We start from the raw sequence: 54,743 nt of genomic DNA on the forward strand, positions 1-54,743 counted from the left end.
CCCGCTGGAGAAAAGCCCGGTATGCCAAGGTATACCGGATCAGCCCGCGGGGGCGGACCCTGTCACAGCGCAAATGAAAAAGGCCGCCCCTCTCGGGCGGCCTCTTCCAGTCCGTGCGGAGGCGCTTACTGCGCGGCCGGAACGACCGGCAGCCCGGTCACCGGGTCCAGGGTCGCCGCAACCGGCATGCCGTTGGCGTCGGTCATGTTGACGACATAGCCGCCTTCGGTCTTCGAGACCGACTCGACCGAATAGCCCAGCGCGTTCAGCTTGGCGGCGATGTCCACCAGCGACATGGCTGCCGGAGCTGCGGCCACTTCGGCCACCGGAGCCGCTTCCTCGGCGGGCGCGGCAGCGGCTTCCGCAACCGGCTCGGCGGCAGGGGCCGCCTCTTCCGCCACGACGGCTTCCTCGACCGGAGCCGCCTCTCCGGCCGGGGCCGCGGCTTCCTCTACCGGCGCAGCCTCGGCCGCCGGAGCGGCTTCTTCCGCGGCAGCTTCCTCGACCGGAGCAACCTCTTCGGCCGGAGCGGCGGCTTCCTCGACCAGAGCAGCCTCGGCCGGAGCGGCCTCCTCGACGGCAGCTTCCTCGACCGGAGCCGCTTCCTCGACCGGAGCGGCCGCTTCCTCGACGGCGGCCACTTCCTCGACAGCGACGGCCTCTTCAGCCGGGACCGCCACGACCGGGCGCGGCGCCGAGCCCTGGTAGTAGTCGGCGATCCACGGGGTCGTGGTCAGGACGGCCGCGTGAACGGCCACCGAACCGAGAGCGACGGAACCCAGCAGCAGCGGAATGCCGAGGTTCGGGTTGACCGTCAGCCACATCTTCGCGTTGTTCATCTTTACTTCTCCCTCAGCCGAGCCACGGCGTCGCCGCCGCCGCCAGGAAATGCGCGATCAGGGCCATGCCGCCGAACACGCGGGTGCCAAGGATGAGCTGCGTGTGCACCTCTTCCGCTTCGGCAACCGTCAGGCCGCTCGGCCAGACCTTTTTCGGATCATCGGTCACTTGGTACTCTCCCGAATATGTCTTCCTCGATGCGTGTAGGGCCTGCACGCTGGCTTTCGAAAACGGCAGATCCCGCTGGCTCGGGTGTACGCCACTTGCCGCCCGGTGCCCTTACCGATTTCTCAACACCACGACCCTGTAACGATTCCCTTACATGCGCAATGTCAACCTGATCGGACACCCCCCTCGGAAGGTGCGACTTATTGCCGGACAGCCGCTGGAAGGGCAGCCGGAGGCGCCGGGGATCAACTGCCGCGATAGGTGGAATAGCCGTAGGGCGAGAGCAGGAGAGGCACATGATAATGGCCCGTGGCGTCCGAAATGCCGAAGCGGATCGGGATCTCGTCAAGGAAGAGCACGCCGGCTCCCGCCTGCCCCGTGGCCCGCAGGTAGTCTCCGGCCGCAAAGACCAGCTCGTAGCCGCCCTCCGCCAGGGCCGCGCCCTCGAGCAGCGGCCCCTCGGTGCGGCCATCCGCGTTCGTCGCCGCGCCTCCGATCCTCTCCCGGTCCGCGCCGGACAGCCGGTAGAGCGTGATCCTCACGCCAGCGGCCGGGCGGCCTGTCGCGGTGTCCAGCACATGTGTCGTCAGTCGTCCCATCGGATCCTCCATTGTCCGGGGCAGAGTGCCGCCTTTCGCCGCCGGATGCGACCGCCAGATGAGGCGGCGCGCGACGAAGGCCCGCCGAACGACCGCACGATCGTGCGCAGGCACTTGCAGGCGCCTCCGCTTCCCGCTTTCCTGCGCGGGCCCCGCGCTGCGGGAACAAGGAGCGTCCGATGAACCGATATCCCCGAGACATGCGCGGCCATGGCCCCAATCCGCCCGATGCGGCCTGGCCCGGCGGCGCCCGGATCGCCGTCTCGATCGTGCTGAACTACGAGGAGGGCGGCGAGAACTGCCTCCTGCACGGCGACGCGCAGTCGGAAGCCTTCCTGTCGGACATCGCCGGCGCGCAGCCCTGGCCGGGCCAGCGCCACTGGAACATGGAATCGATCTACGACTATGGCGCGCGCGCGGGCTTCTGGCGGCTGCACCGGCTCTTCACCGGCCTGAACATCCCCGTGACGGTCTATGGCGTGGCCACCGCCCTCGCCCGCTCGCCCGAGCAGGTGGCGGCGATGAAGGCCGCGGGCTGGGAGATCGCCTCGCACGGGCTGAAATGGGTCGAGCACCGCGACATGCCCGAGGAGGAAGAGCGGCGCCAGATCGCCGAGGCGATCCGCCTGCACACCGAGGTGGTGGGAGAGCGTCCGCGCGGCTGGTACACGGGGCGCTGCTCGATCAACACGGTGCGGCTCACCGCCGAAGAGGGCGGCTTCGACTGGATCTCGGACACCTACGACGACGACCTGCCCTACTGGCTCGAGGCGGGCGAGCGCGACCAGCTGGTGATCCCCTACACGCTCGAGGCCAACGACATGCGCTTCGCCACCGCCCCCGGCTACATCGAGGGCGAGCAGTTCTTCACCTACCTGCGCGACAGCTTCGACACGCTCTACGCCGAGGGCTGCGCGGGTCAGGCGAAGATGTTCTCGATCGGCCTCCATTGCCGGCTGATCGGGCGGCCCGGCAAGATCGCGGGGCTCAAGCGGTTCCTGGACTACGCCCGCGGGCATGACGGCGTCTGGTTCCCGCGCCGCGACGACATCGCCCGCCACTGGCACGAGACTCATCCCCACCGCCGCCGCCCCCGCCCCTCGCGGATGGACCGCGAGAGCTTCGTCGCCCGCTTCGGCGAGATCTACGAACATTCCCCCTGGGTCGCCGAGCGCGCCTTCGAACTGGAACTCGGGCCCGCCCATGACAGCGCCGCGGGCCTGGCCAACGCGCTCACGCGCGCCTTCCGCTCAGCCACCCCCGCCGAAAGGCTCGACGTGCTCAAGGCCCACCCCGATCTCGCCGGCAAGCTTTCCCAGGCGCGGCGGCTGACGGCCGCCTCGGCCGCCGAACAGCAAGGCGCGGGCCTCGACGCGCTGACGGATGACGAGCGGGCCCGCTTCACCGCTCTCAACGGCGACTATGTCGCCCGGCATGGCTTCCCCTTCATCATCGCGGTGCGCGACCACGACAAGGCGGGCATCCTCGCCGCCTTCCAGACCCGCCTCGCCAACGACAGCGCCACCGAATTTTCCACCGCCTGCCGGCAGGTGGAACGCATCGCCGAACTCCGGCTCCAGGACATGCTGAAATGACCTCCTACCACGCTCCCACCGGCGGCCTGCCGCCCCAGACCCAGCTCATGACCGGGCGGGCCGTCTTCACCGAGGCCTACGCCTTCATCCCGCGCGGCGTCTTCTCCGACATCGTCACCAGCGCCCTGCCCGGCTGGACCCACACGAGGCTCTGGTTGATCGCACGGCCCATGACCGGCTTCTCCGAGACCTTCTCGCAATATGTGATGGAGGTCGCCCCCGGCGGCGGCTCGGACGCGCCCGACCCCGAGGCCGGGGCCCAGTCGGTCCTCTTCGTCACCCACGGCGAGATCTGGCTCTCGCTCGACGGGCAGGAGCACGAGCTGGGGCCGGGCGGCTACGCCTACATCCCCGCCGGCTGCCGCTGGCGGCTGCACAACGGCAGCCACGAGCCGGCGCGCTTCCACTGGATCCGCAAGCTCTACGAACCCGCCGCCGGCGTGGCCGCGCCCGCGGCCTTCGTCACCAACGAGCGCGAGATCGCCCCGCGCCCCATGCCCGACACCGGGGGCCGCTGGGCCACCACGCGCTTCGTCGATCCCGCCGATCTGGCCCACGACATGCATGTGAACATCGTCACCTTCCAGCCGGGCGGCCTCATCCCCTTCGAGGAAACCCATGTGATGGAGCATGGCCTCTACGTCCTCGAGGGCAAGGCGGTCTACAAGCTCAACCGCGACTGGGTCGAGGTCGAGGCGGGCGACTTCATGTGGCTGCGCGCCTACTGCCCGCAGGCCTGCTACGCGGCGGGCCCCGGCCCCTTCCGCTACCTTCTCTACAAGGACGTGAACCGCCACGCGAAACTGCGCGGCCCGGGCGCCTTCGGGCGCTGAGCCTCCTTCATTCTCGTTCAAATATCCTCGGGGGGAGCCCGGCGCAGCCGGGCCGGGGGGCAGACAGCCCCCCGCCTTCCCCTCCAGCCGGAGCCTCCATGTCCCGCCACCCGATCCGCCCCGAACCCCTGACGGCCGAAGCCTTCGCCCCCTACGGCGATCTCCTCGCCGCCGAGGGCCCGCCGGACCGGCTCATCAACCAGGGCCTCTGCGGCCGCTGGCATGACCGCGCCCGCCTCGACTTCGGCGCTTCGGGACGGGCCGGCCTCTCGGTCTTCCGGGCCGAGCCGCGCCGGCTGCCCTACCGGCTCGACATGGTCGAGCGTCACCCCGAGGGCTCGCAGGCTTTCCTGCCGATGACCGAGCACCCGTTTCTCGTGATCGTGGCCCCGGATGCGCACGGCGTGCCCGGCACGCCCCGGGCCTTCCTCACCGCCCCCGGCCAGGGCATCAACCTGCACCGCGGGACATGGCACGGCGTCCTCACGCCGCTTGCCGAACCGGGTCTCTTTGCCGTCCTCGACCGGATCGGGCCGGGCGACAATCTGGAGGAACACTGGTTCGAAGAGCCCTGGATGATTGCCGATCGCTGACGGGCGGGCCGCTGCGCCGCGATCGCCCGTCCCCGCAAGGGCCCCGGGCGAAGGACGCGGCGCGGATCTCCCTGCGCCGCGAACGAAAGAGGCGCCTGACCCCAGGCGCCTCGGCTTCAGTCGGGAACGTGGCAGACCGCCTCGATCCTGTGGCCATCGGGATCGAGCACCAGAGCCGCATAATAGTTCGGATGATACTCGGGCCGGAAGCCCGGCTCCCGGTCGTTCCGCCCCCCCGCACGCAGCGCCGCAGCGTGGAAGGCATCCACGGCCGGGCGGGAACGCGCCACGAAGGCCAGATGCGCCTCGCGCACCTGCCGGCTGTTGCGTCCGGGCCGGACGGCATTGATCGAGAAGGCTTCGCACCCCTCGCCGGCCCAGTGGACGCCGCTGCGCTCGGGACGGCCCGTCGGAATGCCGAGCCGGCCCAGTGCCGCGTCATAGAAGGAGCGGGACCGCTCCAGATCGGTTACATGCAAGGAACATTGGTCGATCATCTTGCCTCCCCCCAGATGAGATGACTCGCCATCTACAACTTCCGGTTCCTGTTCCGGTTCCGTGGAGTCGCCCGAAAAGTGTAATTCGGAAGGCTTCATCTTGCATCAAGAACATTTTCCCTGCCCACGCATCGCGCAGGCCAGCCTTCCTGCGCGATCCGTTCGGCGCGAACGCGCTCCAGATGCCGCCCGGGGCGCATTCGCGCTTGCAAAGTGCAGCTGCAGCATTTTTCATGTGACGGAACGCTTTTTTGCGTGATCCAGCAGACGGAGGCGCCGAACATGGTCCAGACGAGCCCCGCCACCACCCGCCGCGCCCGAGGACGGCCCAAGGCGGTCGAGGACAAGACCGAACAGAACACCGTCCAGTCGCTCGACCGGGCGCTGGCGATGCTGCGGCTGCTCAGCCAGTCCGAGGGCATGACGCTGTCGGAACTTGCCGCCGAAAGCGGCGAGGCCGCGGCCACCGTCTATCGCGCCCTGGTCACGCTTCAGGCCCACCAGATGATCGAGATGGAGGAGCAGGGCCAGATCTGGCACATCGGCGGCGGCGCCTTCCGCATCGGCTCGGCCTTCCTGCGGCGCGCGAAGTTCGTCGAGCGGGCCCGCCTGCCGATGGAGCGCCTGATGCGGGCCTCGGGCGAGACGGCGGCCCTGGGCATCGAGGCCGACGGCCGGGTGATGCACCTGTCGCAGGTCGAGACGCGGCAGGCGATCCGGGCCTTCTTCCCCGAAGGCTCGTCGGGGCCGATGCACGCGACCGCCGTCGGCAAGGCGCTGCTGGCCTGGTATCCCGAAGAGCGGGTCCAGGCGATCCTCGAGCGCGAGGGGCTGGGCAAGTTCACCTCGCTCACCATCACCTCGGCCTCGACCCTGATGCGTGACCTGTCGCGCACGCGCGACCGCGGCTATGCGGTGGACGATCAGGAAAGCGCCGAGGGCATCCGCGCCGTCGCAGCGCCCGTCTTCAACAGCCTGGGCGAGCCGGTGGCCGCCATCTCGCTCGCAGGCCCCGCCTTCCGCGTCAGCCTGTCCGACAGCAACCGCTTCGGCGCGCTGGTCAAGGATGCCGCCGACGAGGTGACGGGGGCCACGGGCGGCGTGCCGGGCTGAACGGCGGGCCCGTCCGGCCCGTCATTCACGAAGCGCGAATGACCCGGCGCTGGCAACCCGCCGCTGCAGGTGGGCGATCAGCGCCGCGTCCAGCGGCAGCATGCCCGCCAGATCGGCCAGATAGACGTTGCCTTCGCCGCCACCGCGGCCCGCCGCGAGCAGCGAGGCCGCGTAGATGCTCGCCGCCTCTTCGGCGCTGCGGGCAAGACGGGCGATCCGCCGCGCATCCAGCGGCGCCTCGAGTTCGGCCGCGATCAGCGCCTGCGCCTCGCATTCCAGATCCAGCTCGCGCAGCCGCCGATGGATGAACCTGCGCTCCTCGCGGCTGACGCGCCCGCCCGCCTTGGCCGCCGCCACCATGGCCTGCAACAGCCGTTCGCACAGCCCCTCGGCCGATCCGCCGCCGTCCTCCACGCCCGCAGATCCGCCGGAAGGCGCCCCCCCGCCGTCCTGCCAGTCGGCCCAGGCATGTCCCGCCAGCATGCAGGACAGAGACACGATTCCCTTGCGCGCGGCGGCCCCGGCCACAGAGCAGCGCGCAGGATCGCCGAGGAGGAACCCCGCGATCAGATCGGCCAACCCGCCGTCACCGCAACAGCCCTCGGAAGCTGCTTCGGGGAAGGCGGGAACACGGCCCCTCACCATCGGCATCCCGCTCTCACGGTTCTGCAGAAATCCGGCGTCCTTCATCTCCGGCTCCCTCCTGCTGGCTTCTGAGGGCGATATGGGAAAGCCATCCCCGCGCCGCAATCCGCCGGACGGTGAGATGTGGCGGCAAGCCGACAGGGTTCACTTTGTCGCGGACGGAGTTATTCCGAGCGAAAGAATCAGCCTTTACATGACCGAGTAATTCAGTCACCTTTCCTCAATATCCAAGCCAGCCCAGTAGGGTCAGCCCGGAGTCCTTCACCCAGATACGGAGGTTCCATGATGCGACCGCTGCCCGAACCGGGTTTCAACGAACTGCTTCGCCAGGCGCTGGAGGGTTTCCTGCCGGCCGGCTCCACCCTCACTTCGCTTTTCGACCGCATGGAGCGCCTGGCATGAACGCGATGACCGATCCGAAGGAGCTGATCGAGGCCGGGATTCCGGTTCACGACGCTCGCGCGCTGACCGACGGCGGAACCCAGGCCCGCATCCTCCTCGACGGGCAGATCTACTGCCTCCGCATCACCCGCGCCGGCAAACTGATTCTGACCAAGTGACGTCCGGGCGCGGGACGGCCCCGCCTCCCGCCCCCTCCAGCCAGAGAGCAGCCATGAAATCTCGCCTTCTCGCCCTCGCCGCCACCGCGCCCTGCGCGCTCCTGCCGCTTCCCGCCCTCGCGGTGGAGCGGGCCGAGGTGGTCGCGACCTACGCGGACATCGCCGAAGCCACCTACAGCGACAGCCTTGCCACCGCGCGGGACCTGCAGATGGCGGTGAAGGCGCTCGTGGCCCAGCCCTCGGAACAGACGCTGGCCGCCGCGCGCACGGCATGGATCGCCGCCCGCGTGCCCTACCAGCAGTCCGAGGCCTTCCGTTTCGGCAACCCGATCGTGGACGACTGGGAAGGCAAGGTGAACGCCTGGCCGCTCGACGAGGGGCTGATCGACTATGTGGACCCGACCTACGGCGGCGCGACCGAGGAGAACGACCTCGCCACGCTGAACGTGATCGCGACGCCGACCTTCACCCTGTCGGGGACCGAGGTGGATGCGACCGAGATCACCCCCGCGCTGATCTCCGGGACGCTGCACGAGGCGGACGGGATCGAGGCGAACGTGGCCTCGGGCTACCACGCGATCGAGTTCCTGCTCTGGGGGCAGGATCTGAACGGGACCGAGGCGGGCGCCGGCAACCGGCCCTACACCGATTACGCCTCGGGCGGGGCCTGCACGGGGGGGAACTGCGACCGGCGGGGCGCCTATCTGCTGGCCGCGACGGACCTTCTGGTCAGCGACCTCGAATATATGGTGGCGCAATGGTCCGAGGGCGGCGCCGCGCGCGAGGCGGTAAGCGCCGATCCCGCGGCCGGGCTTCAGGCGATGCTGACCGGCATGGGCAGCCTCTCCTACGGCGAGCAGGCGGGCGAGCGGATGAAGCTCGGCCTGATGCTCAACGACCCCGAGGAGGAGCATGACTGCTTCTCGGACAACACCCACAACAGCCACTACTACGACGGGCTCGGCATTCGGAACGTCTATCTCGGCCGCTATGAGCGCGTGGACGGAAGCCGGGTCGAGGGCCCGTCGCTCTCGGACCTCGTGGCCGAGGCCGAAAGCGGACTGGACGAGGTGCTCCGGGGCCAGCTCGACACCACACTCGAGCGGCTCGACGCGCTGCGGACAGCCGCCGCAGAGGGCATGGCCTACGACCAGATGCTCGCGCCCGGCAACAAGCGGGGCGAAGAGCTGATCATGGGCGCCGTCGATGCGCTGGTCACCCAGACCGCCTCGATCGAACGGGCCACCACCGCGCTCGGGCTCGCGAAGATCGAGTTCGAGGGCTCGGACAGCCTCGATGATCCGAAAGCCGTCTTCCAGTAACCCCTGACCTTGCCAGGGCGCAACGTCACCGCCACGCGCCCCGGCTAAATCGGCACCCAGACCTGCCGGGAGAGAATGATGATCGTCTGCCACTGCATGGGCATCACCGACAAGGATATCCGCTCGGCCATCGACTGGATGCGGGCCTCGGACCCCGAGACCATCGTCACGCCCGGCAAGATCTACCGCGCCCTCGGCAAGCGGGCCGACTGCGGCGGCTGCATGCCCCATTTTCTTGACACGATGCGGAAGTGCGACAGTTTTGAGGTGCCAGTGAACCTGCGCGACCTCCGTCGCGCCACAAACGCAGGAATGAACGGGAATGCAGGGTGACGCAAAAGTCATTGATTATCTGAACGCAGCCCTCCGCTCGGAACTCACCGCCGTCAGCCAGTACTGGCTGCATTACCGGCTGCAGGAAGACTGGGGCTTTGGCGGCATCGCCTCGAAGTCGCGCTCCGAGAGCATCGAAGAGATGCACCACGCCGACAAGCTGATCGAGCGGATCATTTTCCTCGAGGGCCACCCGAACCTCCAGCGGCTCGACCCGCTGCGCATCGGCCAGAACCTGCGCGAGACCCTCGACGCCGACCTCGCGGCCGAGCATGACGCCCGCAACCTCTACCGCGAGGCGCGCGACCACTGCGAGAAGGTGGGCGACTACGTCACCAAGAATCTGTTCGAGGAACTTCTGGCCGATGAAGAGGGCCATATCGACTATCTCGAGACCCAGCTCGACCTGATGGGCACGATCGGCGAACAGAACTACGGGCTTCTGAACGCGAGATCCGCCGACAAGGCCGACTGAGGCGGGCGCGCGGCACGGGCCCTCGCTGCGGCCGTTGTGCACGTCAGACATTTTCGATTGAAAGACTCAGGAAATGCGGCGAGACAGGCGGGGAAAGGAACCCGCCTCATGTCCCGTCTGCCTGTCCTGCTGGTGCTTGTCGCCTTTCCCGCCGCGGCCGAACCGCTGGATCCGCCGAACCTGACCATCCTGCCCCGCACGGCCGCCGAGACTGCCCGGATCGCGGCCGTGCTCGCGCCACCCGCCGATTTCTCGAGGCCCGAGCCCTTCGAGGCGCTTCCCGGCGGCGCGGCCAGCGTGCGGGCCCGCGACACGGCCGACGCCTTCTCGCAATCCTCGGGCAACATGCCGTTCGAGCGCGAGATGGATTTCAAGCTCGGCAACGGGCTGTTCCGCAAGCTGTGGGTGGCGGCCCCCTCCTCGACGCAGGCCTCGGACGGGCTTGGCCCGCTCTACAACGCCCGCGGCTGCCAGAACTGCCACCTCAAGGACGGCCGCGGCCATGTGCCCGAGGGGCCCGAGGATGAGGCGGTCTCGATGTTCCTGCGCCTTTCCGTCCCCGGAGGCCCCTCGCCCGAGGGCATCGAGGAGTGGATCGCCACCAGCGCCGAACCCACCTATGGCGGGCAGCTTCAGGACTTCGCCGCCCCCGGTCTGGCACCCGAGGGCCGGATGCGGATCGACTGGCAGGAGCTGCCCGTCACGCTCGATGACGGGACGGTGGTGACGCTGCGCAAGCCCGGCTACTCGGTCGAGGATCTGAACTACGGGCCAATGGCAGGGGATGTGATGCTCTCGCCCCGCGTCACGCCGCAGATGATCGGGCTGGGGCTGCTCGAGGCCATTCCGGCCGCCGACATCCTGGCCCACGCCGACCCTGAGGATCGCGACGGCAACGGCATCTCGGGCCGGCCCAGCATCACCTGGTCGGCCGAAGCGGATGCGCCGATGATCGGCCGGTTCGGCCTCAAGGCGGGGACGCCCACGGTGCTGCAGCAATCCGCTTCGGCCTTCGCGGGCGACATGGGCATCGCGAACGCCCTCTTCCCCGAGCCCTGGGGCGAATGCACCGAGGCCCAGACCGCCTGCCGCGCCGCGGTCCACGGGATCGAGCCGGGCAAGCGCGACGATCTCGAGATCGACCGGCAGGGGCTCGAACTGACGACGTTCTACGCCCGCAACCTCGCCGTGCCCGAGAGGCGCCGGGTGGACGATCCGCAGGTTCTGCGCGGCAAGCAGTTCTTCCACGAGGCGGGCTGCCCCGCCTGCCATGTGCCCAAGTTCGTGACCCACCGGCTCAAGGACCAGCCCGAGCAGAGCTTCCAGCTGATCTGGCCCTACACCGACCTGCTGCTGCACGACATGGGCGAGGGGCTGGCGGACGGCCGCCCCGAGGGCCGGGCCACGGGGTGCGAGTGGCGCACCGCGCCGCTCTGGGGCATCGGCCTGACCGAGCAGGTGAGCGGCCACGCCAACTTCCTGCACGACGGCCGCGCGCGGACCATCCTCGAGGCGATCCTCTGGCACGGCGGCGAAGCCGAGGCCGCCCGCGCGCGCGTCATGGCCCTGCCCGCGCCCGACCGTGCGGCCCTCGTCGCCTTCGTGGAGGATCTCTGATGCGGCACCCGTGGCGGACGTCCATCGCGGCCCTGGCCCTCCTTGCCCTGCCCTTCCTCGGCTCGGGCGTGCGCGCCGGTCTGCCCGAGGCGCTGTCCGAGACGGTCCTGCCCGGCCACGCGGCCTTCACCGCCGCCGCCGCGGCGCTGGACAGGGCCGCCCGGGCGGACTGCCGCCCCGAGACCCTGCGCCCGGCCTGGAACGCGGCGTTCGACGCCTGGATGGGCATCTCGCACCTGCGGCTCGGCCCGGCCGAGACCGACGGACGCGCGCTCGCCATTGCCTTCTGGCCCGACCCCAAGGGCAGCGGCGCGCGCACGCAGGCCCGGCTTCTGGAGGCGGCCGACCCGGCCCTTCTCGAACCCGAACGTTTTGCCGAAGTCTCGGTCGCGGCGCGCGGGCTCTTCGCGCTCGAGCGGTTGCTCTACGATCCGGCCCCCTCGGACGCGGCCTGCGCCCTCACGCGCGCCACGACGGCCGATCTTGCCCGCATGGCGGCCGAGCTGGAGACCGACTGGCGCGAGAGCTTCGCGCCCCTGATGCTCTCGGCCGGCGCGCCCGGCAACGACCGCTTCCTGACCGAGGCCGAGGCGCGGCAGGCGCTCTTCACCCAGCTGATGACGGGGCTCGGGTTCACGGCCGACCAGCGGCTCGGCCGACCGCTCGGCACCTTTGATCGCCCGCGCCCGGAACGGGCCGAGGCGCTCCTCTCGGGCCGCAGCCAGCGCAATGTCGAACTGTCGCTGGCCGCCTTGGAACGGCTGGCGCTGGCGTTGGCCCCGGACAGCCCGCGCACCCGCGAGGGCTTCGAGCGCGCCCGAAGCCAGGCCGCGGCCCTCGATGATCCGCGGTTCGAGGGCGCCGCCGATCCCTCCCGCAGGCTGCGGATCGAGATCCTCCAGCAGCAGCTGCACGCGCTGCGCGACGCGGCTGCGGCCGAGGTGGGCGGCGCGCTCGGGGTCAGCGTGGGCTTCAACGCCGCCGACGGGGACTGACATGGCCACCCGCCGCCATGTCCTTGCGGGCCTCATCGCCTCGACCATGCCCCGCCCGAGCTGGGCCGACGCGGGCAGCCCCTCCTCCCTGTCCGCCGCCCGCCTGCCCTCGGGCGCCTTCGCGCTCTTCGGCCTGACCGAGGCCGGCGCGCCGGTCTTCACCATCCCCCTGCCCGCGCGCGGCCATGCCGCCGCCGCCCATCCGACCCGCGCCGAGGCCGTGGCCTTCGCCCGACGGCCCGGCACCTACGCGCTGGTCATCGCCTGCGCGAGCGGCACGCTCCGCGCCCGCCTCACCCCGCCCGAGGGTCGGCAGTTCAACGGGCACGGCGCCTATTCCGCCGATGGCGCGATCCTCTACACATCGGAGGTGGTGGCCGAGAGTTCCGCAGGCATCGTGGGCCTCTGGGACACGGCAGGCTGGCACCGGCTGGGCGAGTTCCCCTCGGGCGGCGTGGGCCCGCACGAGCTGCGCCGCCTGCCCGGCTCGGAGGTGCTGGTCGTGGCCAATGGCGGCATCCAAACCGACCCGCAGGACCGCTCGCAGCTCAACCTCGAGACGATGCGGCCGAACCTCTCCTACCTCTCGCCCGAGGGCGCGCTGATCGAACAGGCCGAACTGCCCGACGAGCTGCATCAGAACTCGATCCGCCATCTGGCGCTGGCCGGGGACGGAACGGTGGCGTTCGCGATGCAGTGGGAGGGCGACCCCGCCGAACCCGTGCCGCTGCTGGGCCTGCATCGGCGCGGCGGGGCGCTGCGCCTCTGCCCCCCGCGCGAGGAGGATCTCTTCGCGATGCGCGGATATGCCGGCTCGATCGCCCGGTCCGGGGGGCTCATCGCCCTCACCTCGCCGCGCGGCGGGGTCGTCCAGCTCTTCACCGCCGAGGGCGAGCCGGTTGCGAGCCACGCCCGCCCCGACGCCTGTGGCGTGGCGCCTGTCGCGGGCGGATTTGTCGTGACCGACGGCGGCGGCGCCGTCACCCGCCTGACCCGCGAGGGCTTCGCCCCTCTCGCGCGGGCCGCGGCCGCCTGGGACAACCATCTCGTGCGGATCTGATCCGCGGCGCGCGGGGCCACCATCTCGTGACGATTGCCCCTCTGGCACCCGGCGCGCACCATGCTAGCTCTGGGCCAACCTCCGGCGCCTGCCGGAGGACAAGGTGCGGACGGTGCTGGTGAGCGATCCTTCGGAAAGACTGCTCTCGCTCGAGGGAGTGCGGAAAAGCTACGCCACGGGCGAGGGGCCGGTTCAGGTCCTCGCGGGCGTGGACATGAACCTTGCGCCGGGGGAAAGCCTCGCGCTGACGGGAGAGTCCGGCAGCGGCAAGAGCACGCTCCTTCACCTCGCGGCCGGGCTCGATTCGGCGGATGAGGGCCGGATCGTCGTGGCCGGCCACGACATCTCGCAGGCCGGCGACGCCGAGCGCGCCCGGCTGCGGCGCGGCACCGTGGGGCTCGTCTTCCAGCAGTTCAACCTGATCCCCTCGCTCGACGTGGCCGCGAACCTGGCCTTTCAGGCGCGACTCGCAGGGCGGCACGATCCCGAGTGGCAGGCCGAGCTGGCCGATGCGCTCGGTCTGACGGCCTGCCTTCACCGCTATCCCGAACAGCTTTCGGGCGGACAGCAGCAGCGGGTGGCCATCGGCCGCACGCTGGCAGCCCGGCCGCGCCTCGTGCTGGCCGACGAGCCGACGGGCAATCTCGACGAGGCGACCGGCGACGCGGTGATGGCGCTCTTCCTGCGCCTCGTCAGCCAGACCGGAGCGGGGCTTCTGATGGTCACCCATTCCACCCGGCTTGCGGGGCGGCTCCACGGCCGGCTGCAGCTGTCGGCGGGCCGGGTAGCATGAGGGTCGCGCTCGCGGCGCTGCTCTCGCACTGGCGGCGCAGTCCGCTTCAGCTGGCCATGCTGCTTCTGGGGCTCGCCCTCGCCACCGCCCTCTGGTCGGGGGTTCAGGCCATCAACGCCGAGGCACGGGCCAGCTACGCCGAGGCCGCGGCCACGCTCGGGCAGGACCGGCTGGCCCGCATCACGGCCCAAGGGCCGATCCCGCAGGAGACCTATGTCGCCCTGCGCCGGGCGGGCTGGCGCGTCTCGCCGGTGATCGAGGGGCGGCTGCGCATCGACGAGCGCCGCAGCCTCCGGCTCATCGGGATCGACCCGCTGACCCTTCCGGCCCCGGCCCAGCAGGTCGAATTCGGCGAGGGCGACGCGCTTCTGCCCTTCCTCACCGCGCCCGGCCTGATCTTCGCCGCCCCCGAGACGCTGGCCCGGATGGAGGGGGCCGATCTCCCGCCGCTGCGCAAAGCCGAAGGCATCCCGCCCGGCGCCGGGCTCATCGACATCGGTCAGGCCCAGCGGCTCCTGCGGATGGAGGGGCTGGTCTCGCACCTTCTCCTCGACCCCGACGCCCCCCGGCCCGGAGAGCTGCCCGAGGGTCTGCGCCTCGTGCCCCCCGACAGCGAAAGCGACGTGGCGCGGCTCACGGACAGCTTCCACCTGAACCTGACCGCCTTCGGGCTGCTGTCCTTCGCCGTCGGCCTCTTCATCGTCCATTCCGCCATCGGTCTCGCCTTCGAGCAGCGCCGACCGATGTTCCGCACGCTGCGCGCGCTCGGCGTGACGGCGCGGACGCTGACGGGGCTGCTTCTGGCCGAGCTGGTCCTGTTTGCGCTGCTGGCCGGGGTGGCGGGGCTCGCGCTCGGCTATCTGGTGGCGGCGCTGCTGCTGCCCGACGTGGCGGCCACGCTGCGCGGCCTTTACGGCGCCGAGGTGCCGGGGACGCTGGCCTTCCGTCCGGGCTGGGCCGCGGCGGGCCTCGGGATCGCGCTTCTTGGCACGCTCGTCTCGGCCAGCCAGAGCCTCTGGCGCGTTGCGCATCTGCCGCTTCTGGCGCCCGCCCAGCCCCGTGCCTGGGCCGTCGCCTCCGAGCGCGCGCTCCTGCGGCAGGCGGCCGCGGCGGCCGGGCTGCTGATCCTAGCAGGGGGGCTGCTGCTCTGGGGCCGGGGTGTCGTCGCGGCCTTCGTGCTGCTGGCGGCCCTTCTTCTGGGCGCGGCGCTTCTGCTGCCGGTGCTGCTGGCGGGCCTTCTGCGGCTGGCGCAGCGTGCGGCGCGCGGGCCCATCGCCCAATGGTTCTGGGCCGACACCCGCCAGCAGCTTCCGGGCCTGTCGCTCGCGCTGATGGCGCTGCTGCTCGCGCTTGCGGCCAACATCGGCGTGGGCACGATGGTCTCGAGCTTCCGGCTGACCTTCACCGGCTGGCTCGACCAGCGCCTCGCCTTCGAGCTCTACCTCAGCGCCCCCGACCAGGAGACCGCGGACAGGATCGCCGACTGGCTCGAGCCGCGGGCCGAGGCCGTCCTGCCGATCGTCCGGGCGGACACCGAGGTGCTGGGCCAGCCCGCCCAGCTCTACGGCATGGCCGATCACGCCACCTACCGCGAGAACTGGCCGCTTCTGGCCGAGGTTCCGGGCGTCTGGGACCGGCTGGCCGGCGGCGACTGGGCGCTGGTCAACGAACAGCTCGCGCGGCGCGAACGGCTCGCCCCCGGCGACCCGATCCGCCTGCCGGGCTGGGAGGGCCGGATCGCCGCCATCTACAGCGACTACGGCAACCCCTCGGCGCAGGTGATCCTCGGGATCGACCGGTTCTTCGCGCTCCACCCCGAGGCCGAGCGCCGGCGCTACGGCATCCGCGTGGCGCCCGCACGGGCGGGGGCGCTGGCCGAGGAGATGCGCGCGGCCTTCGACCTTCCCGACGAGACGCTGATCGACCAGGCCAGCCTCAAGGGCTTTTCCCTTCAGGTGTTCGAGCGCACCTTCGCCGTGACCGCCGCGCTCAACGTGCTCACGCTGGGGGTGGCGGGGCTGGCGATGTTTGCAAGCCTCATGGTGCTCTCGGGAATGCGGTTGCCCCAACTCGCCCCGGTCTGGGCCATGGGCCTGACCAAGGCGCGCCTCGCGCGGCTCGAGATGCTGCGCACGCTGCTTCTGGCCTCCGGCACGCTGGTTGCGGCCCTGCCGCTCGGCCTCGCCCTCGCCTGGGTGCTGCTGGCGGTGGTCAATGTGCAGGCCTTCGGCTGGCGGCTGCCGATGCATGTCTTCCCGCTCGACTGGCTGACGCTCGGCGCGCTGGCCCTCGGCGCCGCGGCGCTGGCCGCCGCCGTGCCGGTGCGCCGTCTCGCCCGGCTCCGCCCCGCCGACCTGCTGAGGGTCTTTGCCAATGAACGCTAGACACCACGCCGCGCGCGGCCGCTTCGCCCTTGCCGCGGCGCTCACGGGCCTCTTCCTGCTCCCGGGCGCCCTGCCCGCCGCGGCCCAGGGCTTCGCCGGGCTCGGCGCCACGGCCGAGGGCTTCGCCGTCCCGGAGCGGGGCGAGGCGCTCGCCTTCCCGCGCGATCACGGCCCCCACCCCGACTACCGGATCGAATGGTGGTATCTGACCTCGGTCCTGACTGGCGAGGACGGGCGCGACTACGGCATCCAGTGGACACTCTTCCGCTCGGCCCTTGCCCCCCGCGAGGGCGCGGGCTGGGACAGCCCGCAGCTCTGGCTGGGCCACGCCGCCCTGACCACGCCCGACCGGCACTTCGCCGCCGAACGATACGGGCGCGGCGGGATCGGACAGGCCGGCGTGGTGGCCGAGCCGTTCGAGGCCTGGATCGACGACTGGCGCATGACGGGCACCGCCCCGCCCGGCGCCGATCCGCTCTCGGCGCTGGAGCTTTCGGCCGCGGGCCAGGACTTCGGCTACGCGCTGCGGCTTGCCGCGCAGGGCCCGCTCGTCCCGCAGGGCGAACAGGGCTATTCGGTGAAGTCCGCGGCCGGACAGGCCAGCTGGTATTATTCGCAGCCCTTCTACGAGGTCGAGGGCCAGCTCGAGATCGACGGAGAGACCATCGCCGTCACCGGCCAGGCCTGGCTCGACCGCGAATGGTCCTCGCAGCCGCTGGCGGCCGACCAGACCGGCTGGGACTGGTTCTCGCTCATGTTCGACGACGGCGCGCGGCTCATGGGGTTCCGCCTGCGCGACAGCGGCGCGGGCTACACCAGCGCCACCTGGATCGAGCCCGACGGCCGCCCCGCGCCGATGCCGCCCGGCGCGCTCCGCGTGACGCCCCTGCGCGTGGCTCAGGTCGCCGGGCGCGAGATCCCGGTGGACTGGCGGCTGGAACTGCCGGCCCGAGATCTCGACGTGACGGTCGAGGCGATGAACGACGCCGCCTGGATGGGAACCTCCGTCCCCTACTGGGAGGGGCCGATCACGATCTCGGGCTCCCACAGCGGGCGCGGCTATCTCGAGATGACCGGCTACTGACCGAGGCGCGCACCCCGCCGCCCCCTGTCGCTTTCACTCTGCCCAAATATCCTCGGGGGGTGAGCCGCGCCAGCGGCGAGGGGGGCAGACGCCCCCCTCCTTGCGCCCGTAGCCCGCGCGCCATCTCAGCCCGTCAGCGGGATCACATCCACCGCATGGCTCGTCCTCTGCCCGCCTGCAATGCGCAGGATGCCCGAGACCGGCGCCACGTCGCCATAGTCGCGGCCCACCGCGGCCACGATATGATCCGCTCCCACGAAGCAGCCGTTCGTCGGATCGTAATCAACCCAGCCGTCGGCCCGCCCGCACCAGGCACGCACCCAGGCGTGCATCGCATCCGCTCCCTCCAGCCGCGGCTGGCCGGGCGGCGGCACCGTCCGCAGGAAGCCCGAGACATAGGCGGCCGGCACGCCCACCCCCCTCAGGCCCGCGATCATGATCTGGGCAAAGTCCTGGCAGACCCCGTGCCGATGCGCGAAGGCCTCTTCGGGACGTGTGTCCACCGATGTCGCCCCTCCGTCGAAGCGCATCTCGCGGTGCAACGCCCGCCCCAGCGCCTCGACCGCGCCGCGCACGCTGGGCGCGCCGGCCAGCGCCTGCCGGGCATGGTCGGTGATGGCCGCCACCGGCCGGATCCGCGGCGAGGCGGACAGGAAATGATGGGGCGCGGCGGGACCGAGATCGCGCACCGCCGCGATCTCGTCCGGCAGGTCCGCCAGCGGCGGCGAGCGGTCCGCCCCCGGCCCCGCGAACAGCCGCTCGACCCGGCAGCCGGCGGTGAAGACGATCTCGGAATGGTCGCAGGCCACGGCGACCTCCACCGTCCGGTTGCCGAAGAAATCGGCATGTTCGCTTCTCTCGGTCGGGCGCGGGCTGATCGCGAGCGCCTCCTCCGAGATTTCCTGAACGCCCGGCAGATGGGCGGGCAGAAGCCTCAGCAGGTGCCGCCCTCCCGAGGCGGGACGGGCGTAGTGGTAGGTGACGGAAAGGCGGACCTGATAGAGCATTCAGCTGAGCCAGGTGTCTGTGATCAGATCGGAGATGTCCCAGATCGCGCCGCGCAGCGCCCAGAGCGCCCGGGTGTCGAGCTGCTCGGCCCGCTCGGTCGCAAGGTTGGTGCGGGTCCGCAGGACAAGGCGGAGGAAGTCCGGCATCGGGCTCGCCGTGGCGCCGGGCAGGTAGCTCACCTGCTCGTGGATGCCGTCGAGCTGGAACAGGATCGAGCGCGGGTTCATCGCGTCGAGCGCCAGCAGGTCCACCACCGTCTCGCGCGAGGTGGTGACGGCAAAGCGGCGGCGGTGGGTCATCACGCAATCCCCCACCTCGACCGCCAGATCGAGCGCCCCGTCGGGCGCGAACGGATCGGCCAGCGTCGCCAGCACCGCTGCCATCGCGGCGCCGCGCTCGACGTGGCGGCCAAGCTCGAGAAAGCGCCAGCCGGTGACGCGATACATGTTCTCGTGCACGAGGCCCGAAAAGCCCGTGATCTTGCGCAGCAGCGCCGAGAGGGCGCGGGCCGCGTCGTCGCCCGCCTCGACCCGGTCGGCCATGCGCCGCATGGTCTTGTCGAGATCGGCCAGCGAGGACCAGCCGTCGGGCGAGAAACGGTCGCGCACCTGCCCGGCGCTCGCGATGGCCGAGCGGAGCGTCTCGATCAGCCCCCTGGGGATGCCCTCCTCGGGGTCCACCCCCTGCCCCCGGAAGAGCGGCGCCAGTGCCGCGAGAAGCGGCGCGTTGGCGTCGCCCGTTTCGGCCAGCCGGACGTTGCGCGCCCGCAGCAGGCGCATGATCCCTTCGGTCCGTTCGACATAGCGGCCGAGCCAGAAGAGGTTGTCAGCCGCCCGCGCGGGCAGCGGCCCCTCATGGGCCTGAAGCTGCCGGCCCTGCGCAGGGATCAGGCTCGCGGCCTCGACGGGCGTTGCGCTCACGATCCAGACATCAGCCGCGGCGCCGCCGCGCTGCATGGCGATGGCCCGCGGCTCGGGCGTCCGGCCGATGCGGGCAAAGCCGCCGGGCATCACCTGCCAGCCCGAGGGCGTGCGGGCGAGAAAGACCCGCAGGCTCATGGGCCGGGGCACGAGCTGGCCCTCGATCAGGGCCGGCGTGGTGGAAAGGACGACCGACTCCTGCCCCACGAAGCCCGCTCCCTCGCGGTCGAGGACGTCGGCGGGATCGAGCGGGGCCAGCCGGGTTCCGGCCAGTGCGGCGAGATCGTCCTCGATCGGCTGCCGGGTCGAGAGGGCGGGCGAGATCAGCATCCGGTCGGCATGGGCCGCCACATGGGCGCGCTCGGCCGCCTGCCCGCACCACCAGGTCGCGATGTTCGGCAGCGTGAGATCCGTTCCCAGCAGCGCCCGCGCGATGCGCGGCATGAAGGCGAGGAAGGCGCGGGTTTCCAGCACGCCCGAACCGAGGTTGTTGACCAGCGTGGTCGAGCCGTGGCGCAGCGCCGAGACAAGGCCCGGCGTGCCAAGCTGCGAGCCCCCCTCGAGTTCCAGCGGATCGGCGTAGGCCCCGTCCAGCCTGCGCCAGAGCACCGAGACCGGCTGCGGCCCCGCCACCGTGCGCACCTTGAGTTGACCACTGTCAACCGTCAGATCCTCGCCCTGCAGCAGCATGAAGCCGAGGTAGCGGGCGATCCAGGCGTGCTCGTAATAGGTTTCGTTCAGCGGCCCCGGCGTCAGGATCCCCACCCGGCCCTGCGGATCGGCCTGCAGGTCCTGCAGCGCGTCGCGGAAGGTGCGGAAGAAGCCTGCGAGACGGTGGACATGGGCCTCGGCGTAGAAATCCGAGAAGACGCGCGAGGTGGCCACCCGGTTCTCGAGCGCGAAGCCCGCGCCCGAGGGCGCCTGCGCCCGGTCGCCCAACACCCACCAGTCGCCGTCCGGCCCGCGTCCCACCTCGAAGGCGAGGAAATGCAGATGGTGCCCGCCGCGGGGCGCGATCCCCACCATCGGGCGCAGCCACTCGGGGTTGCCGGCCACCAGCGCCGGCGGCAGCACGCCCTCGGCCACCAGCCGGTTCGGCCCGTAGAGGTCGGCCATCAGTGCCTCGAGCAGGTCCGCCCGCTGCACGAGCCCCTCGGCCAGCCGCTGCCACTCCCCCTCGTCGATCAGCACCGGGATGTGACTGAGAGGCCAGGCGCGCTCGTCCGAGCCCCTGGCGGAATACTGGCGGAAGAAGACGCCCGCATCGCGCAGATACTGGTCGCCGCGGGCGCAGCGGCGGGCCAGCTCCTCGGGCGTGAGCCCCGCCAGATGCCGCATGAAGCCGCGCCAGACGGGGCGGATCCCGCCCTCGGCGTCCATCATCTCGTCCGGCACGCCGGGCCCGGGGCGGTAGCCGGCGGTCAGGCCGGGCAGGCCCGGCGCGGGTCGGGACCGTCTCTCCATCAGAGCCCCGCAGGCCGGCGCAGGTCGAGCGTCATCGGAAACTCCGGGTGCGGACGCTCGGGCCGAAGGGGCCAGAGGCCGGCGCTGTGGCCGTGGGGCATGAAGCGGGCCAGGCGGCGCGCCTCGGCCTCGTTGCCGTTCACGGGGAAGGTCTCGTAATTGCGCCCGCCCGGGTGGGCGACGTGATAGACGCAGCCGCCCAGCGCACGCCCCGACCATGTGTCGTAAAGATCGAAGGTGAGCGGCGCATCGACGGGCAGCGCCGGATGCAGCGCCGCCGCCGGTTGCCAGGCCTTGAACCGCACCCCCGCCACCGCCCGGCCGTTGGCCACGGGCTGCAGCGGCACCTCGCGCCCGTTGCATGCCACGCGGTAGCGCGCCGGATCGGCGCCCGACAGCGTCACCTGCAGCCGCTCGGTCGAGCTGTCGGTGTAGCGCACCGTGCCGCCGATGGCGCCCGTCTCGCCCAGCACATGCCAGGGCTCGAGCGCCTGACGGATCTCGAGATGCGCGCCCTCGCAGGTCACCTCGCCGCAGAAGGGAAAGCGGAACTCGGCCTGCGCCCGGAACCACTCGGGGTCGAGGTCGAAGCCATGCGCCCGCAGGTCGGCCAGCACGTCGAGGAAATCCTCCCAGACATGGTGCTGGAGCATGAAGCGGTCATGCAGGGCGGTGCCCCAGCGGGTCAGGGCGCCCGTGATCGGGCTCTGCCACATCCGCGCGATGAGGGCACGGATCAGAAGCTGCTGGGCGAGGCTCATCCGCGGATCGGGCGGCATCTCGAAGCCGCGGAACTCCACCAGACCCAGCCGGCCCGTCGACCCGTCGGGCGAGAACATCTTGTCGATGCAGATCTCGGCCCGGTGGGTGTTGCCGGTGACGTCGGTCAGGATGTTGCGCAGGAGGCGGTCCGGCAGCCAGAGCGGCGCGCGCGGGTCGTGCGGCCCCGGGATCTGCGCCAGCGCGATCTCAAGCTCGTAGAGGCTGTCGTGGCGCGCCTCGTCGATCCGGGGGGCCTGACTGGTCGGGCCGATGAAGAGGCCCGAGAAGAGGTAGGAGAGCGACGGGTGCCGGTTCCAGTGCAGGATCAGGCTGCGCAGCAGATCGGGCCGGCGCAGGAAGGGCGAATCCATCGGCGTCCGCCCGCCCACCACCACATGATTGCCGCCGCCCGTGCCGCAATGCTTGCCGTCGATCATGAACTTGTCGGCGCCGAGGCGGCACTGGCGCGCCTCCTCGTAAACGGCGGTAGTGATCCCGACGCACTCCTCCCAGCTGGCCGCCGGATGGATGTTCACCTCGATCACGCCCGGATCGGGCGCCACGCGGATCACCTTCAGCCGGGGGTCGTGCGGGGGCGCGTAGCCCTCGACATGGACCGGCAGGTTCAGCCGGGCCGCCGCCGCCTCGGCCGCAGCCACGAGATCGAGGTAATCCTCGACCGCCTCGACGGGCGGCATGAAGATGCAGAGCCGCCCGTCCCGCACCTCGACCGCCAGCGCCGTGCGGACCGCGCCTTCGTCGCCGAGGATCTGCTCGACCATCGTCTGGCCGGGCGTCGCGGCGGTGAAGCTCGCCACCCCGGCTTCGGGCGTCTGGAGCGGCACGATCTGCGCCGGGGGTGGCAGCGGCGCGCGCTCGACCGTGGGATCGGTCGGGTTGATGTAGGGATAGCGCGAGGGCGGCACATGGGGCAGCGAGCCCAGCGGCAGGCGGTAGCCCACCGGGCTGTCGCCGGGCACGAGGAACAGATGCCGGCGCCGCAGTTTCCACCGCTCGGACCGCCAGCGCCGACGGGGCGCCTGCGCCTGCCACCTCTGCACCGGCAGGACGAAGCCCGAGGGCTCGGTCAGGCCGCGCTCGAAGACGCGGGCCATGCGCAGCCTCTCTTCGGGGTCCTTCAGTTCCGAGTTCTCGGGCGTCACGTTCTCGGGGAGGTTGCCCTCCTTCAGCAGCCACTCGCCCGGATCCTCGTAGGCGGGCACCACGAGATCGGGCTCGAGCCCCAGTTCCGAGGCGATCCCCTGCATGAGACGCTCGGCTTCGGCGGGGCCAAGGTCGGCCGGGGCCGCCTCGGCCGCGACCAGCGCCGGGTTGTTCCAGATCGGCTGGCCATCCTCGCGCCAGTAGAGCGAGAAGGTCCAGCGCGGCAGGGTCTCGCCCGGATACCACTTGCCCTGCCCGTAGTGCAGGAAGCCGCCCGGCGCGAACCGATCGCGCAGCCGCCGGATCAGCCGGTCGGCAAAGGCGCGCTTGGTGGGGCCCACGGCGTCGGTGTTCCACTCGCCCGCCTCGAAATCGTCGATCGAGACGAAGGTGGGCTCGCCCCCCATCGTCAGCCGCACGTCGCCCGCCGCCAGCGCGGCATCGACCCTGTGCCCCAGCGCGTTCAGACGATCCCAGCTGTCGTCCGAGAAGGGCATGGTGATCCGCGGATGCTCGGCGACGCGGGCCACCTTCATGTCGAAGGCGAAATCGACCTCGGCGTAGCTGGCCATGCCGGCGATGGGGGCCGCGTTGCGGTAATGCGGGGTCGCGGCCAGCGGGATGTGGCTCTCGCCCGTCAGGAGCCCCGAGGTCGCGTCGAGCCCGATCCATCCCGCGCCGGGCAGATAGACCTCGGCCCAGGCGTGCAGGTCGGTGAAGTCGTGATCGGTGCCCGAAGGACCATCCAGCGCCTCGAGGTCGGGCTTCAGCTGGATCAGGTAGCCCGAGACGAAGCGGGCGGCGAAGCCCAGATGGCGCAGGATCTGCACCTGCAGCCAGGCGCTGTCACGGCACGAGCCGCGGCCCTGCGCCAGCGTCTCCTCGGGGCTGAAGACGCCGGGCTCCATGCGGATCACATAGGCGATCTCGCGGGCGAGGCGGGCGTTCAGATCGACGACCATGTCCACCGTCCGCCGCCGCTCGCGAGGGATCGTGTCGAGGAGGGCGCGCAGGTGCGGCCCCGCCGGTTCCGGCGTGCGGTAGATCGAGAGATCCTCGAGGAGGTCGTCGGGATAGTCGAAGGGCCAGTTCTCGGCCGATTCTTCGACGAAGAAGTCGAACGGGTTGTAGACCGCCATGTCCGCGACCAGATCGACCTCGATGCGGAACTCGGTCACCGGCTCGGGAAAGACGATCCGCGTCAGCCAGTTGCCGTAGGGGTCCTGCTGGTGGTTCTCGAAATGGCCGCCGGGTGAGACCTTGAGGGAATGCGAGATGACGCGCGTGCGGGAATGGGGCGCGGGCCGCAGGCGGATCACCTGCGGCCCCAGCGTCACCGGGCGGTCGTAGCGGTAATGGGTCAGGTGGTGGATGCTGGCCTTGATCGACATCTCGCTCGTCCGTTGCCCGGTCGGCCCGACGGTTCCACGGATCGCGGCGGGCTGCCAATGGGCCATCGGCGCGCACGGCGAAAAAATCGGCGCGGCGGCAGGGATCGCTTAAAGGTTGGGCAACGACCCCGCGGCTAGACCAGAACCTGAGGAGCGGGATCGGGACGGCGGAGCGTCTCGCGCGCCCGGTGGATCAGCCGCTCGGGCGTCGAGCGGAAGAAGAGGCCGGGACGCATCGGCTTGCCCACCTGCAGGATCGGCCGCGGCAGGGCGAGACGGTCGTAGATCGGCGCGCGGTCCGCCAGCCGGAGGCCAAGCACCTGGGCCAGCACATGCGGCCGTTCGGTCGGGGGGGCGGGCATGAGCCCCATGAACTCACCCTGCCCGGCGTGGGCCAGCACCAGCCCCTCCGGCCGCAGCCGGTCGAGGATCACCGCCGCCACATGGGTCAGCATGTCATGATACTGCCCGGCGGTTGCGGCCGCCGCGATGGCCCCCGCGTTGCCGATCCGAAAGGCCAGCGCGGTCTGGCCGGTGTGCCCGTGGCGCAGCCGGTCCTCGAAGGCGGCAAGCTCCATCACCCCGTCGAGCCCGAGCACCGGCCGCGGATCGCCGAAGCCGGCCGCCGCCAGCCCGTGAAGCCGGAGCGCAAGGGCGCGCGAGCGCCGCCGCTCATCGGTCAGGCGGGCCGCCATGCCGAGCCGCGCCCGCAACTCCAACGGATCAATCTGACGCGAAACATAGTCGGATGCCCCGGCGGCCAGCGCCTCGGCCAGATCGCCGTCCTTCTGCGGGCGGGCGATCAGAAGGATCGGCGTCGCGCCATGTTCGGGCAGGAGGCGCAGCCTCCGGCAGAGCGCCGCGGCCCCTCCGGGCAGGTCAAGATCGAGGATGATGCAATCGAATCGTGCCCCCGCGCCCAGAAGCCGCAGCGCCTCGCGCGCGGTGGCCGTGCAGTCGGGATCCGGCAGGCCGAGCCTGTCAAGCATCTGGCGCAGAACCAGCACGAAGGCCGGATCATGATCGATCACCAGAAGCCGCATGCCCCCCACCTCCGCGCGCGCGGCGCCTTGTTGTCCCTGCCTCGGAAACAGATTAACGCGCGGCGCGGATTTGAGCCTCAATTGCCGAAAGCTGTTCTGATAATTCTCCTGGATGCGGCAGTTTTCCGCTTACTCGCCTTCCGGCTGTTCGCGATCAACCAGACCGATGCCGACCGGAACATTATCACCCTGATAACGCGAACGGCCGCAGGTGCACGAGGCATCCGCGGCCGTTGCCGGATCCGGGGCGGAGCGTCACTTGCGGGTGATGCGGCCCTCGATCACCGGCGCGTAGGGCGCATGGGCCGCGAGATATTCGGCCGTCACGTCGGCCAGATCGGGTCCGAAATCGTAGGCGTTGGCGGCCTCGATGAACATCGTGTAGCCGTCGCCGCCCTGCCGGACGTAGTTGTTCGAGACGACGCCGTAGGTGCGCGAGGGGTCGATCGGCTGCCAGCCCCCTTCTTCCATCACCATCACCTCCGAGACCCTCGACCCCGCGGGGGCGGCCGGATCGAACACATATTTCAGCCCCGCCACCTGCGCGAACCGGCCGGCTGCCTCCTCGACCTCGCTCACCCCGTTCTCGAGCGCGGCCACCACCGTTTCACCCGAGACCTGAAAGGTGGACAGCGTGTTCTGGAACGGCAGCACCGTCAGCACATCGCCCATCGTGACCGTGCCCCCCTCGATCGAGGCGCGCAGCCCTCCGCCGTTGGCGATGGCGATCTGGACCCCCTGCTCGCGCACCCTCTCGAGCATCGCATCGGCCACGAGATTGCCCATCTCGCATTCGCCGCTGCGGCAACTCTCGCGGGAGCCGTCGATATCCTGCGCAAGTTCGGTGACCACGCGGGCGCGGATCTCCTCGAGCGGGGCCGCCAGTTCCCTGACCCGCGCCAGCGTCGCCGCATCCTCGGCCACCGACGCATCGAGGAGCCTCGGCGCCCCTTCGGCCGAGACAAGCTCGCCCGCGTCGTCGAAGGTCACGTTCAGCTCGCCCAGATACTTGCCATAGGCATAGGCGGTGACGATGGCGACCTTGCCCACCATGGTCGGATAAGGGCCGGCGGCGTCCTCATCCTCGTTCGACAGGAGCGTGTGCGAATGCCCCCCCACGATCACATCGACATCCCGAAGGGTCGCGGCGATCTGCTTGTCAGCCTCGTGGCCCAGATGCGAAAGCACGATGATCTTGTTCACCCCCTCTGCGGTCAGCCGGTCCACCTCGGCCTGCGCGGCCTCGACCGGCTCGGTGAAGATGACGTTGGGCCCCGGGCTGGCCAGCTCGGCCGTGTCGAGCGGCGTCAGCCCCACGATGCCGATCTTCTCGCCGCCCTTCTCGACCACCACCGACTTCTGGACCTGCTCGCGCAGCTCGGGCTCGGACGTCAGATCGGCGTTGGCCATCAGAAGCGGCGCCTCGAGCTGGCGGGCGAAATCCGTCAGCACCTCCGGGCCATCGTCGAACTCGTGGTTGCCCACCGCCATGGCGTCGTAGTCCAGCCCGTTCATGAACTCGGCGGCCAGCTCTCCCCTATAGCGCATGTAGAAGAGCGAGCCCTGGAACTGGTCGCCCGCGTCGAGCAGCAGCCGCGTGCCTCCCTGCGCCCGCGCCTCGGCGATGGCCGTCACCAGCCGAGCGATCCCGCCAAAGCATTCGCCCGCCTCATTGTCCTCGGGCGGGCAGGTCGAATCATGGTTCGAGATCGGCTCGAAACGGTCGTGAAAATCGTTCGTGTGCAGGATGGTGAGCGCAAAGTCGGCCCGCGCCGCGCCCGCCGCAAGCGCCAGCAGTGCGGCCGAGGCGAGAAGGGTGGATTTCATGTCTAAGCTCCCGGTCTGGACAGGTGCGGCCAGAGTGCGGGGACAGGCGCCCGCTGTCAAAGGCGAGGTCCGGTTTACGCAGGGGCAGCGGGACTCATCGGCCAACGGCCATATTGACCGGCGCACAGTCCGGGTGCATGAGGCTGACATGCTGATCTTCAAGATTTTCCGCCGCACTGAATGGGACGCATTCCGCAACGCCGGGGCCACGGCCGGGGCGCCCGTCGATCTGGCGGACGGCTACATCCATTTCTCGACCGCGGCGCAGGTGGCCGAGACGGCGGCCCGGCACTTCGGCACCGAGAGCGATCTGGTTCTGGTGGCGGTGGATCCCGACCGCGCCGGCCCGGCCCTGAAGTGGGAGCCGTCGCGCGGCGGACAGCTCTTTCCGCATCTCTACCGCCGCATGACGCTCGACGACGTGGTGTGGGACAAGTCGCTCCCGCTTGGCGCCACCGGCCACATCTTCCCCGAGGGGCTCTGGTGAACATCCTGGAACGCGCGGCGCTGACGGCCCTTCACCGGATGGACCCGGAGAAGGCCCATGGCCTTTCCCTCTCGGCCCTGCGCTCGGGCCTTGTGCCGCTGCCGGGGCCGGTGACGTCGCCGCGGCTGGCCACCTCGGTCGCGGGTCTTGCGCTGCCCAACCCGGTGGGGCTGGCCGCGGGCTATGACAAGAACGCGGTGGCGCTGCCCGCGCTGATGCGCGCGGGCTTCGGGTTCATCGAGGTGGGCGCGGCGACGCCCCGGCCGCAGCCGGGCAATCCGCAGCCCCGGTTGTTCCGCCTGTTCGAGGACCGCGCCGCGATCAACCGCTTCGGCTTCAACAACGACGGCGCGGCCACGATCTGCGCCCGGCTGGCCATGCGGCCCCGGGGGCCGGTTCCGGTGGGACTGAACCTGGGCGCCAACAAGGACAGCGCCGACCGGGCCGCCGATTTCGGCGCGGTGCTGGCGGCCTGCGGCCCGCATGTGGATTTCGCCACGGTCAATGTCTCGTCGCCCAACACCGAGCGGCTGCGTGATCTTCAGGGCCGGCAGGCGCTGTCCGCCCTGCTTGCCGGGGTCATGGAGGTGCGGGCGACGCTCTCTCTTGCGGTGCCCGTGTTCCTCAAGATCGCGCCGGATCTGTCGGACGCCGATCTGGCCGAGATTGCCGAGGTGGCGATGGAGTCCGGCATCGCCGGGATCGTGGCGACCAACACCACCCTCTCGCGCGAGGGGCTGCAGAGCGCCCACGCCGGCGAGGCGGGCGGCCTGTCGGGCGCACCGCTCTTCGCGCGCTCGACGCGGGTGCTGGCCCGGCTTTCGCATCTGACCGAGGGACGGCTGCCGCTGATCGGCGTGGGCGGGATCTCGAGCGCCGAGGACGCCTATGCCAAGATCCGTGCCGGGGCCTCGGCCGTGCAACTCTACACCGCCATGGTCTACGAGGGCGTGGGTCTGGCGGCCCGGATCGCCAGGGGCCTTGACCGGCTTCTCGAGCGGGACGGATTCGGCAATGTCTCCGAGGCCGTCGGGACCGGCCGCTCGGACTGGATGAACCGTTAGCGACCGATTAGAAAAAACTTTTCAGACGCGGCCGAAGCCTGTGCTCAGAAGGCCTTGAAGGTCATCGTCGTCAGCGTGCGCTGGATGCCGGGAATATCGAAAAGCTTTTCCGAGAGGAACCGGCCGACATCCTGATCGGCGGGCACATAGACCTTGGCCATCAGGTCGAAGTCGCCCGATGTGGAGTAAAGTTCGGAAACGACCTCGCGGTCGTAGATCGCGTCGGCGACCTCGTAGGTCTTGCCGGGCACGCAGCGGAACTGGACGAAGACGCAGCGCATGTGCTTGCTCCCTTGCACTTTTGCCCCGACTCTAGCCTTGGCCGAGGGCGAAGTCACGCCCGCCCGGACGGAGGGGGCCTACTCCTCTGCCTGCAGCTTCAGCCGCGGGGCGGCGCGCGGCAGATCCTCGACCGAGAGCGGCTGCTGCGGCAGGGCGAGGCGGTTGCGCACCACCCAGATCAGGCGCTTTTCGGCGCGGGTGATGGCGACATAGGCCAGCCGCTTCCAGAGCGGCACGCCCGCCTCGGTCCGGCCCGCCTGCGCGGCGGCCCAGAGGTCGGGGGCGAAGACCTGCACCACCTCCCATTGCGAGCCCTGCGCCTTGTGGATCGTGACGGCCGATCCGTGCAGGAAGGCCGCGCCCATGCGGGCCGCCGAGGGGATGAAGGGCTCTTCCTCGCCGGGCTTCTCGATCTTGATGATCGAGGCGGCCGAGACCTGCGGATCCTCGGCGCCCACCACATGCAGCTTCGCGAACCCCTCCCGGTTGCCGGGGCCGAGATAGATCACCTGCGCGCCCTTGATCAGCCCGCGCGCCTCGAGGTCGATCCGCTTCTTGCGATGCTTCAGCGGCAGCTCGATCCCGTCGCAGATCAGCGGCTCGCCCGGCAGAAGCTCGGTCTCGGGCGCGCCGTGGGCGGCGCGGAAGGCGGTGATGAGGCGGATCCGCGTCTGGTTGCGCCAGACCAGCGCCGGCGAGCGCGCCATCAGACCGGCATCGACCCGCTGCGCCACCTGCACGCGATCGTCCCGGCGGGCCGCCCGCTCGACCATCGTCTCGAACTGCTCGAAGCTCAGGTCCGGGTCGGCCAGCGCATGGGCGAGATCGAGAATCGGATTGTCCTCGGCCTGTCGGTGGATGCGCGAGAGCGACAGCGTCCGCGCCTCCCCCAGTGTCTCGAAGACCATCTTGCCCGACTGGCCCACCGGCGCCAGCTGCGCCGGATCGCCGAACAGGACCAGCGTGGGAAAGATCTCGCGCAAGTCATCGAACTGGCGTTCGTCCAGCATCGAGGCCTCATCCACGAAGCCCACGTCGAGCGGTTCGTCCCGCCGTTTCCAGCCCTTGATGAAGTCGGACCCCCGCAGACCCGCCGCCGCCAGCGCACCGGGGATGGAGGGCACCTGCTCGTAGAAGGCCTTGGCCCGGTCGAGCGCCGTCTCGGACAGACCTTCGACCTCGGGGCGCTTGCCGTTTCCGGCCAGCCATTCGGCGATCCGCTCATACTGCGGATCGTAGAGCGGCGAATAGAGGATGCGATGGATCGTGGTGGCCGGCACGCCGCGCAGACGCAGCACGCTGGCCGCCTTGTTCGTCGGCGCAAGGATGGCGAGGGTGCGCCGTTCCTTGCGCTTGCGGCCCTCCCAGTCGCCCGAGACCACCTCGAGCCCCGCCTCGGTCAGCGCCTTCGTCAGCGAGGCGAGCAGCATCGTCTTGCCCGATCCGGCCTTGCCCACCACCGCGAGCACCGAACTCTTGCCCTCGACGGGCGCCGAATGGCTGCCGTTGGCGAGATCCACGCCCATCCCGCGCAGCTGTTCGGCCACACGGTCGTAGGCTTCCGCCTGATCGTCGGAAAAGGAAATGGCCAGCATGGGCGCGACCATAGCCGCAGGCGCAGGCCAAGGCCAGCGCCGGCGTTCAGTTGGGCCGCGAGGGCGGCTCGTCCTGTTCGGGACCGGGCGGGGGCGCCCCGATCTCGGCCCGGGCCAGCCGGATCGTCTCATCCAGGCCAGCCGCCAGCGCGGGAAGCGCGTTCCGCTCGGCATACCTGCGGAGGTCGCTCAGCACGTCGAGTATCCAGTCATGTGTCATTGCGGCATCGGCGCCGGAATCGCCCTTCGGAGCAGGTCATTCTACCGCAAGGCGAGCGCGGCTGGCGCGCGCTGTCAACCGGGCTTTTCCTCGAAGGCAATCAAAAGCCGCCGCGGCCCGTGCCGCGGCGGCCCGAAAACTGCCTTCCGGGGCATCAGCCCTTGCGGCCGGCGTCCAGCACGTCGGCGAAGGTGCGCAGGCCGGTGCGCGGGGCCTGCACCAGCACGGCCATGTTTCCGGGCTTGTGCTGGTTGCGGTACATCTTCATGTGCGCGGCCGGGATCTCGTCCCAGGGGAAGACCTCGGACATGCAGGGGTCAAGCCGGCGCTCGATCATCAGCTGGTTGGCGGCCGACGCCTGCTTGAGGTTGGCGAAGTGGCTGCCCTGCAGGCGCTTCTGGTGCATCCACATGTAGCGGACGTCGAAGGTGCAGTTGAAGCCGGTGGTGCCGGCGCAGATCACCACCATGCCGCCCTTCTTCACCACCAGCGACGAGACCGGGAAGGTCGCCTCGCCCGGATGCTCGAACACCATGTCGACGTTCACACCCTTGCCGGTGATGTCCCAGATCGCCTTGCCGAACTTGCGCGCTTCCTTCAGCCACTCGTTGTATTCGGGCGAGTTGACCTTGGGCAGCTGCCCCCAGCACTTGAAGTCCTTGCGGTTGATGACGCCCTTGGCGCCGAGGCCCATGACGAAATCGCGCTTGTCCTCCTCCGAGATCACGCCGATCGCGTTCGCGCCCGCGGTGTTGATGAGCTGGATCGCGTAGGAGCCGAGACCGCCCGAGGCGCCCCAGACCAGCACGTTCTGCCCCGGCTTCAGGTCGTGCGGCTTGTGGCCGAACAGCATCCGGTAGGCGGTGGCGAGCGTCAGCGTGTAGCAGGCGGCCTCTTCCCAGGTCAGGTGCTTGGGGCGGCGCATCAGCTGCTGGGCCTGCACACGGGTGAACTGGGCGAACGAACCGTCGGGCGTCTCGTAGCCCCAGATCCGCTGGCTCGGCGAATACATCGGGTCGCCGCCGTTGCACTCCTCGTCGTCGCCGTCGTCCTGGTTGCAGTGGATCACCACCTCGTCGCCGACCTTCCAGCGCTTGACCTTGTCGCCCACGGCCCAGACGATCCCCGAAGCGTCGGAGCCCGCGATGTGATAGGGCGCCTTGTGGCCGTCGAAGGGCGAGATCGGCACGCCGAGGCCGGCCCAGATGCCGTTGTAGTTCACCCCCGCGGCCATCACGAGGACAAGGACCTCGTGGCTGTCGATGGCGGGCGTCTCGACCACCTCGATCTGCATGGCCTTGTCCGGCTCGCCGTGGCGCTCGCGGCGGATGGCCCAGGCATACATCTGCTTCGGCACATGACCCATCGGAGGCATTTCGCCGATCTCGTAAAGGTCCTTCTTGGGAGCGTCGTAGGCGACGATGTCGCTCTGAACGTCGAGGGCCATGCTTGCCTCCTGTAGGGCCTGAAGGGAGTGCCGCAACGCAGAATCGGCGGCGTCGATGGGATGAGATACGATTGGCTCCGCAAGATTGCAATAGCTAAGCGCGCCATTTTTGTAATATTCTGTCCGCTGCGACGCAGCGTAAATCATCCTGATCCCTGGCTGCGGGTTCTTCGACGGCGGGCCTCTGCGGCGTGTAAAAGGGAGCCTGGTTCACCCGAGGGGGCGAGTGGAGTTTCCGGCGCGTGGCCGTGGAACCTCGCCGCATTGCGGCGAATTGACAGGGACATTATCTTTCGCGTATCCACATCCAACCGCAACTTCCTTGCCCGCCTGAGTGGAGGTTTCTCGCCATGACCCAGAAGGATAGCCCCTGGCTGTTCCGAACCTACGCCGGCCATTCCACGGCAAGGGCCTCGAACGCGCTCTACCGCACCAACCTTGCCAAGGGGCAGACGGGCCTGTCGGTCGCCTTCGACCTGCCGACCCAGACCGGCTACGACAGCGACCACGAGCTTGCGCGCGGCGAGGTGGGCAAGGTCGGCGTTCCGATCTGCCACCTGGGCGACATGCGGACGCTGTTCGACCAGATCCCGCTCGAGCAGATGAACACCTCGATGACGATCAACGCCACGGCGCCGTGGCTGCTCGCGCTTTATATCGCGGTGGCCGAGGAGCAGGGGGCGGATGTCTCGAAGCTGCAGGGCACGGTGCAGAACGACCTGATGAAGGAATATCTCAGCCGCGGCACCTACATCTGCCCGCCCAAGCCCTCGCTGCGCATGATCACCGACGTGGCGGCCTACACGCGGGTCCACCTGCCCAAGTGGAACCCGATGAACGTCTGCTCCTACCACCTGCAGGAGGCCGGCGCCACGCCCGAGCAGGAGCTGGCCTTCGCGCTGGCCACCGGCATCGCGGTGCTCGACGACCTGCGCACGAAGGTTCCGGCCGAGCACTTCCCGGCGATGGTGGGCCGGATCTCGTTCTTCGTGAACGCCGGCATCCGCTTCGTCACCGAGATGTGCAAGATGCGCGCCTTCGTCGATCTCTGGGACGAGATCTGCCGCGACCGCTATGGCATCGAGGAGGAGAAATACCGCCGCTTCCGCTATGGCGTGCAGGTGAACTCGCTGGGCCTGACCGAGCAGCAGCCCGAGAACAACGTCTACCGCATCCTGATCGAGATGCTGGCGGTGACGCTCTCGAAGAAGGCCCGCGCCCGCGCCGTGCAATTGCCCGCCTGGAACGAGGCGCTGGGGCTGCCGCGGCCGTGGGACCAGCAATGGTCGCTTCGGATGCAGCAGATCCTGGCCTACGAATCGGACCTGCTGGAATACGACGACCTCTTCGACGGCAACCCCGCGGTCGAGCGCAAGGTCGAGGCGTTGAAGGCCGGTGCACGGGAAGAGCTGGCCCATATCGAGGCGATGGGCGGCGCGATCGAGGCGATCGACTACATGAAGGCGCGCCTCGTCCAATCGAACGCCGAACGCATTGCCCGCGTCGAGTCGGGCGAAACGGTGGTGGTGGGCGTGAACCGCTGGACCAACGGCGCGCCCTCGCCGCTCACCACGGGCGACGGCGCGATCATGGTGGCCGACCCGGAAGCCGAGCGCGATCAGGTCGAGCGGCTGAAGGCCTGGCGCGCCGCGCGCGACGAGGCCGCCGTGACCGCCGCGCTGGCCGAGCTGCGCCGCGCCGCCACCTCGGGCGAGAATGTGATGCCCGCCTCGATCGCCGCCGCCAGGGCGGGGGCCACCACCGGCGAATGGGCGGCCGAGCTGCGCCGCGCCTTCGGCGAGTTCCGCGGCCCAACGGGCGTCTCGCGCGCGCCCTCGAACCGGACCGACGGGCTCGATCCGATCCGCGAGGCGGTGCAGGCGGTCTCGGCGCGCCTCGGTCGGCCGCTGAAGTTCGTGGTGGGCAAGCCGGGGCTCGACGGCCATTCCAACGGCGCCGAGCAGATCGCGGCCCGCGCGCGGGATTGCGGAATGGACATCACCTATGACGGCATCCGCCTCACGCCCGCCGAGATCGTCGCCAAGGCCGTCGAGGATCAGGCGCATGTGATCGGCCTGTCGATCCTCTCGGGCTCGCACATGCCGCTGGTGACGGAGGTTCTGGCCGAGATGCGCCGCGTCTCGCTCGACGTTCCGCTGATCGTGGGCGGCATCATCCCCGAAGAGGATGCCGAGCAGCTTCGCGCGATGGGCGTGGCCGCCGTCTATACGCCCAAGGATTTCGAGCTGAACCGGATCATGATGGACATCGTGGGCCTCGTGGACCGGACGGCCCTCGCGGCGGAGTAAGCCCTCCGCCGCACCGGACCAACGCGCTTCGCCAGCAGGCCCGAAGGGCCGCCGGCAGGTCATTGGCGCGGCCGTGTGACGATGCCCACCGTCACACGGCGCGAGACCGAAGCGCGTTCGCGGCGTGACGGCCCGCCCGCCGGGCCGTCACGCCGCGGCCCCGATCAGATCGCCGCCAGCAGAGCCTCGCCGCCCGAGCTTTCGCAGACGCCGGGGCTCTCCTCGAGATGGAGCACCGTGACCACGCCGTCGCGGGCGTGCAGCGCGTAGCGTTTCGAACGGCCGATCAGCCCCACCGGCGGCGCGTCGAAGGAAAGGCCGAGCGCCTTGGTGAAGGCGCCCTCCGCATCCGCCAGCATGGTGATGCCGGCCTCGGACGCGCCGGTGGACTCGCCCCAGGCCTTCATCACGAACGGATCATTGACCGAGATGCAGAGGATCTCCTCGACGCCCTTGTCGGCGAACTGCTCCTTCGTGCGGATGAACGAGGGCACATGCGCCGAATGGCAGGTGGGCGTGTAGGCCCCCGGCACGGCAAAGATCACCACGCTGCGGCCCTTGAGCCGTTCGGACAGCTGCACCTGCTCCGGCCCCTCGGGCCCGATCCGCACCAGCGTCGCCTCGGGCAGCCGGTCTCCCACCGAAATCACCATCTCTTGTCCCCATCTCGTTGCGTTCCCGATGCCGCGAGTTATAGGGTCGCGCCGGACGCCCGGCCAGTCGATTTGTCGCAGGGTGAAGGAGTGAGGGTCATGCCGGACATCGTGGTGGTCGGAGCGGGACAGGCGGGCGCGGCGCTGGTGGCCAAGCTGCGCGCGCTGAAGTTCGAGGGGAGCATCACGCTTCTGGGCGAGGAGCCGAGCCCGCCCTACCAGCGCCCGCCGCTGTCCAAGGCCTACCTGCTTGGCACGATGGAGGAAGAGCGGCTCTGGCTGCGCAACCGGGCCTTCTACGCCGAGGCCGGGATCGAACTGCGTCTGGGGGCGCCGGTCACCGCCATCGACCGGACCGCCCGCACCGTCACCGTGGGCGGCGAACGTCTGCCCTACGGCCAGCTGGTCCTGACGACGGGGTCCGTCGCCCGCCGCCTGCCCGAGGCCGCCGGCGGCGGGCTGGACGGCGTGTTCACCGTCCGCACCCTCGCCGATGTCGATGCGATGCGGCCCGAGTTTCAGCCGGGGCGGCGGCTCGTGGTGATCGGGGGCGGCTATGTCGGGCTGGAGGCCGCGGCGGTGGCGGCCAAACTGGGGCTCGACGTGACGGTGGTCGAGATGGCGCCGCGCATCCTGCAGCGCGTGGCCGCCTCCGAGACGGCCGACTGGTTCCGCGCGCTTCACACGTCGCGCGGCGTCCGCATCCGCGAGGGCGTGGCCCTCGACCGCCTGATCGGCGAAAAGCGGGTGACGGGGGCCCGGCTGGCCGACGGAATCGAGCTTCCGGCCGACTTCGTGATCGCGGGCGTGGGCATCCGTCCCGCCACGGAGCTGGCCGAGGCTGCGGGCCTCGCGCTCGACAACGGGATCGCGGTGGATGACATGGGTCGCACTTCGGACCCGGCGATCTGGTCGGCGGGCGACTGCGCCTCGTTTCCCTGGAAAGGCGGCCGGTTGCGGCTCGAATCGGTTCAAAACGCCATCGATCAGGCCGAAGCGGTGGCGGCCAACATGCTGGGGGCCAACCGGCCCTACCGGCCCATGCCCTGGTTCTGGTCGGACCAGTTCGACACCAAGCTCCAGATCGCGGGCCTCGATCTCGGCTACGACCGGGTGGTGACGCGGGGGCCCGAGGGCGACTCGGTCTCCTTCTGGTATTACCGCGGGCCCGAGCTTCTGGCCGTGGATGCGGTGAACGATCCCCGCGCCTACATGGTCGGCAAGCGCCTGATCGAGGCCGGACGGAGCCCGGCACCCGACACGGTGGCCGATCCCTCCACCGCGCTCAAGTCGCTGCTCGCATGAGGATCATCGGCGGACAGAAGCGCGGGCTGAAGCTGGCCGAGGTGGGCGAAGGGGACGCACGGGCCCATCTGCGCCCGACCTCGGACCGGGTGCGCGAGGCGATCTTCAACCTTCTGATCAATGGCGGCTATGGCAATCCGGTGGCCGGCGCCCGGGTTCTCGATCTCTTCGCGGGCACCGGGGCGCTCGGGCTCGAGGCGCTTTCGCGCGGGGCCGGGCACGCGATCCTCGTCGAGAGCGGACCGCCCGCGCTTGCCCTGCTCAAGCGCAACATCGCCCTGATGCAGGCCGAGGACAGGACGGCGATCGAGCGGCGCGATGCAACCCGCCCCGCCCCCGCACCGGCGGCACCCGTCACGCTCTGTTTTCTCGACCCGCCCTATGGCAAGGGAATGGGCGAGAAGGCCCTGGCCGCCCATTCCGGCTGGCTCTCCCCCGGCGCCATCATCGTCTGGGAGGAGAACCACCCCCCTGCCCCGCCTGCGGGCTTCACGCAACTCGACCAGCGGCGCTACGGCGATACGCTGGTCACCCTTCTGGAGGCGCCATGACCGCGGCGGTGATCTTCGACTGTGACGGCGTTCTTGTGGACAGCGAGCCCACAGCCTTCGCCCTTCTGGGCGAGGATCTCGCCCGCCACGGCCTCACGCTGGGCCATGAGGAGCTCGAGGTGCATTTCCTCGGCGGTACGATCCCCGGCGCGGCGGCCAAGGCCCGTCAGCTCGGCGCCGATCTGCCGGCCGGCTGGGTCGAGGACTTCTACGAGAGGCTCTACGCCCGCCTCGGCGAGGGCACGCCGCTCATCCCGCATGTCGAGGAGGTGGTGGCGGCGCTGGACCGGGCGGGTATCCCCTATGCGGTGGGCTCCAACGGATCGGACCGCAAGATGCAGGTCACGCTGGGGCAGCATCCCTCGCTGATGGCGCGGCTGCACGGGCGGCTCTTCTCGGGCCAGTCGCTGGGGGCACCGAAGCCCGCACCGGATCTCTATCTCCATGCCGCCCGCGCGCTGGGGGTCGAGCCGTCGCGCTGCACGGTCGTGGAGGACAGCCCCACCGGCGCCCGCGCCGCACGGGCGGCGGGCATGACCTGCTTCGGCTACGCGCCGAACGGCAACGCGGCGGCGTTGGCGGCCGAAGGCGCGCGACCCTTCACCGACATGCGCGAGTTGCCGTCGCTCATGGGGCTCTGACCGAGCTTCACAAGCGGAGCGGTTCGCGCCCCGGACGCAGGCAACCGATCTGGCCGGGTTCGCTCAGGTCGCAAGGAGCGGCCAACGGCTGCCCATCGTCGGGCCCCAACAGCCGCAGCCAGTCCGGCGATGCGCGCGCGCCATCCCGAACGGCTTCACCGCGCCCGGAGCCGCATGGGGCCACAAAGGAGGGACATGGTCGGAGTGGAGGGATTCGAACCCCCGACATCCTGCTCCCAAAGCAGGCGCGCTACCAGGCTGCGCTACACTCCGTCCTCCCCTCTCTAGGACCTTGTCCCGCCGATGGGAAGAGCCCGAAGCCGCCTTGCGGCGCACATTGTCCCGGGACATGGCCGCCAATCAGGCCGAAGCGCACCGGCGCCCCCGGAGCGCCGATGCAGGCCCTCGTCATCTGCAGGGTCCGGGCGATCTGGGACCGGCAAGCCATCGGGAAAGGCGGCACGAAATCGGAGGCCCCTGACGATCCGGCCGCCGTGCACTATGCTTTGCCAGATTGTATGGCCTGCGAGGCGCAAGACGCTCTGGCGCGGCACGGCGGAAGGGACGGCGATGGGATTCGACAACTGGGACGAGGTGCGCACGGCCTATCAGGTCGCGCGGCTCGGCACCGTCTCGGGCGCGGCGGACGTGCTGGGGGTGCATCATGCGACGGTCATCCGCCACATCGACGCGCTGGAGAAACGGCTCGGCGCGCGGCTCTTCCAGCGGCACGCGCGCGGCTACACCGCCACCGAAGCGGGCCGGGATCTGCTTCTTGTCGCGCAGACCACCGAAGAGCAGTTCGCGCAACTCGCAAGCCGCATCAAGGGCAACGGCGAGACGGTGGCGGGCGAGCTGGTCGTCACCTCGCTGCCGGGCTTCTCGCGGCTGGTCACGCCCGTCCTCACCTCGTTCCAGGAGCGGCATCCCGCGGTGATCGTGCGCTACCTGACCGACATGCGGCTCTTCCGGCTGGAATATGGCGAGGCCCATGTGGCAATCCGGGCCGGCTCCACGCCCGAGGAACCGGACAATGTGGTGCAGCCTCTCGCCCGGATGCGGCACGCGCTCTATGCCGCGCCCGCCTATGCGGCGGCGCACGGCCTGCCCTCGGGCCCCGAGGAGTTCCCGCGTCACCGCTTCGTGGGCGCGGATGTTCCGCGCGCGCCGCATCATAGGTGGCTGCGCGACGAGGTGGCGCCCGACCGGATCACCTTCCGCGGCACCGAGGCGGCCGCGCTGGAGGATGCGGTGCGCGAGGGGGCGGGCCTCGGCTTCCTGCCGGTGATGCAGGCGGCGGGGACGGACCTGATCGAGATCCTGCCGCCGCGCCCCGAGTGGGAGGCCCCGATCTGGATCGTGACCCATGTCGATCTCCACCGGACGATGAAGGTGCAGAACTTCCTCGCCCACCTGAAAGAGGCCGCGCGGTCCTGGACGGACATCTGACGGCCTCAGGCCGTCAGCCGCCCCATCAGGTCGGCGTGAAGCCCGGGCGCCGCGGCGATCACTCCGGCGGTCTGCGGATGTTCGGAGTTGAAGACCAGCGGCTGGCCAAGGCGATCCGTCACCGTCGCGCCCGCGCGCGCGGCGATCAGGCTGCCGGCGGCAATGTCCCACTCCCACGATTCGCGCAGCGTCAGCATCCCGTCGTGCCGCCCCTCGGCCACGAGGCAGAGGCGGAAGGCCAGCGAGGCCCTGAAGCTGCGCTTCACGTCCGGCACCCCGCCCGGCCAGTAGCTGTCGCCCAGCATCGGCCGCGTGGCGAGAAGCGTGGCGCCACGGGCTTCTGTCCGGCTGCTGGCGCGGATCGGCTGGCCGTCGCGCATCGCCGGCGTGGTGGTGCTGGCCGTGTAAAGGCGATCGAGGGCGGGAAGATAGACCGCCGCCGCAACGATCCGCCCGCCTTCCGCCACGGCGAGCGAATGGGCGAACGTGTCCTCGCCCGCCATGAAGGCGCGCGTGCCGTCGATCGGATCGATGATGAAGACCCGCTGCGCGCGCCTGCGGGCGCCGCTGTCGGCGCTCTCCTCCGAGAGCCAGCCATAGTCCGGCCGGGCGGCGCGCAGGCGGCTCTCCAGCAGGTCGTTCACCGCGAGGTCGGCCTCGGTGACCGGCCCCGCCCCTTCAGCCTTCTCCCACGCGCGGGGCGCGTTCTTCCAGTAGCGCAGCGCCACCTCGCCCGCAGCCCGGGCGGCCTCGGTCAGCAGCGCGAGGTCATGCGCCGGCAATCGTGAGACCCTCCACGAGCAGGCTCGGCACGCGGTTCGACAGATGCGGCCGCGCGTCGTTCGCCGGCACGATCGTCCGCAGCATCTCGCGCAGGTTGCCCGCGATCGTGCATTCGTTCACCGGCCAGGCAATCTCGCCGCCCTCGACCCAGAAGCCGGCCGCGCCGCGGGAATAGTCGCCGGTGTTGCCGTTGATCGACGAGCCCATCAGCGACGTCACCAGCAGCCCCGTCCCCATCTGCGCCAGAAGATCGGCCCGTGAGGCGGTGCCCTGCGTCAGTTCGGTGTTGGACACCGACGGAGAGGGCGGCTGCGAGGTCGAGCGGGCGGCGTTGGCGGTGCTTTCCATCTTCAGCTTCCGCGCCGTCGAGAGATCGAGCGTCCAGCCGGTGAGGACCCCGTTCTCGATGATGGCGCGGCGGCGGGTGGGCAGCCCCTCGCCATCGAACGGCCGGGAGGATCCGGTGCGGGGCCGCAGCGGATCCTCGATGAAGGAAAGGTGCGAGGGCAGGATCTGCGCCCCCAGCGCATCGCGCAGCCACGAACCGCCCCGCGCGATGGTGGCCCCGTTCACCGCCGACAAAAGGTGGCTCATCAGCGACGCCGCCACCCGTTCGTCATAGAGCACCGGGAAGTGGCCGGTCGGCGGCTTGCGCGAGGCGACGCGCGCCAGCGCCCGCTCGGCGGCAAGGCGGCCCACCTCGGCCGCGCCGGGCAGGTCGTCGCCGAAGATGCGGGTCTCGGCGGCCCAGTCCCGCTCCATCTGCGTGCCCGAGCCGGTGAAGGCCACGGCCGAGATCGAGCGCGAGCTGCGCGCATAACCGCCCGCAAAGCCGTTCGTCGCGGCGAGGTGCATCTCGCGCCGCGACCAGGCGCCGCTCGCCTCGACCTGGAAGATCCCGTCCGCCTCCAGCGCCGCCGCCTCGGCGGCGCGGGCATCCTCTTCCAGCGCCGCAGGCGAGGGCTCTGCCGAGTCATCGACCAGTTCGAGCGCGGCGAGATCCCAGCCGCGCGCGATCTGCGCCGCGTCGGCGAGGCCTGCAAAGGGATCGTCCGGCGCCTCGCGCGCCATCGCCACCGCGCGCTCGGCCATGGCCGAGAGCGTGCCGGCGGATACATCCGAAGCCGAGACGCAGGCCTGCCGCCCGCCCAGCAGCACCCGCAGCCCCACCTCGAGGCTTTCGGCCCGTTCGGCCTGTTCGAGCGCCCGCTCGCGGATGTCGATCGAGAGCGAGGTGCCGCGCACCGCGATCGCATCGGCGGCCTCGGCCCCGGCGCGGCGGGCGGCCTCAAGCAGCCGGGCGGTCAGGCTGTCGAGCGGTTCGGTCATGGGCACCTCCTCTGGTTCAGTCCCGAGGTAATCGGGAGGGGCTGCCGTGACAAGCGCCCCGCCCGAAATGAAAAGCGGCCCCCGAGGGGGCCGCCGGTGTCCCGAGGCTCTGGCGACCTACTGCAGGCGCTGGCCGTTGGCGTAGAACCCCTTGTCCCGGAACTCGAGCGTCGAGGTCAGCGTGTCCCGGCCCTCGCCGGGGCGCGCGAACATGCCGAGCATCATCCGCGCGGCCATCGCCTGCTCCTGCGGCACGAAGCCCATGCCCACCAGCCGGTCGATGAGCGCGTTGCCCCCCACCAGCTTCAGATCGAGCTGCCCCGTCGGCGCGGGCACGCCGCCGTAGGTGGTCGTATCGCTGTTGTCGAAGGTGAAGGCGCCCTTCCCCGTCAGTTCGGCGCCGGCGATGGTCAGCTTCAGATCGTCCACATCCAGCGCCTCGAGCTGGCCCGGCGCACGGTCGCCCAGCGCCTCCATCGCCTTGGGGTCGATAAGATCCACATCCAGCCGGGCCTTGCCTCGGGCATCGAGCACCAGTGTCGCCGGATCGCGCGGCAACTGCTTCTGCGGGTCGAACATGGTCCAGATCTCGTCCGACACCTTGAGGTTCACGAGCCGCGTCAGCAGACGGAAGTCCTGCGCGGCCTCGGACTTCACCAGAGGCGTGACCAGCTGGAAGGCGGCTTCGGCGTAGCTCATGTTGAATTGCGGGAACGGGATCTGGCTGCCGCTGACCGTCAGGTTCACGTTCCGCGTGCCGCCACCATAGGCGAGACTGTCCCCGCTCATCGACACGTCGAGGTTTCCGCCCGCGGCGCTGGCCGAGCCCTTGCCCGTGTCGGTCGCATCGGCAAAATCGAACTCGAGCGTGGCCGGCCCATAGGTGAAACTGCCGTTCGACGCCGCGCCGCCCTGAAGCGCCGCCGCAAGATCGGTCATGCCCAGCGGGCCCACCATCGTTCCGCTCGAGTTGCCCTTGAGATCGGTCGCGCTTGCGCGGATGTTGACCCTGCCGCCCTGATCGGGGTCGGTCATCGCAAAGACCATCTCGGCCACCGAGGCGGTGAAATCGTTGGTGATGGTGCGCGTTCCGGTGCCCTCGGTGCGGTAGGTGCCGGCCACGTCGCTCAGGGTGACCTCGGCCCGCAGGTTCCGGCTGCGCGCCGGCACGCCATCCACCTCGGTCAGCGCGATCGTCGTCGAGGGCGCGTCGAAGGCCAGCGCCGAGACGCGCTCGTCGCCGCTGGCCACCATGACCATGCCCGGCTGCCGCATGGCAAGGCCCAGCCGCGTCGGCTCGGGTGCGGGGTTTTCGGCGTCGGGTTCGTTCGGGATCGTCATCGCGACGGGGAACTCCGGCGACATGGTGATCTCCACGCTGCCGTCGCCGCGCTGGGTCATGTTGACCTCGGGGATCGTGCTTTCCATCACGGTGCCGTCCTGCGCGAGATGGAGGCGGACATCCTGCAACCGAAGCGTGTTGCCCGTGCGGCTCTGGTTCGCGGCGGTGAGGGTCTGGCCATAGGTGGCGCCAAGCTCCTGCCAGCCCCGCCACACCTGCTCGGGCGTCACATCGGCCGAAGCCGAGCCCGCCGCGACCAGTGTCGCAAGTGCGGTTGTGCCAGCCAGTGTCCAGAAATACTTCATATGCCTTCCCCAACGCGAACAATGGCCCACATTCTTCCGCGGGTAATGAAGGGTCAAGCCTTTCCGTCGAATGCAATCATCGGCTAACACGTTTGTCAGAAGGCCAGGGAAGGAGCGGTTCGATGGCGACTGTGCAGGGCAAGGTTGTGGCGATCACGGGGGCCAGTCGCGGGATCGGCGCGGCTGCGGTGCGCGTCTTTTCCGAGGCGGGGGCGCGGGTCGCGCTGCTGGCCCGAAGCGCGGACGAGATCGAGGCGCTTGCGGCCGAAGTCGGTCACGGCGCCTTCGCCATCCGCTGCGACGTGGCCGACTGGGAGGGCACGCGCGCGGCGATCGATCAGGTGGTCTCAACCGCCGGCCGCATCGACGTGCTGATCAACAACGCGGGCGTGATCGAGCCGATCGCGCGCATGGCCGATGCCGACCCCGCGGCCTGGGCCAGCGCCATCGACATCAACCTCAAGGGCGTGTTCCACGGGATGCGCGCTGCCGTCCCGCACATGCGCGGCAAGGGCGGCACGATCATCACCGTCTCCTCGGGCGCCGCGCAGAACGCGCTCGAAGGCTGGAGCGCCTATTGCAGCTCGAAGGCGGGGGCGGCGATGCTGACGCGCTGCGCGCATCTGGAAGAGGCGGTCAACCGCATCCGCATCATGGGCCTCTCGCCCGGGACGGTCGCAACCGAGATGCAGGACAAGATCCGCGAGAGCGGCGTCAATCCAGTGAGCCGTCTCGAACCCTCGGCCCACATCCCCGCCGACTGGCCGGCGCGGGCGCTGCTGTGGATGTGCGGGCCCGGTGCCGACCGTTGGCTCGGGCAGGAGATCTCGCTGCGCGACGAGAGCATCCGGCGGGCCGTGGGTCTCGGCGCATGATCCGCGTGGCCGATGCCGGCGGGCTGCGGACGCTGACGCTCGACCGGACCGACAAGGCCAACTCGCTGACGCGCGCCATGCTGCTCGAGATCGAGGCCGCCGTGGGCTCGGCCGCGGAGGACGGGGTCCGTGCGCTGGTGCTGACGGGGGCGGGCAAGGTCTTCTCGGCCGGGGCCGACCTCGACGAGGCGCGCGCAGGTCTCGCCACCGACCCGGTGTGGGAGCGGCTGTCGGCCTCGGTCGCGGCGCTTCCCTGCCTCACGATCGCCGCGCTGAACGGCACGCTCGCCGGCGGGGCCATGGGAATGGCGCTGGCCTGCGATCTGCGGATCGCGGTGCCGGGGGCGAAGTTCTTCTATCCGGTGATGAAGCTCGGTTTCCGCCCCCAGCCCTCGGATGTGCGCCGGCTGAGGACGCTCGTCGGCCCGTCGCGGGCCAAGATGATCCTCATGGCGGGCGTCAAGGCCAGTGCCGAAGAGGCGCTGGCCTGGGGTCTGATCGACCGGCTGGTGCCGTCCGAAGACCTGCTGGCGGAGGCCGAGGCCCTGGCCGCCGACGCACTGGCGGCCAGGCCCGGTCACGTGGAGGCGATCAAGGGGATGGTGGAGCTGCCCTGAGGCCGAGGGCGCCCCGCCCCCACCGGAACATCGCACCTCCTTTCCGGTTGCGACCGCCAACCCTGCCCAACAGGAGGCCGCGATGACCGATCATCCCAAACCACCGTTCCCCGACCAGGAGCAGCCGATGCCTGGCCGCACCGCCCGGCTCGACCCGCAGCCCGATCACGGCGAGAAGAGCTACCGTGGCTCGGGCCGGCTTCAGGATCTCAAGGCCGTCATCACCGGCGCCGACAGCGGGATCGGCCGTGCGGTGGCGCTGGCCTATGCGCGCGAGGGGGCGGACGTGCTGATCTCCTACCTCTCGGAGGACGAGGATGCCGCCGAGACCGAACGGCTCGTGACCGAGGCCGGGCGCACGGCGATCCTGATGCGCGGCGACATCCAGGAAGCGTCGCACTGCCGCGCCATCATCGACCGCGCCGTGCAGGAGTTCGGCCGCATCGACATCCTCGTGAACAACGCCGCCCATCAGGCCAGCTTTTCCGACGTGGGCGACATTTCGGACGAGGAGTGGGAGCTGACCTTCCGCGTGAACATCCACGCGATGTTCTATCTCTCGAAGGCCGCGGTCCCGCACATGCGGCCGGGCAGCGCGATCATCAATACCGCCTCGGTCAATGCGGATTCGCCCAGCCCGCACCTGCTGGCCTATGCCACGACCAAGGGCGCGATCCAGAACTTCAGCGGCGGGCTGGCGCAGATGCTGGCCGAAAAGGAGATCCGGGTGAATTGCGTGGCCCCCGGCCCGGTCTGGACGCCGCTGATCCCCTCGACGATGGAGCCCGACAAGGTCAGGAACTTCGGCAAGCAGGTGCCCATGCAGCGCCCGGGTCAGCCGGCCGAACTGGCCACGGCGTATGTGATGCTGGCCGATCCGCTGTCGAGCTACACCTCGGGGGCGACCATCGCCGTCACAGGCGGCAAGCCGATCATCTGACGGAACGGGCGCCGGGCATCCGGCGCCCCCCTGCCGTACGGCCCCCATCATCCGCGCCAGGACAGGCTGCCGATGCTTCGACACTTCGGCATCGCCGGTCGCAACCCGATCAATTTTCAAGAAACTTGACTATTTTGATAAACATAAGTTAGACGACGGGCAGCCGCAACCTGCCGAGTCGATCCGAGACCCACGGCAGGAGGCAAGCCAGAGACCCATGTGCCGCCGCCGGGCGGTCGAAGACCGGAAGAATTCATGGCATTGCTCTTGCGCCCGTTCCTGCTGATCCTTCTGACCGCCGTTGCGGCCCAGGCGCAGGAAGAGCCCCCGGCCATTCCCGACCTGTCGCCGCAACTGCAGGCTCCGGCAGAGGAGCCCGCTGCGCCCGCTCCGGTCGTGCCGTCGCAAGATCCGGCCGAGACAGGCCCCGTGCTTCCGCCCCCGTCGGACACCGCACCGGAGCCGCCGGCACCCGCGGCGGCCGATCCGGCGGGTTCCCCCGAGGCCCCGGCCAGCGCAGCGGCCGATCCGACGGGCTCCCCCGAGGCCCAGGCCGGCGCGGCGCCCGAAGCCGACCCGGCACAGGGGCCCACGGCGGACGAGCCGGCCCTCGGCCTGCCCCCGGTGCCGATCCCGCACGACCTGACCCCCTGGGGCATGTTCGAGGCCGCGCACTGGGTCGTGCAGGCCGTGATGATCGTGCTCGCCGCGGCCAGTTTCGTCACCTGGACCGTGCTGCTCTTCAAGCTGGTCGAGATCGCGATCGCCCGCCGCCGGCTCGCCTCGACCGCCGGAACCGTCCGCAGTTCGGCCACGCTGGACGAGGCGGTTCAGCGGCTTTCCGGGCGCCGCGACCCGGCCGCCTTCATGGCGCGGGCCGCCTTCGAAGAGCTGCAGCGTTCGGATGCGGCGCTCGATCTTGCCGGCACCGCGGGCCTCAAGGAGCGCGTGCGCTCGATCCTCGAGCGGGTCGAGGCGCAGGCGGGCGAGCGGTTGCGGCGGGGTATCGGCCTGCTGGCCACCATCGGCTCGGTCGGCCCGTTCGTCGGGCTGTTCGGCACCGTCTGGGGCATCATGAACGCCTTCATCGGCATCTCGCAGAGCCAGACCACGAACCTCGCCGTCGTGGCGCCGGGCATCGCCGAGGCGCTGCTGGCCACCGGCCTCGGGCTCGTCGCGGCCATTCCGGCGGTGGTGATCTACAACCACTTCGTCCGCTCGATCGCCTCCTGGCGGCTGAGCCTTGCCGACGCCGGCGCCGCGGTCGAGCGGATGCTGAGCCGCGACCTCGACTTCCGCACCGCAGGGAGGCTCTGACTCATGGCGGGCTTCCGCGGCGGCGGCGACGACGACCTGAACCACGAGATCAACGTCACGCCCTTCATCGACGTGATCCTCGTGCTGCTCATCATCTTCATGGTGGCGGCGCCGCTTTCGACGGTGGATGTGCCGGTGGACTTGCCCGGCTCGACCGCAAGCCAGAGCCAGCGGCCGGACGAGCCGATCTTCCTGACCCTTCAGAAGGATCTGAACCTCTCGCTGAAGAACGAGCCCATCGCGAGGGACAGTGTCCAGCCGCAGCTGGACGCGGCGACGGGAGGGGACCGCGAGACCCGCATCTTCCTGCGCGCCGACGAGGCCGTCGCCTACGGCGACCTGATGGAGGTGATGAACCTTCTGAGGGGGGCCGGCTATCTCAAGGTGGCGCTGGTCGGGCTGGAGGCCCTGCCCGGCGGAGGCACCCCATGAGCCATTACGCGGACTGGCGGCAGAGCCTCGGACCCGGCCGGCTGCGGCGTGAGGCGGCGGGCTGGTCGCTGGCCGCGCTGACTGTGGCGGCCACCGCAACGGCCGCGGCAACGGCTGTCTTCCGCGCCGATGAGCCCGGCCGGCGCGACGCGCTGCAGGAGGCGGTCTATCTCGACCTGGAGCCGGTGCCGCCCGCGCCTGCGGCACTCGCCGCCCCCGAACCGGCCCCCGAAGTGCCGCAGATCGACGCGCCCCAGGCCGCCGAGCCCGAAGAGATCGCCGAGCCGGAGCCGGATCTCCGCCCGCCGCCGCCCGACCTGCGCCCGCCGACCGAGACGGTGGACCTGCCCGACATCCCGGTGCCCGCGCCCGAGACCTTCTCCTACGAGCCCCCGCCCCCTCCCCCCGAGGAGGAGCAGGTGGCCGAGATCCCGCCGGACATCCGTCCCCTCCCGCGGCCCGAGCGGGAGCCGCCGGCCGAGAGGAAGCCCGACCCGCCGACGCGCGAGGTGAAGAAGGCGGCTGCCCCGCGGTCGCAGCAGGCGGCTGCGCCACCGGCGCCGACACCGGGCCGGGCTGCGGCCACGGCCTCGCGCGGGCAGATCGAGAACCTGACGGCGAAATGGGGCGCAGAGATCCGCCAGCGCATCCAGCGCCGGACGCGCGGCGCGCGCGGGATGACCGGAGAGGTGACCGTGCGCCTGACCGTGGCGCAGGGGGGCGCGCTGGGTGGTGTTGCGATCCTGCGCTCGTCGGGCGACGCGCGTCTCGATCAGCTCGCGCTGCGGGCGGTGCAGTCGGCCGGGCGTTTCCCGGCCGCTCCCGCGGCGCTGACCGATCCGAGCTACACCTTCACCCTGCCGATCACCTTTGCCCGCTGAGGCGGGCCGCCCCGGACGATCTGGGCCCGTCGAGCCGAGGCCGCGCCGGGCGCGGCCTTATCCGGCCACGGGCCAGGTCGGGTAGAAGAGACCTGCGGGGGAAAGGGTGAAGATCTCGCAGCCGTCCGCGGTCACGCCCACCGAATGTTCGAACTGCGCCGAGAGCGACTTGTCCCGCGTCACGGCGGTCCAGTCGTCGGCCAGCACCTTCGTCTCGGGGCGGCCAAGGTTCACCATCGGCTCGATGGTGAAGATCATGCCCTCCTCGAGCACCGGGCCGGTGCCGGGGCGCCCGTAGTGCAGCACGTTCGGCGGCGCATGGAAGACGCGCCCGAGCCCGTGGCCGCAGAAGTCGCGCACCACCGACATGCGGTTGTTCTCGACATGGGTCTGGATCGCGGCCCCGATGTCGCCGAAGGTGGCGCCGGGCTTCACGACCTCGATCCCCTTCATCAGCGCGTCATGCGTAACCTCGAGCAGCCGCTCGGCCTTGCGCCCCAGCGTGCCGGCCACATACATCCGGCTCGTGTCGCCGAACCAGCCATCCACGATCACCGTCACGTCGATGTTGAGGATGTCGCCGTCCTTGAGCTGCTTCTGGCCGGGGATGCCGTGGCAGACCACATGGTTGACCGAGATGCACGAGGCATGCTGGTAGCCCTTGTAGCCGATCGTGGCCGAGGTGATCCCGCGCCGCTCGATCTCTTCGGTGATGAAGCGGTCGATTTCGGCGGTGGTCACGCCGGGCTGCACCAGCGGCCCCACGAGATCGAGGATCTCGGCCGCGGCCCGCCCGGCCTTGCGCATGCCGGCGAAATCCTCGGGCTCGTAGATCCGTATGCCGTTCTTGGTGATGCGCCCGCGCGACTCGTCCACTGGGCCTGATCCTTCTGGTCTCGGTGTCGTCTCAAGATAGTCAAGCTTCGGCTCCTTTGCCATACCTGTGCCCTCTGCGAAAGGTTTGAAACGCCCTGCGCCGGGCCCTATAGCTTGACCCAGCCGAAGGAGGAGCCGATGCCCGCCAACCCCACCGCCGCCATGCTCGTGATCGGGGACGAGATCCTCTCGGGCCGCACCCGCGACGGCAACAGCCACTATCTGGCCGGCGAACTGACCCGCCACGGCATCTGCCTGCGCGAGATCCGCTGCGTGGCCGACGACCGCGCGGCCATCATCGAGGCGGTCAATGCGCTGCGCGCCCGCTGGGATCACGTCTTCACCTCGGGCGGCATCGGGCCCACGCACGACGACATCACCGCAGAGGCCGTGGCCGAGGCCTTCGGCGTGGCGATCGGCATCCGGCAGGACGCCCACGACCTGCTCGCCGCGCACTATGCCCGCACGGGCCTCGAGTTCAACGAGGCCCGGCAGCGCATGGCCCGCATTCCCGACGGCGCCACCCTGATCGAGAATCCCGTCTCGACCGCGCCGGGCTTCACGCTTGGCAACGTGCATGTGATGGCGGGCGTGCCGAACATCTTTCAGGCGATGGTGGCCTCGGTCATGCCCAACCTCCTCGGGGGGGCGCCGCTTCTCAGCCAGTCCCTGCGCGTGGATCGGGGCGAGGGCGAGATCGCGGGCCCCTTCGGTTCCCTGGCGGCCGAATACCCGGACCTGCAGATGGGCAGCTATCCCTTCATCCAGAACGGTGCCTATGGCTCGAACCTCGTGATCCGCGGCACCGATCCGGGGCGGATCTCCGAGGCGATGACCCGGCTTGCCGCCCTCTTTCCGCAGGCCCGATGACACCGCAGGACATCTACGCCACGCTCGAGGCCACCTGGCCCGCTGCACGCCTGTCGCGCACCGGCCCCTGGGCGATCCGCGAGGGCAAGGGCGGTGGCAAGCGGGTCTCGGCCGCCACCGCCGAAGGCCCTTGGCATCCCGATGACCTGCCGGAGGCCGAAAAGGCGATGGAGGAGCTTGGCCAGACGCCGCTCTTCCTGCTGCGCGCGGGCGAGGAGGCGCTCGATGCGGCCCTTGCGGGCCGAGGCTACCGGATCGTCGATCCCGTCACGGCCTACGCCTGCCCTGCGGCGCGGCTTGCGGCGGACCCGCCGCCCCCCATGGCCGCCTTCCCGCACTGGCCGCCGCTGGGCATCGTGCGCGACCTGTGGGCCGAAGGCGGGATCGGCCCGGCGCGAGTCGCGGTGATGGAGCGCGCCGCCGGCCCCAGATGCGCCATCCTCGGCCGGCAGAACGACCGAGCATCGGGCGCGGCCTTCGTCGCCCTGCACGGGCGGTTCGCCATGCTCCATGCGCTCGAGGTCGCGCCAGCCCTTCGGCGGCTCGGCTCGGCCGGGGCCATTCTCCGCCGCGGCGCCTGCTGGGCGCAGGAGCAGGGCGCCGAGTGGTTCTCGGTCGTCGTCACCAGCGCCAACGCACCGGCCCGCGCCCTCTACGGATCGCTGGGCATGGAGGAGGTGGGCCAATACCACTACCGGATGAAATGAGCGCCCGGATCATGCGATCGGCGCGCGGCCGGGCGCTGGCCCTTGTCGCGGCGCTGCTGATCGGTCCTGGAGGTGCGGCCGCGCTGGAACCCGGACCGCCCTGGGTGCTCGCCGAACGGGTGGAGGACGGCGCGTCCAGCTACCGCCTGCCCACCGGCCCCTGGACCGAGGCCGGATTGCCGGTCCGCGTGATCGAGGGCCAGATCCGGCGCAGCGTCTGGCGCAGCGACGCGGGCGAGGCTTTGACGCTCGACCTGCTCGCTCCGCTGCGCTCCGCCCTCGATGCCGAGGGCTTTCGCCCCGTCTTTCAGTGCGAGACGCGTGGCTGCGGCGGCTTCGACTTTCGCTATGCGACCGACGTGCTGCCGGAGCCCGAGATGCATGTCGATCTGGGGGATTTCCGGTTCTACGCCGCCCTGCGCGAGGGGGCCGCGGAACCCGAGGCGGTCAGCCTCTTCATCAGCCGGTCCGGCGGCACGGCCTTTGCCCAGATCATCGAGGCGGGCCCGCGGGCTGCGCCCCCGCCGCTCGCCCCACCCGCAGCGGAACCGGCCCCCGAAGACGCGCCAGAGGCCGATCTCGTCGCGCGGCTCGGGCAGTCGGGGTCTGCGGTGCTGGAGGATCTGGCCTTTGCCAGCGGCTCGGCCGATCTCGAGGACCGCACCTATCCGGCGCTGGCCGAACTGGCCGAGTGGCTGAAGCAGGATCCGGCGCGGCGCGTGGTGATCGTGGGCCACACCGACGCCTCGGGCGGGCTGGAGGGGAACGTGAGCCTCAGCCGGGCCCGCGCCGCCTCGGTCCGCCAGCGGCTCGTGTCGCGGCATGGGGTGACTGACGCGCAGGTCAGCGCCGAGGGTGTCGGCTACCTCGCGCCGCGCGCCAGCAACCGCACCGAAGAGGGCCGCAGCCGCAACCGCCGCGTCGAGGTCATGCTGCTGGCGGGGTGAGGGGCTCCCTCACCAGCAGTCCGGCCCCTTGTCGAGGTAGCGTTTCGCCAGGAAGTCGATGAAGGCCCGGACCTTGGGCTGGGTGAAGCGGCCCGGCGGATAGACGGCATAGATCCCGAGGGTCTCGACCGGAAGTCCGGGGATGGCCTCCTCGACCAGCCCGTCCCGCATGGCATCCGCAAAGAGGAACGAGGGCAGATAGGCGATGCCCAGACCCGAGATCGCCGCGTTGAGCAGCGACTGCCCGTCATTCACCGTCAGCCAGCCGGCCGTCCGCACCTGCCGCTTCTCGCCGGTGGGCGAGGTGATCTTCCAGACGTTTCCGTTCGCCTGATTGGAGTAATGCAGGAGCTTGTGCTCGTTCAGATCGTCGATCTTCTGCGGCCGGCCGTGGCGCTCGAAATAGCGCGGCGAGGCGATCATGCGCCGCGTCGTCTCGGTCAGCTTGCGCGCGCGCAGGCTGGAATCCTCCAGCTCGCCGATGCGGATCGCCATGTCGAACCCTTCCGAGATCAGCTCCACATAGCGGTTGTTCAGGACCATGTTGACGGTGATCCCGGGATATTCCTGCAGGAACTCTCCAAGGATCGGCGACAGCAGGCTGACGCCGAAATCGGTCGCCACCGAGATGCGCAACAGGCCCGAAGGCGCGGTCTGCATCGAGGTCACCAGCGCATCGGCTTCGCCCGCGTCGTTCAGCACCCGCCGGGCCCGGTCGTAGTAGGCCAGGCCAATCTCGGTCGGCGAGACGCGCCGCGTCGTCCGGTTCAGCAGCCGCGCGCCAAGCCGCGCCTCGAGCGCCGAGACATGCTTGGAGACCGCCGACTTCGAGATGCCCATCTTCTTGGCCGCGTCGGTGAAACCGCCCTGATCCACGACCGTGGCGAAGGCTTCCATTTCCGTCAGTCGATCCATGGCCGTCCCCTTGCGCACAGTCCCGGGCTGATGCCTCTGATTGAGGGGCAATTCAGGCAGCAATGCGGAAAGGGGCAGGCAAGTCCGGGACAGGCCAAAGCCGCATGTGATTCGCGGCATTCCTGTTCAAGGCGCGCGACGACCTGTCGCGGACCTGCCCAAGGCGTGACGACAGAATGTCACCTCCCCAAGCCAGATTACGCAACAAAATTGCGTCAGACTGTCGCGCTGCGTTGCAGCGACGGCATGGGAGGCATGCAGCATTAGGGAGAAGTCAAGAAATCTGTGAGGTTTATATCGGAGGCCAAAGGAGAACGACCATGAAACATGATCATCGCACGCTGACTGCCGCTCAGGCCGCCGAAACTGTTCCCGCCTACTTCACCCCCGAGCGCAACACCCGCCAGCTGCGGAACCTCAGCGCCCTCGAACAGATGTACGGTTACTACAACCGCGACTGACCCGATCCGCCGGGACGGCGGGCGTCCGGCCCGTCGTCTGAGGATCCCGCACCGGGATGAGCCCGGCCCAGCCCTCCTCGATATCCAGTCACTCCTCGATGCGCGGCCTGCGCCGGTTCGCGCTTTCCATCGCATCCACGAACGCCGAAATCAGGCGCTTGCCATTCTCGCGCCCCAGCGGCGCCTTGCCCGTGCCCGAGGCTGTCAGCGTCACCAGACGCCCGTTCAGCGTCAGCACCGCGCGCCAGCTTTCGGGCGCCGCGCGCCCGCCGGAATCGCGAAGGTGGATCAGGAAGGCGTTCCCCCTCCCCAATGCCTCGAGCAGCTGGACATGGCGCGGATTGCCCGATGCGCTCAGCGCCCGCCGGCCGGCCTCCGACTGGAAGTAGGCGGCAAGCTCCTGCCCTCGGCCCGCCACGTCGACCCCCGATCCGGGACCGCCCACGGTTGCGGTCAGCACGGCGGGCGGCCGGTCGGTCACGCCTTCGCAGCGGCCGATCAGCACGAGACCGAGCCCTGTTCCCGCCTCACGGTCGATGCAATAGCCGGAGGGGGCCGCCACCCGCACCCCTTCCGCAAACGCGGGCAGCGCGGGAAGAACGGCCAGGGCAACTGCGAACAGAAGGCGCCTCATGTCTTGCGGGCAGCCCCGGCGACGCGCCTGATGCAAGGATTTTTCACGGCCTTCCTCGTCTCTTCCGGCAACAGGAGATACCGGCCGCCCCGCGGCAGGGCAAGCGGATCCCTCGCACCCCGCGGCGCGCACGGGTCCCGGCATCCACAGCCGCATCGGCGCCTCCGGCCCGCGCGCGGGCGTCACAGGGGCGCCCCGCCCGATTGCATTTCCCGCCCCTGCGGACTATCTCGGCAGCAACGCCGCGACCGGAAGGCTTGCCCGCATGAACTGGATCTCCAACTACGTCCGCCCGAAGATCAATTCGCTCTTTTCGCGCCGCGAGGTGCCGGAGAACCTCTGGACCAAGTGCCCCGAGTGCGGAACGATGCTCTTCCACCGCGAGCTGGCCGAGAACCTGAATGTCTGCTCGACCTGCGACCACCACATGAACATCAGCCCGCGCGACCGCTTTGCTGCGCTGTTCGACGGCGGGATCTTCACCGAGGTCGAGGTGCCGGTCCCGCTGGCCGACCCGCTCCAGTTCCGCGACCAGAAGAAATATCCCGACCGGATGAAGGCCGCGCAGAAGGCCACCGGCGAAAAGGAGGCGATGCTCGTCGTCGAGGGTGAGATCGCCCGGACGCAGGTGGTCGCGGCCGCGCAGGATTTCAGCTTCATGGCCGGCTCGATGGGCATGTATGTCGGCAACGCCATCATTGCCGCGGCCGAGCGTGCGGTCCGGCTCAAGTGCCCGCTGATCCTCTTTGCCGCCGCGGGCGGTGCGCGGATGCAGGAGGGGATCCTCTCGCTGATGCAGATGCCGCGGACAACCGTCGCCGTGCAGATGCTGCGCGAGGCGGGCCTGCCCTACATCTGCATCCTGACCCATCCGACGACGGGCGGCGTGACCGCCTCCTACGCGATGCTGGGCGACGTGCAGATCTCCGAGCCTAACGCGCTGATCTGCTTTGCCGGCCCCCGCGTGATCGAGCAGACGATCCGCGAGAAGCTGCCCGAGGGATTCCAGCGCGCCGAATATCTGCTCGATCACGGCATGCTCGACCGGGTGACGCACCGCAAGGCCATGCGCGAGGAACTGGTGACGATCCTGCGCATGCTGATGAACCAGCCGCCGGCGATCAAGGGCGACCTGCCCGCGCCCGAGCCGCGGCCGGTGATCGACCTGCCGCCGCCACCCACGCCCGAGGCCATCGTCGAAAACAAGGCCGCCGAGTGAGCCTGCCCGCCTCTGACACCATCCTCGACCGGATGATGTCGCTTCATCCGAAGGTCATCGACCTGACGCTCGACCGGGTGCACCGCCTGCTGGCGGGGCTCGGGAACCCCGAGCGGTCGCTGCCGCCGGTGATCCATGTCGCCGGGACGAACGGCAAGGGCTCGACCCAGGCCATGATCCGGGCGGGGCTCGAGGCGCAGGGGCT

At 70.3% G+C, this 54,743-nt stretch carries 55 protein-coding genes and 1 tRNA gene (1 of these 56 running past the window's edge); 34 read left to right on the forward strand and 22 right to left on the reverse strand.

What is annotated here, in order from left to right:
* Positions 1 to 125: 125 nt before the first annotated feature.
* The 3 genes from FG154_RS12610 to uraH form a co-directional block, all read right to left on the reverse strand.
* Complete coding sequence (locus tag FG154_RS12610) at positions 126 to 839, reverse strand: light-harvesting protein (RefSeq protein WP_145108369.1); 714 nt, start codon at positions 837 to 839, stop codon at positions 126 to 128.
* Between the two features lie 13 nt (positions 840 to 852).
* Positions 853 to 1,008 (reverse strand): light-harvesting protein, encoded by a 156-nt coding sequence (locus tag FG154_RS12615; protein WP_145108372.1) that lies wholly within the window; start codon positions 1,006 to 1,008, stop codon positions 853 to 855.
* Between the two features lie 245 nt (positions 1,009 to 1,253).
* The gene (gene uraH, locus FG154_RS12620) at positions 1,254 to 1,607 is read right to left on the reverse strand and encodes a hydroxyisourate hydrolase (RefSeq protein ID WP_145108375.1); all 354 of its coding nucleotides are present in this window, start codon (positions 1,605 to 1,607) and stop codon (positions 1,254 to 1,256) included.
* Positions 1,608 to 1,786: 179 nt separating this feature from the next.
* Between uraH and puuE the strand changes: the two genes are divergently transcribed.
* The 3 genes from puuE to FG154_RS12635 all read left to right on the forward strand — a co-directional run bounded on the left by puuE (position 1,787) and on the right by FG154_RS12635 (position 4,628).
* Positions 1,787 to 3,202 carry an allantoinase PuuE gene (gene puuE, locus FG154_RS12625; RefSeq protein ID WP_145108378.1) on the forward strand — a complete coding sequence of 472 codons (1,416 nt, stop codon included), beginning with the start codon at positions 1,787 to 1,789 and terminating at the stop codon, positions 3,200 to 3,202.
* Positions 3,199 to 4,035: a bifunctional allantoicase/(S)-ureidoglycine aminohydrolase gene (locus FG154_RS12630; RefSeq protein ID WP_145108381.1), complete on the forward strand. Its 837-nt coding sequence runs from the start codon at positions 3,199 to 3,201 to the stop codon at positions 4,033 to 4,035. The genes puuE and FG154_RS12630 overlap by 4 nt, the downstream gene beginning before the upstream one ends.
* A gap of 98 nt (positions 4,036 to 4,133) precedes the next feature.
* On the forward strand, positions 4,134 to 4,628 hold the full coding sequence (locus tag FG154_RS12635) for an ureidoglycolate lyase (RefSeq protein WP_145108384.1): 495 nt from the start codon (positions 4,134 to 4,136) through the stop codon (positions 4,626 to 4,628).
* Positions 4,629 to 4,744: 116 nt separating this feature from the next.
* Here the strand turns inward: FG154_RS12635 and FG154_RS12640 are convergent, their stop codons facing one another.
* Positions 4,745 to 5,125 (reverse strand): VOC family protein, encoded by a 381-nt coding sequence (locus FG154_RS12640; RefSeq protein ID WP_145108386.1) that lies wholly within the window; start codon positions 5,123 to 5,125, stop codon positions 4,745 to 4,747.
* A gap of 282 nt (positions 5,126 to 5,407) precedes the next feature.
* On the opposite strand from FG154_RS12640, the gene bhcR reads away from it, so the two are divergent.
* Positions 5,408 to 6,238 carry an HTH-type transcriptional regulator BhcR gene (gene bhcR, locus FG154_RS12645; protein WP_145108389.1) on the forward strand — a complete coding sequence of 277 codons (831 nt, stop codon included), beginning with the start codon at positions 5,408 to 5,410 and terminating at the stop codon, positions 6,236 to 6,238.
* 21 nt (positions 6,239 to 6,259) lie between these two features.
* Here bhcR and FG154_RS12650 read toward each other — a convergent pair whose 3' ends face one another.
* Positions 6,260 to 6,889 carry a DUF533 domain-containing protein gene (locus FG154_RS12650; RefSeq protein WP_425456849.1) on the reverse strand — a complete coding sequence of 210 codons (630 nt, stop codon included), beginning with the start codon at positions 6,887 to 6,889 and terminating at the stop codon, positions 6,260 to 6,262.
* A gap of 392 nt (positions 6,890 to 7,281) precedes the next feature.
* Between FG154_RS12650 and hemP the strand changes: the two genes are divergently transcribed.
* The 10 genes from hemP (at position 7,282) to FG154_RS12705 (ending at position 17,506) form a co-directional block, all read left to right on the forward strand.
* On the forward strand, positions 7,282 to 7,443 hold the full coding sequence (gene hemP, locus FG154_RS12660; protein ID WP_145108397.1) for a hemin uptake protein HemP: 162 nt from the start codon (positions 7,282 to 7,284) through the stop codon (positions 7,441 to 7,443).
* 53 nt (positions 7,444 to 7,496) lie between these two features.
* Positions 7,497 to 8,765 carry an imelysin family protein gene (locus FG154_RS12665; protein WP_145108400.1) on the forward strand — a complete coding sequence of 423 codons (1,269 nt, stop codon included), beginning with the start codon at positions 7,497 to 7,499 and terminating at the stop codon, positions 8,763 to 8,765.
* Positions 8,766 to 8,843: 78 nt separating this feature from the next.
* On the forward strand, positions 8,844 to 9,098 hold the full coding sequence (locus tag FG154_RS12670) for a (2Fe-2S)-binding protein (RefSeq protein WP_011909970.1): 255 nt from the start codon (positions 8,844 to 8,846) through the stop codon (positions 9,096 to 9,098).
* Positions 9,088 to 9,573: a bacterioferritin gene (bfr, locus tag FG154_RS12675; RefSeq protein WP_145108403.1), complete on the forward strand. Its 486-nt coding sequence runs from the start codon at positions 9,088 to 9,090 to the stop codon at positions 9,571 to 9,573. The genes FG154_RS12670 and bfr overlap by 11 nt, the downstream gene beginning before the upstream one ends.
* 108 nt (positions 9,574 to 9,681) lie before the next feature.
* Positions 9,682 to 11,190: a di-heme oxidoreductase family protein gene (locus FG154_RS12680; RefSeq protein WP_145108405.1), complete on the forward strand. Its 1,509-nt coding sequence runs from the start codon at positions 9,682 to 9,684 to the stop codon at positions 11,188 to 11,190.
* Positions 11,190 to 12,185 (forward strand): imelysin family protein, encoded by a 996-nt coding sequence (locus FG154_RS12685; protein WP_246100260.1) that lies wholly within the window; start codon positions 11,190 to 11,192, stop codon positions 12,183 to 12,185. The genes FG154_RS12680 and FG154_RS12685 overlap by 1 nt, the downstream gene beginning before the upstream one ends.
* 1 nt (position 12,186) lies before the next feature.
* The gene (locus FG154_RS12690) at positions 12,187 to 13,245 is read left to right on the forward strand and encodes a DUF1513 domain-containing protein (RefSeq protein ID WP_145108408.1); all 1,059 of its coding nucleotides are present in this window, start codon (positions 12,187 to 12,189) and stop codon (positions 13,243 to 13,245) included.
* A gap of 103 nt (positions 13,246 to 13,348) precedes the next feature.
* Entirely contained in the window at positions 13,349 to 14,038 is a 690-nt protein-coding gene (locus tag FG154_RS12695; protein WP_145108411.1) for an ABC transporter ATP-binding protein, read from the forward strand.
* Entirely contained in the window at positions 14,035 to 16,422 is a 2,388-nt protein-coding gene (locus FG154_RS12700; RefSeq protein ID WP_145108414.1) for an ABC transporter permease, read from the forward strand. The genes FG154_RS12695 and FG154_RS12700 overlap by 4 nt, the downstream gene beginning before the upstream one ends.
* Entirely contained in the window at positions 16,412 to 17,506 is a 1,095-nt protein-coding gene (locus tag FG154_RS12705) for a lipocalin-like domain-containing protein (protein ID WP_145108417.1), read from the forward strand. The genes FG154_RS12700 and FG154_RS12705 overlap by 11 nt, the downstream gene beginning before the upstream one ends.
* A 125-nt stretch (positions 17,507 to 17,631) precedes the next feature.
* Here FG154_RS12705 and FG154_RS12710 read toward each other — a convergent pair whose 3' ends face one another.
* The 3 genes from FG154_RS12710 to FG154_RS12720 are packed head-to-tail and all read right to left on the reverse strand — an operon-like array spanning position 17,632 to position 24,215.
* Positions 17,632 to 18,513 carry a transglutaminase family protein gene (locus FG154_RS12710; RefSeq protein WP_145108420.1) on the reverse strand — a complete coding sequence of 294 codons (882 nt, stop codon included), beginning with the start codon at positions 18,511 to 18,513 and terminating at the stop codon, positions 17,632 to 17,634.
* The gene (locus FG154_RS12715) at positions 18,514 to 20,898 is read right to left on the reverse strand and encodes a circularly permuted type 2 ATP-grasp protein (protein WP_145108423.1); all 2,385 of its coding nucleotides are present in this window, start codon (positions 20,896 to 20,898) and stop codon (positions 18,514 to 18,516) included.
* Entirely contained in the window at positions 20,898 to 24,215 is a 3,318-nt protein-coding gene (locus FG154_RS12720; RefSeq protein WP_145108425.1) for a transglutaminase family protein, read from the reverse strand. The genes FG154_RS12715 and FG154_RS12720 overlap by 1 nt, the downstream gene beginning before the upstream one ends.
* Between FG154_RS12720 and FG154_RS21725 the strand changes: the two genes are divergently transcribed.
* On the forward strand, positions 24,205 to 24,327 hold the full coding sequence (locus FG154_RS21725) for a hypothetical protein (RefSeq protein ID WP_281282075.1): 123 nt from the start codon (positions 24,205 to 24,207) through the stop codon (positions 24,325 to 24,327). The genes FG154_RS12720 and FG154_RS21725 overlap by 11 nt on opposite strands.
* A 22-nt stretch (positions 24,328 to 24,349) precedes the next feature.
* Here FG154_RS21725 and FG154_RS12725 read toward each other — a convergent pair whose 3' ends face one another.
* Together FG154_RS12725 and FG154_RS12730 are read right to left on the reverse strand one after the other, a co-directional pair.
* On the reverse strand, positions 24,350 to 25,258 hold the full coding sequence (locus FG154_RS12725) for a response regulator (protein ID WP_145108428.1): 909 nt from the start codon (positions 25,256 to 25,258) through the stop codon (positions 24,350 to 24,352).
* 255 nt (positions 25,259 to 25,513) lie between these two features.
* Positions 25,514 to 27,085, reverse strand: a complete 1,572-nt coding sequence (locus tag FG154_RS12730) for a bifunctional metallophosphatase/5'-nucleotidase (RefSeq protein WP_145108431.1) — start codon at positions 27,083 to 27,085, stop codon at positions 25,514 to 25,516.
* A gap of 148 nt (positions 27,086 to 27,233) precedes the next feature.
* Here FG154_RS12730 and FG154_RS12735 point away from each other — a divergent pair, with 148 nt between their 5' ends.
* A complete protein-coding gene (locus FG154_RS12735; protein ID WP_145108434.1) occupies positions 27,234 to 27,572 on the forward strand; it encodes a DUF952 domain-containing protein in 339 nt (112 codons plus the stop codon).
* The gene (locus FG154_RS12740; protein WP_145108437.1) at positions 27,569 to 28,636 is read left to right on the forward strand and encodes a quinone-dependent dihydroorotate dehydrogenase; all 1,068 of its coding nucleotides are present in this window, start codon (positions 27,569 to 27,571) and stop codon (positions 28,634 to 28,636) included. Before FG154_RS12735 ends, FG154_RS12740 begins: the two co-directional genes overlap by 4 nt.
* A 44-nt stretch (positions 28,637 to 28,680) precedes the next feature.
* Here FG154_RS12740 and FG154_RS12745 read toward each other — a convergent pair whose 3' ends face one another.
* From FG154_RS12745 to ccrA, 4 genes are all read right to left on the reverse strand, one after another.
* Positions 28,681 to 28,917, reverse strand: a complete 237-nt coding sequence (locus tag FG154_RS12745) for an Lrp/AsnC ligand binding domain-containing protein (protein WP_145108440.1) — start codon at positions 28,915 to 28,917, stop codon at positions 28,681 to 28,683.
* A 78-nt stretch (positions 28,918 to 28,995) separates the two neighbouring features.
* Positions 28,996 to 30,525 (reverse strand): ATP-dependent DNA helicase, encoded by a 1,530-nt coding sequence (locus tag FG154_RS12750; protein ID WP_186312354.1) that lies wholly within the window; start codon positions 30,523 to 30,525, stop codon positions 28,996 to 28,998.
* Positions 30,526 to 30,559: 34 nt separating this feature from the next.
* Complete coding sequence (locus FG154_RS12755; RefSeq protein ID WP_101341360.1) at positions 30,560 to 30,733, reverse strand: hypothetical protein; 174 nt, start codon at positions 30,731 to 30,733, stop codon at positions 30,560 to 30,562.
* Positions 30,734 to 30,887: 154 nt separating this feature from the next.
* Positions 30,888 to 32,180 carry a crotonyl-CoA carboxylase/reductase gene (gene ccrA, locus FG154_RS12760; RefSeq protein WP_145108446.1) on the reverse strand — a complete coding sequence of 431 codons (1,293 nt, stop codon included), beginning with the start codon at positions 32,178 to 32,180 and terminating at the stop codon, positions 30,888 to 30,890.
* Between the two features lie 350 nt (positions 32,181 to 32,530).
* Between ccrA and FG154_RS12765 the strand changes: the two genes are divergently transcribed.
* Positions 32,531 to 34,489 (forward strand): protein meaA, encoded by a 1,959-nt coding sequence (locus FG154_RS12765; RefSeq protein WP_145108449.1) that lies wholly within the window; start codon positions 32,531 to 32,533, stop codon positions 34,487 to 34,489.
* Between the two features lie 164 nt (positions 34,490 to 34,653).
* On the opposite strand, the gene FG154_RS12770 is transcribed toward FG154_RS12765, so the two are convergent.
* Entirely contained in the window at positions 34,654 to 35,142 is a 489-nt protein-coding gene (locus tag FG154_RS12770; protein WP_145108452.1) for a peroxiredoxin, read from the reverse strand.
* Between the two features lie 99 nt (positions 35,143 to 35,241).
* Here FG154_RS12770 and FG154_RS12775 point away from each other — a divergent pair, with 99 nt between their 5' ends.
* The 3 genes from FG154_RS12775 to FG154_RS12785 are packed head-to-tail and all read left to right on the forward strand — an operon-like array spanning position 35,242 to position 37,639.
* A complete protein-coding gene (locus FG154_RS12775; protein ID WP_145108455.1) occupies positions 35,242 to 36,447 on the forward strand; it encodes an NAD(P)/FAD-dependent oxidoreductase in 1,206 nt (401 codons plus the stop codon).
* Entirely contained in the window at positions 36,444 to 36,998 is a 555-nt protein-coding gene (gene rsmD, locus FG154_RS12780; RefSeq protein ID WP_145108458.1) for a 16S rRNA (guanine(966)-N(2))-methyltransferase RsmD, read from the forward strand. The genes FG154_RS12775 and rsmD overlap by 4 nt, the downstream gene beginning before the upstream one ends.
* The gene (locus tag FG154_RS12785; protein ID WP_145108461.1) at positions 36,995 to 37,639 is read left to right on the forward strand and encodes an HAD-IA family hydrolase; all 645 of its coding nucleotides are present in this window, start codon (positions 36,995 to 36,997) and stop codon (positions 37,637 to 37,639) included. The genes rsmD and FG154_RS12785 overlap by 4 nt, the downstream gene beginning before the upstream one ends.
* Before the next feature lie 196 nt (positions 37,640 to 37,835).
* Here the strand turns inward: FG154_RS12785 and FG154_RS12790 are convergent.
* A tRNA-Pro gene (locus tag FG154_RS12790) sits at positions 37,836 to 37,912 on the reverse strand.
* Between the two features lie 297 nt (positions 37,913 to 38,209).
* Here FG154_RS12790 and FG154_RS12795 point away from each other — a divergent pair.
* On the forward strand, positions 38,210 to 39,088 hold the full coding sequence (locus tag FG154_RS12795; protein ID WP_145108464.1) for a LysR family transcriptional regulator: 879 nt from the start codon (positions 38,210 to 38,212) through the stop codon (positions 39,086 to 39,088).
* A 5-nt stretch (positions 39,089 to 39,093) separates the two neighbouring features.
* On the opposite strand, the gene FG154_RS12800 is transcribed toward FG154_RS12795, so the two are convergent.
* The 3 genes from FG154_RS12800 to FG154_RS12810 form a co-directional block, all read right to left on the reverse strand.
* Entirely contained in the window at positions 39,094 to 39,870 is a 777-nt protein-coding gene (locus FG154_RS12800) for a 3'(2'),5'-bisphosphate nucleotidase CysQ (RefSeq protein ID WP_145108467.1), read from the reverse strand.
* The gene (locus FG154_RS12805) at positions 39,857 to 41,200 is read right to left on the reverse strand and encodes a TldD/PmbA family protein (RefSeq protein WP_145108470.1); all 1,344 of its coding nucleotides are present in this window, start codon (positions 41,198 to 41,200) and stop codon (positions 39,857 to 39,859) included. Before FG154_RS12805 ends, FG154_RS12800 begins: the two co-directional genes overlap by 14 nt.
* Before the next feature lie 117 nt (positions 41,201 to 41,317).
* Positions 41,318 to 42,847, reverse strand: a complete 1,530-nt coding sequence (locus FG154_RS12810) for a DUF2125 domain-containing protein (protein WP_145108473.1) — start codon at positions 42,845 to 42,847, stop codon at positions 41,318 to 41,320.
* Between the two features lie 122 nt (positions 42,848 to 42,969).
* Here FG154_RS12810 and FG154_RS12815 point away from each other — a divergent pair, with 122 nt between their 5' ends.
* The 6 genes from FG154_RS12815 to FG154_RS12840 all read left to right on the forward strand — a co-directional run bounded on the left by FG154_RS12815 (position 42,970) and on the right by FG154_RS12840 (position 47,909).
* On the forward strand, positions 42,970 to 43,722 hold the full coding sequence (locus tag FG154_RS12815) for an SDR family oxidoreductase (RefSeq protein WP_145108475.1): 753 nt from the start codon (positions 42,970 to 42,972) through the stop codon (positions 43,720 to 43,722).
* Positions 43,719 to 44,339, forward strand: a complete 621-nt coding sequence (locus FG154_RS12820; protein WP_145108478.1) for an enoyl-CoA hydratase/isomerase family protein — start codon at positions 43,719 to 43,721, stop codon at positions 44,337 to 44,339. Before FG154_RS12815 ends, FG154_RS12820 begins: the two co-directional genes overlap by 4 nt.
* 82 nt (positions 44,340 to 44,421) lie before the next feature.
* Positions 44,422 to 45,279 carry an SDR family oxidoreductase gene (locus FG154_RS12825; RefSeq protein ID WP_145108481.1) on the forward strand — a complete coding sequence of 286 codons (858 nt, stop codon included), beginning with the start codon at positions 44,422 to 44,424 and terminating at the stop codon, positions 45,277 to 45,279.
* 255 nt (positions 45,280 to 45,534) lie between these two features.
* Positions 45,535 to 46,596 (forward strand): tonB-system energizer ExbB, encoded by a 1,062-nt coding sequence (gene exbB / locus FG154_RS12830; protein WP_145108484.1) that lies wholly within the window; start codon positions 45,535 to 45,537, stop codon positions 46,594 to 46,596.
* Positions 46,597 to 46,599: 3 nt separating this feature from the next.
* Positions 46,600 to 47,028: a TonB system transport protein ExbD gene (exbD, locus tag FG154_RS12835; RefSeq protein ID WP_145108487.1), complete on the forward strand. Its 429-nt coding sequence runs from the start codon at positions 46,600 to 46,602 to the stop codon at positions 47,026 to 47,028.
* A complete protein-coding gene (locus FG154_RS12840) occupies positions 47,025 to 47,909 on the forward strand; it encodes an energy transducer TonB family protein (RefSeq protein WP_145108490.1) in 885 nt (294 codons plus the stop codon). The genes exbD and FG154_RS12840 overlap by 4 nt, the downstream gene beginning before the upstream one ends.
* 57 nt (positions 47,910 to 47,966) lie before the next feature.
* Here the strand turns inward: FG154_RS12840 and map are convergent, their stop codons facing one another.
* Positions 47,967 to 48,848 (reverse strand): type I methionyl aminopeptidase, encoded by an 882-nt coding sequence (gene map / locus FG154_RS12845; protein WP_186312355.1) that lies wholly within the window; start codon positions 48,846 to 48,848, stop codon positions 47,967 to 47,969.
* A gap of 75 nt (positions 48,849 to 48,923) precedes the next feature.
* Here map and FG154_RS12850 point away from each other — a divergent pair, with 75 nt between their 5' ends.
* The 3 genes from FG154_RS12850 to FG154_RS12860 are packed head-to-tail and all read left to right on the forward strand — an operon-like array spanning position 48,924 to position 51,309.
* On the forward strand, positions 48,924 to 49,655 hold the full coding sequence (locus FG154_RS12850) for a competence/damage-inducible protein A (protein WP_145108496.1): 732 nt from the start codon (positions 48,924 to 48,926) through the stop codon (positions 49,653 to 49,655).
* Positions 49,652 to 50,362: a GNAT family N-acetyltransferase gene (locus FG154_RS12855; RefSeq protein WP_145108499.1), complete on the forward strand. Its 711-nt coding sequence runs from the start codon at positions 49,652 to 49,654 to the stop codon at positions 50,360 to 50,362. Before FG154_RS12850 ends, FG154_RS12855 begins: the two co-directional genes overlap by 4 nt.
* Positions 50,363 to 50,373: 11 nt before the next feature.
* Positions 50,374 to 51,309: an OmpA family protein gene (locus FG154_RS12860; protein WP_246100262.1), complete on the forward strand. Its 936-nt coding sequence runs from the start codon at positions 50,374 to 50,376 to the stop codon at positions 51,307 to 51,309.
* A 9-nt stretch (positions 51,310 to 51,318) separates the two neighbouring features.
* On the opposite strand, the gene FG154_RS12865 is transcribed toward FG154_RS12860, so the two are convergent.
* On the reverse strand, positions 51,319 to 52,224 hold the full coding sequence (locus FG154_RS12865) for a LysR family transcriptional regulator (protein WP_145108505.1): 906 nt from the start codon (positions 52,222 to 52,224) through the stop codon (positions 51,319 to 51,321).
* A gap of 320 nt (positions 52,225 to 52,544) precedes the next feature.
* On the opposite strand from FG154_RS12865, the gene FG154_RS12870 reads away from it, so the two are divergent.
* Positions 52,545 to 52,685 (forward strand): hypothetical protein, encoded by a 141-nt coding sequence (locus FG154_RS12870; protein ID WP_145108508.1) that lies wholly within the window; start codon positions 52,545 to 52,547, stop codon positions 52,683 to 52,685.
* An 88-nt stretch (positions 52,686 to 52,773) separates the two neighbouring features.
* Here FG154_RS12870 and FG154_RS12875 read toward each other — a convergent pair whose 3' ends face one another.
* Entirely contained in the window at positions 52,774 to 53,319 is a 546-nt protein-coding gene (locus tag FG154_RS12875; RefSeq protein ID WP_145108511.1) for a cation transport ATPase, read from the reverse strand.
* Positions 53,320 to 53,584: 265 nt separating this feature from the next.
* On the opposite strand from FG154_RS12875, the gene accD reads away from it, so the two are divergent.
* Positions 53,585 to 54,538, forward strand: a complete 954-nt coding sequence (gene accD / locus FG154_RS12880) for an acetyl-CoA carboxylase, carboxyltransferase subunit beta (RefSeq protein WP_145108514.1) — start codon at positions 53,585 to 53,587, stop codon at positions 54,536 to 54,538.
* On the forward strand, positions 54,535 to 54,743 hold the 5' end (the start) of the coding sequence (locus FG154_RS12885; protein WP_145108517.1) for a bifunctional folylpolyglutamate synthase/dihydrofolate synthase. 1,066 nt of this gene lie beyond the right edge of the window; only the first 209 of its 1,275 coding nucleotides appear in the window; the start codon lies at positions 54,535 to 54,537; the stop codon falls past the right edge of the window. Before accD ends, FG154_RS12885 begins: the two co-directional genes overlap by 4 nt.

Source organism: Cereibacter sediminicola (assembly GCF_007668225.1).
In the GTDB taxonomy this organism is placed as follows: Bacteria; Pseudomonadota; Alphaproteobacteria; order Rhodobacterales; family Rhodobacteraceae; genus Cereibacter_A; species Cereibacter_A azotoformans.

Coding starts and splice junctions, on each gene's coding strand:
- FG154_RS12610 (WP_145108369.1), bottom strand. CDS start 839: ATGAACAACGCGAAGATGTGGCTGACGGTCAACCCGAACCTCGGCATT.
- uraH (WP_145108375.1), bottom strand. CDS start 1,607: ATGGGACGACTGACGACACATGTGCTGGACACCGCGACAGGCCGCCCG.
- puuE (WP_145108378.1), top strand. CDS start 1,787: ATGAACCGATATCCCCGAGACATGCGCGGCCATGGCCCCAATCCGCCC.
- FG154_RS12630 (WP_145108381.1), top strand. CDS start 3,199: ATGACCTCCTACCACGCTCCCACCGGCGGCCTGCCGCCCCAGACCCAG.
- FG154_RS12635 (WP_145108384.1), top strand. CDS start 4,134: ATGTCCCGCCACCCGATCCGCCCCGAACCCCTGACGGCCGAAGCCTTC.
- FG154_RS12640 (WP_145108386.1), bottom strand. CDS start 5,125: ATGATCGACCAATGTTCCTTGCATGTAACCGATCTGGAGCGGTCCCGC.
- bhcR (WP_145108389.1), top strand. CDS start 5,408: ATGGTCCAGACGAGCCCCGCCACCACCCGCCGCGCCCGAGGACGGCCC.
- FG154_RS12650 (WP_425456849.1), bottom strand. CDS start 6,889: ATGCCGATGGTGAGGGGCCGTGTTCCCGCCTTCCCCGAAGCAGCTTCC.
- hemP (WP_145108397.1), top strand. CDS start 7,282: ATGAACGCGATGACCGATCCGAAGGAGCTGATCGAGGCCGGGATTCCG.
- FG154_RS12665 (WP_145108400.1), top strand. CDS start 7,497: ATGAAATCTCGCCTTCTCGCCCTCGCCGCCACCGCGCCCTGCGCGCTC.
- FG154_RS12670 (WP_011909970.1), top strand. CDS start 8,844: ATGATCGTCTGCCACTGCATGGGCATCACCGACAAGGATATCCGCTCG.
- bfr (WP_145108403.1), top strand. CDS start 9,088: ATGCAGGGTGACGCAAAAGTCATTGATTATCTGAACGCAGCCCTCCGC.
- FG154_RS12680 (WP_145108405.1), top strand. CDS start 9,682: ATGTCCCGTCTGCCTGTCCTGCTGGTGCTTGTCGCCTTTCCCGCCGCG.
- FG154_RS12685 (WP_246100260.1), top strand. CDS start 11,190: ATGCGGCACCCGTGGCGGACGTCCATCGCGGCCCTGGCCCTCCTTGCC.
- FG154_RS12690 (WP_145108408.1), top strand. CDS start 12,187: ATGGCCACCCGCCGCCATGTCCTTGCGGGCCTCATCGCCTCGACCATG.
- FG154_RS12700 (WP_145108414.1), top strand. CDS start 14,035: ATGAGGGTCGCGCTCGCGGCGCTGCTCTCGCACTGGCGGCGCAGTCCG.
- FG154_RS12705 (WP_145108417.1), top strand. CDS start 16,412: ATGAACGCTAGACACCACGCCGCGCGCGGCCGCTTCGCCCTTGCCGCG.
- FG154_RS12710 (WP_145108420.1), bottom strand. CDS start 18,513: ATGCTCTATCAGGTCCGCCTTTCCGTCACCTACCACTACGCCCGTCCC.
- FG154_RS12715 (WP_145108423.1), bottom strand. CDS start 20,898: ATGGAGAGACGGTCCCGACCCGCGCCGGGCCTGCCCGGCCTGACCGCC.
- FG154_RS12720 (WP_145108425.1), bottom strand. CDS start 24,215: ATGTCGATCAAGGCCAGCATCCACCACCTGACCCATTACCGCTACGAC.
- FG154_RS12725 (WP_145108428.1), bottom strand. CDS start 25,258: ATGCGGCTTCTGGTGATCGATCATGATCCGGCCTTCGTGCTGGTTCTG.
- FG154_RS12730 (WP_145108431.1), bottom strand. CDS start 27,085: ATGAAATCCACCCTTCTCGCCTCGGCCGCACTGCTGGCGCTTGCGGCG.
- FG154_RS12735 (WP_145108434.1), top strand. CDS start 27,234: ATGCTGATCTTCAAGATTTTCCGCCGCACTGAATGGGACGCATTCCGC.
- FG154_RS12745 (WP_145108440.1), bottom strand. CDS start 28,917: ATGCGCTGCGTCTTCGTCCAGTTCCGCTGCGTGCCCGGCAAGACCTAC.
- FG154_RS12750 (WP_186312354.1), bottom strand. CDS start 30,525: ATGGTCGCGCCCATGCTGGCCATTTCCTTTTCCGACGATCAGGCGGAA.
- FG154_RS12755 (WP_101341360.1), bottom strand. CDS start 30,733: ATGACACATGACTGGATACTCGACGTGCTGAGCGACCTCCGCAGGTAT.
- ccrA (WP_145108446.1), bottom strand. CDS start 32,180: ATGGCCCTCGACGTTCAGAGCGACATCGTCGCCTACGACGCTCCCAAG.
- FG154_RS12765 (WP_145108449.1), top strand. CDS start 32,531: ATGACCCAGAAGGATAGCCCCTGGCTGTTCCGAACCTACGCCGGCCAT.
- FG154_RS12770 (WP_145108452.1), bottom strand. CDS start 35,142: ATGGTGATTTCGGTGGGAGACCGGCTGCCCGAGGCGACGCTGGTGCGG.
- FG154_RS12775 (WP_145108455.1), top strand. CDS start 35,242: ATGCCGGACATCGTGGTGGTCGGAGCGGGACAGGCGGGCGCGGCGCTG.
- rsmD (WP_145108458.1), top strand. CDS start 36,444: ATGAGGATCATCGGCGGACAGAAGCGCGGGCTGAAGCTGGCCGAGGTG.
- FG154_RS12785 (WP_145108461.1), top strand. CDS start 36,995: ATGACCGCGGCGGTGATCTTCGACTGTGACGGCGTTCTTGTGGACAGC.
- FG154_RS12795 (WP_145108464.1), top strand. CDS start 38,210: ATGGGATTCGACAACTGGGACGAGGTGCGCACGGCCTATCAGGTCGCG.
- FG154_RS12805 (WP_145108470.1), bottom strand. CDS start 41,200: ATGACCGAACCGCTCGACAGCCTGACCGCCCGGCTGCTTGAGGCCGCC.
- FG154_RS12810 (WP_145108473.1), bottom strand. CDS start 42,847: ATGAAGTATTTCTGGACACTGGCTGGCACAACCGCACTTGCGACACTG.
- FG154_RS12815 (WP_145108475.1), top strand. CDS start 42,970: ATGGCGACTGTGCAGGGCAAGGTTGTGGCGATCACGGGGGCCAGTCGC.
- FG154_RS12820 (WP_145108478.1), top strand. CDS start 43,719: ATGATCCGCGTGGCCGATGCCGGCGGGCTGCGGACGCTGACGCTCGAC.
- FG154_RS12825 (WP_145108481.1), top strand. CDS start 44,422: ATGACCGATCATCCCAAACCACCGTTCCCCGACCAGGAGCAGCCGATG.
- exbB (WP_145108484.1), top strand. CDS start 45,535: ATGGCATTGCTCTTGCGCCCGTTCCTGCTGATCCTTCTGACCGCCGTT.
- exbD (WP_145108487.1), top strand. CDS start 46,600: ATGGCGGGCTTCCGCGGCGGCGGCGACGACGACCTGAACCACGAGATC.
- FG154_RS12840 (WP_145108490.1), top strand. CDS start 47,025: ATGAGCCATTACGCGGACTGGCGGCAGAGCCTCGGACCCGGCCGGCTG.
- map (WP_186312355.1), bottom strand. CDS start 48,848: ATGGCAAAGGAGCCGAAGCTTGACTATCTTGAGACGACACCGAGACCA.
- FG154_RS12850 (WP_145108496.1), top strand. CDS start 48,924: ATGCCCGCCAACCCCACCGCCGCCATGCTCGTGATCGGGGACGAGATC.
- FG154_RS12855 (WP_145108499.1), top strand. CDS start 49,652: ATGACACCGCAGGACATCTACGCCACGCTCGAGGCCACCTGGCCCGCT.
- FG154_RS12860 (WP_246100262.1), top strand. CDS start 50,374: ATGCGATCGGCGCGCGGCCGGGCGCTGGCCCTTGTCGCGGCGCTGCTG.
- FG154_RS12865 (WP_145108505.1), bottom strand. CDS start 52,224: ATGGATCGACTGACGGAAATGGAAGCCTTCGCCACGGTCGTGGATCAG.
- FG154_RS12870 (WP_145108508.1), top strand. CDS start 52,545: ATGAAACATGATCATCGCACGCTGACTGCCGCTCAGGCCGCCGAAACT.
- FG154_RS12875 (WP_145108511.1), bottom strand. CDS start 53,319: ATGAGGCGCCTTCTGTTCGCAGTTGCCCTGGCCGTTCTTCCCGCGCTG.
- accD (WP_145108514.1), top strand. CDS start 53,585: ATGAACTGGATCTCCAACTACGTCCGCCCGAAGATCAATTCGCTCTTT.